This window comes from Tistrella mobilis KA081020-065 (assembly GCF_000264455.2).
GTDB classification, from domain to species: Bacteria; Pseudomonadota; Alphaproteobacteria; order Tistrellales; family Tistrellaceae; genus Tistrella; species Tistrella mobilis.
In genome coordinates, this window is record NC_017957.2 from 230,687 (window position 1) to 288,357 (window position 57,671).

Genomic DNA, 57,671 nt, shown 5'->3' on the forward strand with positions numbered 1-57,671 from the left:
ATCCTTACGGAAAGAGAGGGACGACCGTCATGGCGGGTGCAGTCAAACGCTCTATCGGTCTGTCTCCGCAGCGCGCGGCCTTCGTCGACCGGTTGCTCGCCACGGGCGCCTATGCCGATGTGGATGAGGTGATCGATGCAGGGCTCCGCGCCCTGCAAGATCAGGATGCAGAGATCGAGCGCCGGCTGCGAGAGGATGTTGCCCCGGTCTATGATGCCGTCGAAGCGGATCCTGGCCGCGTCATCCCTGTTGATGACGCCTTCGATCGTCTGCGCGCCTTGCATGCCAGTTGCGTGAAGGCCGGCAAGTGAGCCGTGGCGTTGCCCTCGCGGGCCTTCACCCTGGTCGATGCAGGGACCGCCTCCGCAGACCCACCACAAATCTGCCCCCGTCTCGCCCGCGAACCCCAAGCTCCCGTGAAAATCCCGGGAGGTTCGCGAAAAGAAATTGTCCCGTTTTTCAATTGGTTAAATTTCACAATTTATTCATGTTCATACTATGGAATGACTTCCAGAAGAGGTTCGCGCGGATCGCCTTTTTCCGGCCCCCGATTCAGGCTATTAAGAGGGGGTGGGTCGCACCCTTGCGGGTGCGTGGATTGAAACGCGGGGCACCGGTACAGCGTGGAAGCCCGCGCGAGTCGCACCCTTGCGGGTGCGTGGATTGAAACCGGATCAGTGCCCCGGGGGCGGCGGCGCTGACCCGTCGCACCCTTGCGGGTGCGTGGATTGAAACGAAATCGACTTTGTCGAGGTGGCGCGATCTGGCGTCGCACCCTTGCGGGTGCGTGGATTGAAACCGCCAAAACGCGCGTCTGACGATTCACCGTGGCGTCGCACCCTTGCGGGTGCGTGGATTGAAACCCTGAGTGTGTAACCGCACTCACGAATCAAATCGTCGCACCCTTGCGGGTGCGTGGATTGAAACCACTGGAGCCCGGCGACGCTCAAAAAAACCTTCGGGTCGCACCCTTGCGGGTGCGTGGATTGAAACACGCCCGAGGCCGATCCTGGCGATGGTGCCGCCGGTCGCACCCTTGCGGGTGCGTGGATTGAAACTGGCCATCGCCGCGGCCCTGGAAGCGGAGGGCCGTCGCACCCTTGCGGGTGCGTGGATTGAAACCGTACTTCCGGAACGGCGAGGCCGTGAACGTAAAGTCGCACCCTTGCGGGTGCGTGGATTGAAACAGCTGCCGCGGCGCCCGCGCCCGGACCATCCCGTGTCGCACCCTTGCGGGTGCGTGGATTGAAACTGGTTGGTTGATGTCAGGCTGCATCAGGGGTCTCGTCGCACCCTTGCGGGTGCGTGGATTGAAACGCGGCGCGCTCGACCAGGTATTCCATAGCCGCGGACGTCGCACCCTTGCGGGTGCGTGGATTGAAACGACGCCTGCGTGGCCTTCGCAGGTCACGATCTGGTCGCACCCTTGCGGGTGCGTGGATTGAAACCATGCCCACGATATTCGCGCGAGCAGGCGGGCGCGTCGCACCCTTGCGGGTGCGTGGATTGAAACCGGGTCGGATCTTGGCTGGAGGAGGCTTCCTGATGGTCGCACCCTTGCGGGTGCGTGGATTGAAACGACTCGGACGCACTGGCCGCCGCGGAGGACAACCGTCGCACCCTTGCGGGTGCGTGGATTGAAACCGTCGGCGTCGGCGAAGGCGGACATCAAGCCCGAGTCGCACCCTTGCGGGTGCGTGGATTGAAACACGGCCGAGCGCCCAAGCTATGCCGAGCGACGCACGTCGCACCCTTGCGGGTGCGTGGATTGAAACACGGCATCGGATTTGATGCCGTCGAAAGGAGCGGTCGCACCCTTGCGGGTGCGTGGATTGAAACTTCGGCTGCCCGACGGCACGCCGTGCACCACGGTCGCACCCTTGCGGGTGCGTGGATTGAAACCGAGGCCGAGACCGTATGGATCGGCGCCATCGCCTCGGCTTTCCCGGCTCATCGACCCCGGGTCACCCCCTTCTCCCGCCCCATCTTCACCCGCCCCACCCGCCGCACCACCGCCGGCGTCTCCACCAGCCCCGGCAGGGGGGCCGGCATGCGGCGGCGCCAGTTGGGGTGTTCGTGGATGGTGCCGGGCAGGTTGGGCTGGTCGTCCAGCCCGACCAGGTCTTCCAGCGGGGCCAGCACCAGGGGGGCGCGGCTGCGGCCCAGGAAGTCGAGGGCCGCGTCGATCACCGGGGCGGGCGTGTCGGGGGCGGGTTCGGGGCCGGTGGCGGTGCCGGCATTGGTGAAGGCGGTCCAGAGCCGGGTGCGGTCGCGGGTGCGGGTCTCCTGCGCCAGTGCCGCGGTCTCACCGGGCCCGAACAGCGAGAGGCGCTCGCGCCAGGCGATGTCGAGCCCCTGCCACCAGCCGGCGGTGGTCGGCAGGTCGTGGGTGGTGGTGGTGGCGGTGATGCCGTCCTCCCAGGCCTCCGGGGCGCGGAAACCGTCCGTCCCGTCGCGTTCGAACCACAGCACCCGGGTGCCCATCAACCCGCGGGCGGCCAGCACCGCGCGGAAGCCGTCGGGCACCGTGCCCAGATCCTCGCCGATCACCACCGCCCGGCGGCGCTGCGAGACATCCGCCACCACATCCAGCATCTCCGCCAGCGGATAGCGCAGATAGGCGCCTTCGGCCGGTGACGCGCCGTCGGGGATCAGCCAGAGCCGCATCAGCCCCAGAACATGGTCGATGCGGATGCCGCCGGCGGCGGCGAGGGTCGCGTCCAGCATCTGGCGGAAGCCGGCGCAACCGGTTTCCAGCATCACCCGCGGCGACGGCGCCGCCAGCCCCCAGTTCTGGCCCAGCGGGTTGAACAGATCGGGCGGCGCGCCGATGCTCGCCCCGGTCAGGATACCCGCCCCGTTCAGATCGCCGGCGCGCTCGCTCCACGACTGCGCGCCGCTGCCGTCGACACCGATGGCGAGGTCGGCGATCAGCCCCACCCCCATCCCGGCATCGGTGGCCGCCCTCTGCGCCCCGGCCAGGCCGCGGAAGGCGAGCCATTGCCGCAGCCGCGCCCGATCCACCGCCTCCGCCGCGCTTTTGGCCATATTGGCCACAGATGAGCCATGTGGATCGCGAAAGTCTTGTGGCCAGGATGGCCATCCGCCGGTCAGCCCCTGCTCCCGAAACCGGGCATCCAGCACCTCGAAGACCGCATGATCGTCCAGCGCGCGGCCGCGTGCGGCCCGGAAGGCCTGCCAGTCGGCATCGGCGGCAAGCCGGGCGCCATGGGCCTTCAGCAGATGGTCGATCACCGCCCGTTTGACCGCCGCCACCTCGGGCCAGTCCACCAGCGGCGCCGCCGCGGCGGCACGGGCGCGCGCCGCAAGCCCCAGCGTCTCCAGCGCCCGCGCGGTCTCCGCGGGGCCGGCGATGTCGTCGGGGTCGATGATCAGCTCGTTCAGGAACAGCCGGCTGGACGGGGCATAAGGGCTCCAGCGATGCGGATCGGCGCCGAACAGGGCATGGACCGGGCTCACCCCCAGGCAGCAGGCCCCGGCTTTGCCCAGGCTGCGGGCGAGCCCGGCCAGCGCGGTGGTATCGCCGCAGCCCGGATCGCCCGATCGCCGCAGCCCGTAAAGCTGCGCCGTCGCCCCCCAGGCCCGCGGAGGCCGGCCGGGCTGGCCCAGGGCCGCGTCCAGGCCGAAGCAGCGCGGGCCCATTGCCGCATCCGGCCGCGGCGGCGGCAAAGCGGCCGCCCGCTCCAGGCTCTCGCGGATCTGTGCCGGGCTGTCGGCCGGCAGGTCCAGCACCGCCAGCAGCGCGCGCAGCGTGTCGGGGGTCACACTGTGTCCCTGGCCCGCGGCATCGGTCCAGCTGGTGGCGATGCCGGCGGCGGCGGCCAGGGCCTGCAACTGTTGATTAAAATCATTACCGCCTGTGGTTGCAGATTGATCGGTTGTGGCTCGGTTAATTATAGTCCTTCCGGTTGTATTCGGGCTCATGGCTCGGGCTCCCTCAGCACCGCCGCGGTGGTCATGGGCGCAAGCGCGCCCGTCTCCAGCGCCTCGATTGCCTCAGGGGGCACGAACAGCCAGCGGCCCTCGGGCTTTCCGTCCAGCGGCACCGGGCTGCCGTCCAGATTGCAGAACAGGGTCAGCACGGCGCCGTCGCCCAGCCGCCAGGCGGCGCGCACCGCCTTGGGACCGATGGCCGCCGCCCCCTCGGACACGGCCCCCTCCAGCCGCGGCACGATCTCGCGCTGTCGGAGCGCGATCAGCCCGGCAACCAGGGCGGCCCGGGCGCGGCCCGGCTCACGCGCCGCCTCGTCCGCTTCGGTCCGCGAGGTCTCGAAGGTCAGCGCCGCATTGGGGTCGGGGATGCGGGCCCGGGCCTGATCGTCGGCGAACCGCTCGAACCGGGCGAATTCCCGCCGCCGGCCCTCGCGCACCAGCGGTGCCAGTTCGTCGTGATGATCGGTGAAGAACAGGAAGGGCCGGGTGCTGCCCCAATCCTCGCCCATGAACATCAGCGGGATGGCGGGTGCGAGCAGGATCAGCGCGGTCGCCGCCGCCACCGCCGCCACCGGCGCCAGGCTGGTCAGCCGCTCGCCGAAGGCGCGGTTGCCGATCTGGTCGTGGTTCTGCAGGAAGTTGACGAAGGCGGTGGGCGGCAGATGGCCGCTCGGCTCGCCCCGCCTCTCGCCGCCGCGATAAGGCGACGGATCGCCCTGATAGACGAACCCCTCGGCCAGCGCCCGGGCCAGACGCTCCGCCGGCGCCTCGGCATAATCGGCGTAATAGCCGTCGGTCTCGCCGGTCAGCAGCACATGCATCACGTGGTGCATGTCGTCGTTCCACTGCGCGTCATAAAGCCCCGGTGCCAAATGGCGGGCGGCATTGCCGTCATGTTCCAGCACCAGATGGATATGGCGGCCGGGCTCGGTTTCGCTCCGGATCCGGGCGGCGGTCTCGTCCAGCCAGTCGGGATCGGGGATCGCATGGACGGCATCGAAGCGCAGCCCGTCGAAGCGGTATTCGTTCAGCCAGTAGAGCGCGTTCTCCGTGAAATGGCGGCGCACCTCCGGCCGGCGGAAATCGATCGCCTCGCCCCAGGGGGTCTCGATGTCGGTGCGGAAGAAGCCGCCGGCATAGCCGTGGATATAGTTCCCGTCCGGCCCGAAATGGTTATAGACCACGTCCAGGAACACCATCAGCCCCAGCCCGTGGGCGGTGTCGATCAGGGTCTTCAGCTCTTCGGGGCTGCCATAGGCATGGTCGGGGGCATAGGGCAGCACGCCGTCATAGCCCCAGTTGCGGGCGCCGGGGAAATCATTCACCGGCATCAGCTCGATGGCGGTGAAGCCGCGGGCCGCAATCTCGGCCAGGCGGCGGGTGACGCCGGCAAAGCCCTCCCACAACCCGGCATGTACTTCCAGGATCACCGCCTCGCGCCAGGGCCGGCCGCGCCAGTCGCCATGGCGCCAGAGGAAGGCTTCGGGGTCGATCACTTCCGACGGACCGTGGACATCCTCGGGCTGGAAACGCGACACCGGGTCGGGCACCACCAGATCCTCGCCCATGCCATAGCGATAGCGGGTGCCCGCGCCGCATTCGACCGTCGCCTCGTGCCAGCCTTCGCCCAGTGCCAGCATGTCGATCGGATCGCGCCCCTCGATCAGCAGCCGCACCCGGCCATGATCCGGCGCCCAGATCCGGAACCGGGTCCGCCCCGACCCGACCGGTTCGGCACCGGCCGACAGTGGCTGATGGAAGCGGCGGCCCGGTGGCGGATCGGCCGGCAGGGATGCCGCCAGCACTTGCAGGCTGCGGGCCCGCACCGTCACCCGGCCGCCGGTCAGCGGCACCTCGTCGGTCTCGCCGTCGCTTGTGTCCAGAATGCGGGTCCAGGCCAGGCCGTGGCGGGCAAGCGGGCGCAGCGGCAGGATGAAATCCTGATCCTCGGCCCCGGTGTTGAACAGGGTCAGCACGACGTCGAGCAGTTGGTCCGGCGCCCGATCCGACGGACCTATATCCGATGGGCCTGTGCGGACCAGCGCCAGCGCCCGGGTGGCCGGGTCGTTCCAGGTTTCGGCCGGCACCGGCCCGCCATCGACCCCGAACCAGGCGATATCGGCCAGATCGAAGGCATAGCGCCGGTCGCCATGCAGAAAGCGGCGGTCGCGCAGCACCGCGAAGCGCCGCCTTGCGGCCGCCACAGCGGCGGTGAACCGGGTCAGCGCCGCGCCCTCGGGCCGTTGCAGCGCCGCCCAATCCACCCAGGATATTTCGTTGTCCTGGGCATAGGCGTTGTTGTTGCCCTGCTGGCTGCGGCCGAATTCGTCGCCGGCCAGCAGCATCGGCGTGCCCTGCGACAGCAGCAGGGTGGCGATCATCGCCCGTTGCAGCCGGGCACGGGTGTCCAGGATCGCCGGGTCGTCGGTCTCGCCCTCGACGCCCCAATTCGCCGACAGGTTGTCGCCATGCCCGTCGCGGTTGTCCTCGCCATTGGCCTCGTTGTGCTTCTCGGCATAGGACACCAGGTCGCGCAGGGTGAAGCCGTCATGGGCGGTGATGAAGTTGACCGATGCCTGGGCGCCGCGATGGCGGTGGTCGAAGATGTCGCCCGATCCGGCCAGCACCGCGGCAAAGCCGGGCAGGCTGCCGTCGTCGCCGCGCCAGCTGCGGCGCACCGTGTCGCGATAGCGGTCGTTCCATTCCGAAAACCCGGGCGGGTGATTGCCCAGCTGATAGCCGCCGGGCCCGATATCCCAGGGTTCCGAGATCAGCTTGACGCGTGACAGCACCGGGTCCTGCAGGATGGCGTCGAAGAACCCCGACCCGGGGTCGAAACCGGTGCCTTCGCGGCCGAGCGTCACCCCCAGATCGAAGCGGAAGCCGTCGACATGATAGACCTCCACCCAGTGGCGCAGGGAATCCAGCACCATCTGCAGCACGCGGGGATGCGACAGGTTCAGCGTGTTGCCGCAGCCGGTGTCGTTGATGCAATAGCGTTCCTCGCCCGGCACCAGCCGGTAATAGCTGGCATTGTCCAGCCCGCGGAAGGAGAGCGTCGGTCCAAGCTCGCTGCCCTCGGCGGTGTGGTTATAGACCACGTCCAGGATCACCTCGATCCCGGCGGCGTGCAGCCGGCGCACCGCGACTTTCACCTCGTCCAGCTCGGCCGTCGACAGATAGCCGGGTTCGGGGGCGAAAAAGCCGATGCTGTTATAGCCCCAGTAATTTCTCAGGCCCCGGTCGACCAGATGGCGGTCCTGCACGAAGGCATGGACGGGCAGCAGCTCCACGGCGGTCACGCCCAGCCGTAGCAGATGGTCCACGAAGCGCGGATCGGCGAGGGCGGCGAAGGTGCCGCGCTCATGCGGGCGGATGTCGTCGCGCCGCATGCTGATGCCGCGCAGATGGGTCTCGTAGATCAGGGTCTCGGTCCAGGGCACCTCCGGGCGGCGATCGTCGCCCCAGTCGAAGGCATCCACCGTCACCACCGCCTTGGGCATGGCCGGCGCGCTGTCGCGGCGGTCGAACGACAGATCGCGCCGGGCTGAGCGTGTGCTGTAGCCGAACAGATGATCCGACCAGCGCAGCCGCCCGGCGATCCGCCGGGCATAGGGGTCGAGCAGCAGCTTGTTCGGGTTGAAGCGATGGCCGCGCAGCGGCTCGTAGGGGCCATGGGCGCGATAGCCATAGACCAGCCCCGGCCCGGCATCGGGCAGATAGCCGTGCCAGACCTCGTCGGTACACGCCGGCAGCGGCATGCAGGCGATCTGCCGGCGGCCCTGCCGGTCGAACAGACACAGATCCACCCGGCTGGCATTGGCCGAGAACACGGCAAAATTGACGCCCAGCCCGTCCCAGCGCGCACCGAGCGGCCAGGGACGTCCGGGAAACAGGCGATCGGCCGGGATGGGCATGGGGTGGAACTACCTTCCCTGTCTCAACATCAGTGTGGAAAGCGGCGGCAGCGTCAGGGTGAGAGAGGCGGGCCGGCCATGCGCCGGGGTTTCCACCGCCAGCGCCCGGCCGCCATTGCCCAGGCCCGAACCGCCATAGGCGGTGGCGTCGGTGTTCAGCACCTCGTGCCAGATGCCGGGGGCCGGAACCCCGATACGATAGCCCTCGCGCGGGACCGGGGTCAGATTGGCGACCACAAGCATGCCAGAGGACGGGGGGGCGGGCTCGGTCGCCTCTTCCCCCGTGCGGCGGATCCAGGCGAAGACGCTGTTGGCGGCATCGTCGCCCACCACCCACTGAAAGCCGCCCGGGTCGTCGTCGCGGGCGTGCAGCGCCGGCTCGTGGGCGTAGAGCCGGTTCAGATCGGCGACCAGCGCCTGGATGCCCTGATGGCCGGGATCGTCGAGCAGCCCCCAGGGGGTGGAGCCGTCATGGTCCCATTCGCGCGGGTTGCCCAGTTCGCCGCCGGCAAAGATCAGCTTGCGGCCGGGATGGCCCCACATGAAGGCGAGATAGGCGCGCAGATTGGCGCGTTTCTGCCAGTCATCCCCCGGCATGCGGCCGAGCAGCGAGCCCTTGCCGTGGACCACCTCGTCATGCGACAGCGGCAGCACATAGCGTTCCGACCAGGCATAGACCAGGCTGAAGGTCATGGTGCCGTGATGCCAGCGCCGGTTGATCGGGTCCTCGCCCATATATTTCAGGCTGTCGTGCATCCAGCCCATATTCCATTTGAGCGTGAAGCCCAGCGCGGTCTCCGATCCTTCGGCCGCGACCGGCGCCGTCACCCCCGGCCAGGCGGTGGATTCCTCGGCGATGGTCATGGCGCCCGGCACGCGCGCCTCGATCACCTGGTTCAGCCGGCGCAGAAAGGCCACCGTTTCCAGGTTCTCGCGGCCGCCATGGATGTTGGGCACCCAGTCGCCGGCCTCGCGGCTGTAGTCGCGATAGAGCATCGAGGCCACGGCATCCACCCGCAGTGCATCGACATGGTAATGCTCCAGCCAATAGAGCGCGCTCGCGATCAGGAAGCCGGCTACCTCGTCGCGGCCGTGATTGTAGATGGCGGTGTTCCAGTCGCGATGAATGCCCTCGCGCGGGTCTTCATGCTCGTAAAGCGCCGTGCCGTCGAAGCGGAACAGCCCGTGGCTGTCCATCGGGAAATGCGCCGGCACCCAGTCCAGGATCACCCCGATCCCGGCGGCGTGGCAGCGGTCCACGAAGCGCGCGAAGCCGCGCGGCCGGCCGAAACGGGCGCTGGGGGCGAACAGCCCCAGCGGCTGATAGCCCCAGGATCCGCCGAAGGGGTGCTCCATCACCGGCAGCAGCTCGACATGGGTGAAGCCCAGCGCCCGGACATAGGGGATCAGCCGGTCGGCCAGCCCGTCCCAGTCCAGCTGCGGGTGGGCGGCATCGCGGAACCACGACGCCGCATGGACCTCGTAGACCGAGACCGGCATCTTCAGCAGATCGGTGGTGGCGCGCCGGGCCATCCAGCTGCCGTCGGTCCAGGGGAAGGGGGTCGGGTCGGGCACGATGCTGGCGGTGCCGGGCGGCATTTCCGTCGCCTGGGCCATCGGGTCGGCCTTGTGCAGCACGGCGCCGCCGCGGCTGCGGATCTCGTAGCGATAGGCCCGGCCCGGGCCGATGCCGGGCAGGAACAGCTCCCAGACGCCGGCCGTATGGCGTAGCCGCATCGGGTGGCGGCGCCCGTCCCAGCCGTTGAAATCGCCGGTCACCGAGACCCGGTCGGCATTGGGTGCCCAGACCGCGAACACGGTGCCGGCGACGCCGTCGATCTCCGTTGCCCGCGCACCCAGCACCCCCGGCAGGTCGGGATGGCGGCCGGTGCGGATCAGCTGCAGATCCTCGTCGGTCAGGATCGGGCCGAAGCGATAGGGATCTTCCACCGTTTCCGTGCCCCGGCCGGTGGTCACCACCAGCCGGTAGGGGGCATCCTCGATCGTGCCGGCGAAGATCCCGGCCGGATGCACCCGGGCCAGGATGCCCAGCGGCCGGCCATCCTGTTGCGCCGCTGCCCCCACCTCGTCGGCATCGGGGCGGATCACCACCAGCCGGCGCCGGCCCGGTCCGGAGATGGGAACCGGTCCCAGGATGGGGCCGGGACCCAGCACCGCGAAGGGGTCGCCATGGCGGGCCTCGGCCAGGGCCTCGATCGCCCCCCGGTCCAGGCCGGGGGGCCGGCCGGTTCATGCGTCGGGTGCGACATCGTCGGTCTCCGGTACCAGTCGTTCGGCCAGCCGGGCAAGACCGGCCGCCGGCAGCAGCAGCCAGTCCGGCCGCAGCTCGGCCTCGTAGGCGACCTCGTAGGCCGCCTTCTCGATCAGGAACAGTTTCAGCAGCGCCGGCAGGTCGGGGGCGGTGGTGGTGGCCTCGTCGCCGGCATAGCCGGCCAGGAAGGCCCGCTCCATGTCGCCGCGCAGCCGCAGCAGCCAGTGGGCGGGATCGTCGGGCTCCAGCCCTGCACCGGTATCCGATGCCGGGGCCGCCGGATGGGGCAGGGCGGTCACGTAATCGATCGAGCGCAGGAGCCCCGCCACATCCCGCCAGGGGCTGTCCTTCGCCCGGCGCAGTGCCAGCGGCCGGGTCGGCTCGCCCTCGAAATCGATCAGGGTGACATCGCCGGTCGACACCAGCAGCTGCCCCAGATGGAAATCGCCATGGATGCGGGTCAGCGTCGCGCCGGTCCCTGCCTCGGCCAGTGCGGCCACGGCCGCGGCCAGCCCCCGGCGCCGGGTCAGCACGCGCCGCACTGCCCGGGAAAGGGGGGTATCCTCCCCCGCGGCGGCATGATCGGCCAGAATATCGAAGGCCGTTTCCAGCGCTTGGCCGATTCGGCTATTCCAGGCGTTAATCGTAGCCGGATCGGCTATCTCCGGCGCAAAATTCACGTCCTCCGACGGCCGCGCCAGCACCTCGTGCAGCTCCTTCAGCCGGCGGCCGATGGTGCGGGTCAGCGCGCGGATCGTCGCCGTTGCATCCTCCAGCCGCTCGTGGTCGTGATGGTGCAGCGCGTCCAGCGCCCGGGCCAGCTGGTCGCCGGTCCAGTGCCAGCCATCGCCCTGATTGCGGATGAAGCGCTGGATCACCGCCAGGCTGGCGGTTTCTGCGGAGCCCTCCCCAACCGGGCCCTCCCACGCCAGTTCGCCCAGGAATTCCGCCACCCCGGCATAGCCGGCCCCGGTCAGATGGCGGGCCATTTCGACCTCGGGGTTGATGCCGGGCTGGATGCGGCGGATCAGCTTGATCACCGCGGTATCGCCCACGATCACCGAACTGTTGGTCTGCTCCGCCGTCATCCAGCGCACCTCGGCCCCGGGCGGCAGGGCACCCGCGATCGCAACCGCCTCGGCCGATCCGGGCCGCAGCGCCAGCCGCGCCCCTGGTGCCGCCTCTGCGCCGCCATCGGCCAGCGCCCTCATCAGCGCCCGGCCGAAACCTTCCAGCGCAAAACCGTCGGTCAGCAGCCCCACCCGCGCGGTCTGCCGCACCCGGGCGAGCGCCAGGCGCACCGGCAAAGCCGGGGTGTCCGGGCGGTCTGCCTCCCACAGAATGCCCAGCGGCAGGGCGTAGCGATCCTCGCTGCCGTCGTCGCGAGCGACCGCGACGCCGGTCAGCAGGATCTCGCCGTCGGTGCCGGGCAGCGGGTCGGCGAAATCCAGCCGCGCGGTTGCCGCCGCATCCCGGCCGCCCGCAAACCAGCGGCGCATGGCCAGCCAGGCCGGCAGCACCGTCTTCGACAGCCGGTCGCGATGGGGTTCTTCCAAGAGCTGCGCCAGCCCCCGGCGCAGCACGAAGGTTTCATGCTCGGGCAGGGGTTCCGGCGCCGGCAGGTGCCAGACCGGCGCCCGGCCTTCCGGTTCCAGCGCAAAGGCATAGAAGCCATAGGGCGGCAGGGTCAGCAGATAGGGCAGCTGGCCGATCGGCGGAAAGGCGGCACCGCCGACCAGTTCCATCGGCACCCGGCCTTCGAACCGCGACAGGTCCAGCTCCACCGCCTGGGCGGTGCGCGACAGATTGGCCACGCACAGCACCGTATCGCTGTCGTCGGCGCGCAGATAGGCCAGCACCCGGCGGTTGCCCGGGAACAGGAAATCCAGCCGTCCCCGGCCGAAGGCGCGGAAGCGGCGGCGGACCTGAAGCATGCGCCGGGTCCAGTGCAGCAGCGAATGCGGATCGCGGCTCTGGGTCTCGACATTCACTGCCGCATGGCCGTAAAGCGGGCTCATGATTGCCGGCAGGATCAGCTGTTCCGGATCGGCGCGCGAAAACCCGCCATTGCGGTCTGGCGACCATTGCATGGGGGTGCGCACCCCGTCGCGGTCGCCCAGATGGACATTGTCGCCCATGCCGATCTCGTCGCCGTAATACAGCACCGGCGTGCCGGGCATGGTCAGCAGCAGGCTGTGCATCAGCTCGATCCGCCGCCGGTCGCGATCCAGAAGCGGCGCCAGGCGCCTGCGGATGCCCAGATTGATCCGCGCCCGCCGGTCCGAGGCATAGGTCTCCCACAGGAAGGTGCGCTCGGTTTCGGTCACCATCTCCAGCGTCAGCTCGTCGTGATTGCGCAGGAAAATCGCCCATTGGCAGTTTTCCGGAATGTCCGGCGTCTGGCGCATGATGTCGGTGATCGGGAACCGGTCTTCCTGCGCGATGCTCATATACATCCGCGGCATCAGCGGGAAATGAAATGCCATGTGGCATTCGTCGCCAGCGCCGAAATATTCCTGGGTGTCTTCCGGCCATTGATTGGCTTCGGCCAGCAGCATCCGGTCACTGTAATGTTCGTCCAGATGGGCGCGGATCTTCTTCAGAATATCGTGAGTCTCGGGCAGGTTCTCGTTGTTGGTGCCCTCGCGCTCGATCAGATAGGGCACGGCGTCGAGCCGGAGCCCGTCCACGCCCATGTCGAGCCAGAAGCGCATCACCTTCAGCACCGCGTCCAGCACCCGCGGGTTGTCGAAATTCAGGTCGGGCTGGTGGGAATAGAAGCGGTGCCAGTAATAGGCCCCGGCCACCGGATCCCAGGTCCAGTTCGACTTCTCGGTGTCGAGGAAGATGATCCGGGTTTCGGGATATTTCCGGTCGTCATCCGACCAGACATAGAAATCGCGCTGCGCCGAGCCGCGCCTGGCGCGGCGGGCGCGCTGGAACCAGGGATGGGCGTCGGAGGTGTGGTTGATCACCAGTTCGGTGATGACCCGCAGGCCCCGGGCATGGGCCTCGGCCAGGAAGCGCTTGAAGTCACCAAGCGTGCCATAGGCGCGGTTGACGTCGCGATAATCGGCGATGTCGTAGCCGTCGTCGCGCAAGGGCGAGGGGTAGAAGGGCAGCAGCCAGATCGTGTCGACGCCAAGTGCCGCAATATAGTCCAGCCGCGAGATCAGCCCGGGAAAATCGCCGATGCCGTCGTCATTGCCGTCCTGAAACGACTTCACATGCAGCTGGTAGATGACGGCGTCCTTGTACCAGAGCGGATCGCCCGGTGCATGATCGGCGCCGCGGATGATCCGGCCTTGCGCGCCGGTTGGGGACGAGACGGTTGGGGATGAGACGGGCGTCGTGGGTGCAGGCATGTGGCTCAACCTCTCACCGGCGGCAGCACCCGCCAGATGGCGAAGGGAAGGTGGGCGGGGTCCAGGCGCAGCCGGTGATGCCGGCCGGTCCAGGTGGATCGCTGGCCGGTGACCAGATCATCCATGACGACGTGGGCATCCTCGGGCAGACCCCAGCGGTCCAGCGGCAGCTCGATCGCCGCCTCCTGGGCGTGGTGGGGGTCCAGGCTCACCGCCACCAGAACGATGTCGTCGCCCTGATCGGTCGTCTTGCTGAACAGCAGCACCTGGTCGTTCCAGGCGGTGTGGAAGGCGAGGCCGCGATTCTGATGCAGAGCCGGGTGTTCGGCGCGGATGCGGTTGAGCAGGGTGATCTCGGCGCGGATATGGCCCGGCCGGTTCCAGTCGCGGGGCCGGATCTCGTATTTCTCGCTGTCGAGATATTCCTCGCGCCCCGGCAGGGCTGCGCCCTCGCACAGCTCGAAGCCCGCATACATCCCCCAGAGGCTTGAGAGCATGGTGGCGAGGCAGGCGCGGATCAGGAAACCCGGCCGGCCCGAGGTCTGCAGGAAATAAGGGTTGATGTCGGGGGTGTTGACGAAGACATGCGGCCCGAAGAACTCCACCGCCGGCGGCGTGCTGAGTTCGGTGAAATAGTCGGTCAGCCCGGCCTTGTCGTCGCGCCAGGTGAAATAGGTGTAGGACTGCGCGAAGCCGAGCTTGGCCAGCCGGTACATGACCTTGGGCCGGGTGAAGGCCTCGGCCAGGAACACGGTGTCGGGATGGTCGCGGCGGATGTCGGCGATCAGCCATTCCCAGAACGGAAACGGCTTGGTGTGCGGGTTGTCGACCCGGAACAGCCGGACACCTTCCGCCACCCAGAAGGCCACCACATCCCTCAGCGCCTGCCAGAGCGACGGCACGGCGCCTTCGGCATAGAAGTCGACATTGACGATGTCTTCATAGCGCTTGGGCGGGTTTTCGGCATAGCGCATGGAGCCGTCGGATCGCCAGGCGAACCAGTCGGGATGGTCCTTCAGCCAGGGATGATCGGGCGAGCACTGGATGGCGAAATCAAGCGCCACCTCCATGCCCTGATCGGCCGCGGCGGCGACCAGGGCCCGGAAATCCTCCAGCGTGCCGAGTTCGGGATGGATCGCGTCATGGCCGCCCGCCTCGCTGCCGATGGCGTAGGGGCTGCCGGGATCGTCCGGGCCCGCCGTCAGGGCGTTGTTGCGGCCCTTGCGGTTGGTGCGGCCGATCGGGTGGATCGGCGGCATATAGAGCACGTCGAAGCCCATCGCCCGGATCTCGGGCAGGCGGCGGATCACGTCCTCGAACCGGCCGTGGCGGCCGGGGTCGTCTGTTTCCGAGCGCGGGAACAGCTCGTACCAGGCGGCAAAGCCCGCGCGCAGCCGCTCGACATCGACCGGGTAGTCGCGCGGCGTGGCGCTGGCGAAGGGGCGCGGGTCGACCAGCGCCATGGCCGCGCGGGTTTCGTCGTCGAGCAGGCGGCGGACCTTCGCCGCATCATCGCAGGCCTGCTCCACCTCCTGCACGATGTCGTCGATGCCATGGGCACGGAGCAGGGCCAGACCATCGGACAGATCCACCGGCCGGACCACGCCGGCCGCCTGCTTCTTGGCCAGATCCGCCCGGTAGGAGCCCCAGGCATCGCGCCAGGCCATGATCTCGAACCGGTGCCGGCCCAGCCGGTCCAGCGGCACCCGGCCCCGCCAGCGGTCGTTGACCATCGGGGTCATCGGCACCTCGCGCCATTCGGTCTCGTCCTCGGCGCGCAGCCGGAGCACGGCGCGGATCACGTCATGGCCGTCGGCGAAGATGTCGGCCTCGATCTCAAGCGTGCTGCCCAGCCGGCGGCGGATGGCGAACCGGCCGTCATCCAGCAGGGGGGAGACGGCCTCGATCGCGATCCGCGGCAGCTTCGCCGCCGCCTCGGCCGGCCCGGCCTCTGGCCCGCGCACAGGGGGGGCCGCCGCGATCTCCAGAACCGCCACCCCGCCGGGCGCCAGATCCAGCGGCGTGCCCGGCGGGTGATCGACCAGCCGCCGCGCGGCCATGTCCGGCCCGCGGGCCAGCAGCGGCTGCGGATCGAGGCGGAGGGGGGCGTCCAGCACCCGGGAGGCCACCACCAGCCGGTCGTCGCCGGCGCGGAAGGCGAGCACCGGGCCGCTCTGGCCGGTCAGAATGTCGAGCTTCGGCCGGCCGGCCTGCGCCATCCGCTCGAAACCGGCATTGGCGACCCTGAGCGCGGGGGAGAGGTCATAGGCCGGCCGTTCCGGCCGGGCGGGGGCCACGGTATCCGGGCGCAGCGGATCCGGTGCGCCCCGGTCGAACCCGGCCTGAACCACGATCCCGTCGAAGAGGAAGGGGGCAAGTTTCAGGCTGCGCCGTCCGGCCGCCTCTGCCGCCTCGGGCCCGCCCAGGATCTCGGGCAGGCGCGGCCCGAAGGGCACTTCCGGGCAGGCCAGCACGCTGCCGATGCGCGACAGCCGCGCGATCTCGTCCAGCATCCAGGGCGCCGCCAGATCCCACCAGGCATCGGAGGCGACCGCGGCATCGAAGCCGCAGGCGGCGAGCGCGTCGATCCGCTCCGCCGTCAGCCCATGGGTCCAGAGCAGCAGCCGGCAATCGGCGGCGCGGGCACAGAGCCGCGCCCAGATCTCGGGCGTCACCGCCTGGGGCAGGGGCGCGCGGAAGCCCGCGACGCAGGCCGCCATGGCGGCATCGACCAGCCCGGCCAGCGTCGCTTCGTCCTGGTCATTTTCAGGGATCAGAGCCTGCCGGCGCGGATCGCGGCCCGCCCGCGCTTCGCGCGCCGGGTCGGGTTCGGGCAGCAGATCGACCAGCAGCCGGATGCCGTGATCGGCGGCGCTGCGGCAGGCGGCCTCGATCCGGGCCGGCTCGGCCGGGCCCGCCAGCAGCAGATGGTCGAAGCCCAGATCACGGGCATGGGCGGCGGCGGCCGCCAGCGTCGCACCCTCGCGGGCGGTTGCGGCGGGCACCATCAGGATCCGCGGGTGCCAGGGGGTGCGAGAGGGCTGCGCGTTCATGCATCCCCCGCCGGCCGGGGGGTCCGGGAACGGGTGGCCGGTTTCGTGCCCGCTTTCTTCGGCCCCTCGGCGGTCGGCGTCGGTGCGGCATCGGTGCCGCCCTTGGTGCGGTGCGTTCCGGCCCCGGTTGCCCTGGTCGCACCCGCACTCGCCTTCGTCTCAGCCGTCTTCGCGGCCGCCAGACGCCGCCGGGTGCGGGTCTCCGGCGCCGCGGGGCCGGGTTCGGCGGCAGAGGGCGCGGGGGAGCCGGGGACGGGTGGGCCGGGGACGGGTGGCGTCGGGCCGGCCTCGTAAGGGCCATCCTCCGGGCCGGGTGCGCGTCCGGTTTCCGGCACCGACCGGTTGGCCGCCTCCAGCGCCTCAAGCTCGGCTTCCGCTGCCGCCCAGTGTTCGCGATCGCGGCCATGGGGCCGGCCTTCCTCCACCCAGATGCGGTGGGCGATCTTTTCCAGGCGGCGGGTGCGGTCCGTGGGGGTGTCGTCGGATGTGTGCATCACCAGGCGTCCTCGGGCATCGATGGGCCGTCTGCTGGCTCAACACCCGCGGGGCGTCCTGGTTCCCCATCCTGCCGCCCATGTCACGGTTCAGGCGGGCCGGTTCAGGCGGGCCGGGTTGCGGCTGCCTCTTCCTGCCGGGAACCCTCCCGCCGGTCCGGGGTTGTGCGGGACGACCTCACCGCTTTGTTCCAAGGAGCCTTCCCCCATGGCGACCCATACTGATCACGGCCACCACACCCCGAATGTGCATCCCGCAGAACAGCTCGCCTCGCTTGTCCTTGGCGCCTGCATGGTGCGTCATGGCCTCAAATCCGACCATCTGGGCCATGCCGGCGGCCTCCTGTCGCTGGCGGCCGGCGGCCTGCTGATTCAGCGCGGCCTGCAGGGCCGCTGCATGCTCTATGAACGCCTCGGCATCGACACCAGGGGCGAGCAGGAGGTGAACGGCCGCAACACCTCTGAAATCCATGCCTCGGTGACCATCGACCGCCCGGCGGCGGAGCTGTACCGCGAATGGCGCGATCTGGAGCATCTGTCGCGCATCCTCTCTCATGTCCACAGCATCCGCGAGATCGACGACACCACCTCGCGCTGGATCATCGACGGCCCGGCGGGCGAGAGCATCGGTTTCGTGTCGCGCATCACCCAGGACATTCCCGACCGCCGCATCGCCTGGAGCACGACCGAAGAGGCCGATTTCCAGAATGCCGGCATGGTCGAATTCATCCCCGATACCGAAACCGGCGACGGCCGCAACCGCACCGAGGTGGCGGTGACGCTGCGCTACGAGGTGCCGGCCGGGCTGCTGGGCCGCATCGGCCAGTGGCTGATGCCGCGCCACCCCAAGCGCCAGCTGATGGACGATCTGCGCCGCTTCCGCCGGCGGATGGAAGAGAACGGCTCCGCCACCGGCGGTGCTGCCGCCGGATCGTCGGGCGGCTTCGGCACCGAGGTCGGCGGCGGAGCGCCCGGAACCACGGGATCGGGCACCACGGGATCGGGCACCACGGGATCGGGCACGGCCCAGGCCTCGGCGCCCTTCACCCCCGGCAGGCAGCCGGGCGGCAACGGCAAGTCGACCGGCCCGGGCCAGTGACCGTGGCGGCGCTGCGGCTGCCCGACCCCAGGCCCGACTGGGCGCTGTTTCTGGATGTGGATGGCTGCCTGGTCGACATCGCCCCAACCCCCGATGCGGTGGTGGTGGAACCGGGGTTGCCGGCGCTGCTCGACCGCCTGGCGGTCCGGTTCGGCGGTGCGCTCGCCCTGGTCAGCGGCCGGCCGCTGGCGGAACTGGAGCAGCTGTTCCACCCCGCCCGTCCGGCCGCCGCCGGCCAGCACGGGCTGGAATGGCGCGGACGGCCGCCGCTGCCCCGGCCTGAGGGCTTCGAGGCGCTGGACGCGCCCCTTCAGGCCTTTGCCGAGGCCCATCCGGGCGTGCTGCTGGAGCGGAAATCCCACGGGTTCGCCCTGCATTATCGCGCGGCCCCGGCCGCGGGGGCCGGCGCGCTGGCGCTGGCCCGCCGGCTGGCGGCGACGACGGCGCCGGAATTGCGGGTGATGCCGGGCAAGATGGTGGTGGAGCTTCGGATGGCGGGTGCCGACAAGGGTACCGCCATCCGCGCCTTCATGGAGGCGCCGCCGTTTCGTGGCCGGGTGCCGGTCTTCGCGGGCGACGACGTCACCGACGAGGACGGTTTCGCCATGGTCAATGCCATGGGCGGCCACTCGATCCGGGTCGGACCCGATATCGGGTCCGGACACGGGGCTCCACCTGCCAGCGCCGCACGCTGGACGGTGCCTGATGCGCCCGGTTTCCGCCGCTGGCTGGCCGGGCTTGTGGTGATGGACGAGCCGGCGGGTGAGGGAGCCGGCGGCCCCGGAACCTAACCCCCCCTCTGCGGGTTATCGCGATGAATGAGTGTCGCGACGACGGCGCCGGCCAGGGCCGGCCCCGATCGGAGCCTGGAGGGACGGATCTTGAAGCGACTTGTGGTGATTTCCAACCGCGTGGCCCGCGCAGATCCGCGGACCACCGAGGATGCGGGGGCGAGCGGCGGACTGGCCGTGGCCGTCCGCGAGGCCCTGAGCGAAACCGCCGGCCTGTGGTTCGGCTGGAGCGGCCAGTTGTCGGAGACGCCGGCCCTGCACGGACCCGAGATGCAGCCCGGCGGCTACCGCATCGCCACCGTCGACCTGACGCCGGCCGATCATCGCGGCTATTACAACGGCTATGCGAACGAGGCGCTGTGGCCGGTGCTGCACAGCGCACCGCATCTGATGCACCACGATGCCGACCGCTACACGGCCTATCGCTCGGTGAACCGCCAGTTCGTCGACCGGCTGCTGCCGCTGCTGCATCCCGACGACATGATCTGGATCCACGATTATCACCTGCTGCCGGCGGCCGAAGAACTCAGGCGCCGGGGCCTGCGCAACCCGATCGGCTTCTTCCTGCACACGCCCTTTCCGGCCGCGGATGCCTTCGCGGCCCTGCCCGAACACCGCGCCCTGGTGGAGGGGCTGGTCCATGCCGACCTGATCGGCTTCCAGACCGCATCGGACCTGCGGGCCTTCCAGGACTATATCCGCTGGGAGGCGGGGGGCAGCGTCTCGATGGACGGGCGGATGGAGGCCTTCGGCCGCCATTTCCGGGCCTCGGTTTTCCCGATCTCGATCGATCCGGCCGCCTTTGCCCTGACGGCCGAACGCAATGCCGACAGCGACTATTGCCTGAAGCTTGCCCGCGGCACGGGGCGCGGCGCGCTGCTGCTGGGCGTCGACCGGCTGGACTATACCAAGGGCCTGCCGCACCGGATGCTGGCCTATGAACGCCTGCTGGAGCTGCAGCCGGATCTGCGCCGCCGGATGGCTTTCGTGCAGATCGCCTCGCAATCGCGCAGCAAGCTGCCGGAATATGTCGCCATCCGGCGCGAGCTGGAAGAGATCAGCGGCCGGATCAACGGCCGCTTCTCGGAACCCGACTGGACGCCGCTGCGCTACATCAATCGCGGCATCCCGCGCGAAACGCTGGCAGGCGTGCTGCGCATGGCCCGGATGGCGGTGGTGACACCGCTGCATGACGGCATGAACCTGGTTGCGAAGGAATATGTCGCGGCCCAGAACCCCGAAGATCCGGGCGTGCTGATGCTGTCGCGCTTCGCAGGTGCCGCGCAGGAACTGGACGCCGCCCTGATCGTGAACCCGCTCGACCACGACGAAACCGCGCGCCGCATGCATCAGGGCCTGACCATGAGCCTTGAAGAACGCCGCGAGCGCTGGGAGGCGATGATGGCGGTGCTCTCGGCCAACGATGTCAGCCGCTGGTGGCGCAGCTTCGTCCGCGCGCTGGCCGACGCCGCCAACCCCACCGCCCAACCCCCCACCGGCCGCCTGCTCCGCCGCGACCACCCGCGCCTCGCCGCCGAGGGCAGCGCTGTGGCGAAGCGCGAAGGCTTCGTGCGGGAAACGGGGGCCGCAACCTCCGGACGGGCGCATAACGGGTTGTTGATGCGGGCAAGTGGCGACGCCTGACCTGTCCGCGACCCCTGCCACCTGCAGAAAGCCCCGCCCTGCCCGAAGGGCAGCGGCGGGCGGGATGAGGCCTGCGTGTGGTGGCGGCGCGCTACCCCGCCACCATCAGCTTCGGTAGCCACAGCACCAGTTCGGGGAAGGCCGCGCAGAGGCCCAACCCCACCAGCTGAAGCAGGACGAAGGGGATGATGCCGCGATAGACCGTGCCCATGCCGATGTCCGGTGGCAGCGTGCCCTTCAGATAGAACAGGGTGTAGCCGAAGGGCGGGCTGATATAGGCGGTCTGGGCCGAGACCATGAACAGGATGCCGAACCAGAGCGGGTCGAAATCCAGGAGCTGGATCACCGGCAGGAAGACCGGCACGCAGAGCAGGATGATGCCGATCTCGTCGAGGAACAGGCCGAGGAAGACCAGCACGCCCATCATCGCTGCCAGGACCAGCCAGCGGTTGGCGTCCAGGTCGCGGATGAACTCCAGCAGGAAATCGGCGCCGCCGGTGCCGGTGAAGATCGCCACGAACGCCTTGGCGCCCATGGTGATCCACAGGATCATCGCGGTGACCTTGATCGTGTCCATGCCGGCGCCGGACAGCATGGCGAGGCTGAGCCGGCGCTCCACCGCGGCCGAGATGACCGCACCGGCCACCCCCACCGCCGCCGCCTCGGTCGGCGTGGCAATGCCGGCATAGATGCTGCCGAGCACGCCGATGATGATCAGGAAGGGCAGGATCAGCGCGCGCAGCGAGCGGATGCGCGCGCCCCAGGCGACGGGGGAGGGGTCGCGTGGCGCGATCGACGGGTCGATCAGGCTGCGGATGATGATGTAGGCGACATAGAGCCCGGCCAGCAGCAGGCCCGGAATGATGCCGCCGATGAACATCTGGCCGATCGAGACCTGGGCGGTGACGGCATAGACGATGGTCACCACCGATGGCGGGATCAGGATGCCGAGCGTGCCGCCGGCGCAGATCGTGCCCAGCGCCAGGCGCTGGTCGTAGCCGCGCTTCAGCATCGAGGGCAGGGCCAGGATGCCCATGGCCGCGACCGCGGCACCCACGATGCCGGTCATCGCCGCCATGATCGTGCAGATAATCACCGTGCCGATCGCAAGCCCGCCGGGCAGGCGGTTGAACCACAGCTCCATCGCCTTGTAGAGCGATTCGATGATGCCCGAGCGCTGCAGCACGCTCGCCATCATCACATAGAGCGGGATCGACATCAGCGAGTCCGAGCGCATGGTGTCGAAGATCTGCAGCACGGTGATGGTCAGCGCCGCCGGATCCCAGAGCAGCACCGTGAACAGGATCGCAAGCCCGCCCAGCACGAAGGCGAGCGGCAGACCGGTCAGCATCAGCCCGACCAGGCCCGCAAACATCCAGATCAGGACGCCTTCCGACGCGATGCCGGTCATGCCACACCTGCCCGGGGCCGGCCGGCACCGTTCATCGGGTCGTCACCGCCGCAGAGCTGGATGGCGGCGCGCAGGAATTCCGCCACGGCCTGCAGGAACAGCAGAGCGAGTGCGCCGGGCAGGAAGAATTTGGTCCACCAGATCTCGGGGTTCCAGGACGAGAAGCTGGTCTCGCCCAGCTCCCAGGAATTGACCGCAAGCGGCCAGGACAACTCGATCAGCACCCAGGAGAAGCCCATGATCACCAGCTGGCCGAAGGCATCGAAGACGAGCTGAAGCCGCCGGCCGACCGATTTGTGGAGGATGTCGATATTCACATGGCCGTGGATGTGCAGCAGCCAGGGCCCGGCGGTCAGGAAATAGGGGCCGAAGACCAGCGTGGCGGATTCCATCGCCCAGTTGGTCGGCGCATCGAAGAAATAGCGCGAGACCACCTCGAACAGGATCACCGGCACGACCACGAACATGACGAGCGCGGCCAGCCGGGCGAGAAGATGGTTGAAGGCGGTGACGGCCGTGCAATAGCCGCGGACCACCCCGACAAGGGCGGACATCAGGATCCTCCGCACCGGAACCGGACGAAGGCGGCGGGACAAAGGCCCCGCCGCCCGGCGATGTTGTGTTGTGGGGGCAGGCCGCCCCGATCGCCGCCGCCGCCGGGACATCATACAGCCGCACCTTGTCGGTGCGGCTGCAAGCCGCCATTGAGGCGGCGGCCAAGGGCACGGGAGTGCCCGCCCGGCGAGGGACTGACAAACCCCAAGCCGCCATTGAGGCGGCGGCCAAGGGCACGGGAGTGCCCGCCCGGCGAGGGACTGACAAACCCCAAGCCGCCATTGAGGCGGCGGCCAAGGGTGCGGCAGCACCCGCCCGGCGAGGGGCTAAAAAAAACCTCCCCTCAACCCAGCAGGCCCAGTTCCTTCATGAACCCGACCTGGCTGTCCAGGATGCGGGTGGCGAGCGCATCGTCCTTGGTGGCGACGCGCCACTGGGCCTCGGCCTTCGGGCGATTGGCGCGGATGTCGGCCGGGTCGAGTTCGACGATCTCCACGCCCGCCTCGCGGTATTTGGCCAGCGAGGCCACGTCCTGCACCACGATATGCTGGCGCAGCGCCGCCGAAGTCTCGCGGGCCGCCACCGCCAGCACCGCCTTGTATTCCGCCGGCAGGGCCTCGTAGGCGGCCTTGTTCGCCACATAGCTGGTGGCGGTGGTCGGCTGGTGGACGCCGGGCAGGATGATGAATTTGGCAACCTCGGCCAGGCCGGCCTGGAGGTTGGCGGTCAGGTCGCCGCGGTCGGCGATGTCGATCACGCCCTTTTCCAGCGCCGAATAGACTTCGGCCGTCGGCAGCGGCGTCACCGCGACACCCATGGCGCCCATCACGCTGGAGGCGAGGCCGACGAAACGGCCCTTCTTGCCCTGGAACTCTTCGATCGACGAGATCTTCACCTTCGAATGGATCGGCTCCTGGCCATAGACGGTGGGGGCGATATACATCAGCCCGGCCTTGCCATAGGCCTCGCGCGCCATGTCGAGACCGCCCTTTTCATAGAACCAGGCTTCGTACTGGTCGCTTTCGGGGAAGCCGAAGGGCACGGTGGAGGTGAAGGCGAAGGCCGGGATCTTGCCGGCCTCGTAGCCGTCGAAGGTCTTCATCATCTGGAAGGCACCGGCGCGGACCGCGTCGAAAGCCTGGTTGGCCGGCACCAGCTGACCGGCGGTGAAGGTCTGGATTTCGAAGCCGCCGCCGGTCAACTCCTTCACCCGGTCGGCGAAGAGCTGCTCGAACTTCATCGGCGTGGTGTTGGCGTCCCACAGCGCCTGCATGCGCCACTTGACCGGCTGGCCGGCGGCGCGGGCGACATGGGGTGCGGCAAAGGTGCCGGCACCGGCGGCCACGGCGGCACCGGCGGCGGCGATGCCGCCGGCGCGCTTCAGCAGGCCGCGGCGGGTGGTCTGGTCATGGCTGGTCATCGGTTTTCTCCCCAGGATCGTCAGCCGGATGTGACTGGCTGCTTGTGATTGGCGCCGGGGATCAACCCCGGCGCAGCGCGTCGAGAAGTTCGCGGGCGCGGTCGACGCGCACGTCATGGGCGGCGGCCAGCTGCTTCGCCACGGCCTCGATCTCGGCCCCTTCGGCTCCGGCCAGGATGGCGATGTTGCGGGCGTGCAGCGCCATATGGCCGCGCTGGATGCCCTCGGTCGCAAGTGCGCGCAGGGCGGCCATGTTCTGGGCCAGGCCCACCGCCACCGTCACCTCGGCCAGTTCCTGCGCGGTTTCGACCTTCAGAATGCGCAGGGCGGCCTGGGCGAGCGGATGGGTCTTGGTGGCACCGCCCACCAGGCCCAGTGCCATCGGCATTTCCAGCGTGCCGACCAGATTGCCGTCGCGGTCGCGCTCCCAGGTGGTGAGCGAGGTATAGCGCCCGTCCTTCACCGCGAAGGCATGGGCGCCGGCCTCGATCGCCCGCCAGTCATTGCCGGTGGCGACCACGACCGGGTCGATGCCGTTCATGATGCCCTTGTTGTGGGTGGCGGCCCGGTAGGGGTCGATCGCGGCGAATTCCGCCGCCTCGACGATGCCGGTCACCATGTCCTCGCCCGAGACGGTTTTCGTTGCGAGTGCGGCGGGCGAGACCCGCACACTGGCGCGGGCCAGGCGCAGATCGGCCAGGTTCGACAGGATGCGCAGCCGCACCCGGCCGCCGGCCGCCTGCTCCACCAGCGGTGCCACCGCTTCGGCCATGGTGTTGACCGTGTTGGCGCCCATGGCGTCGCGGACATCGACCAGCAGGTGCATCACCACCATCGGCCCGACCCGGCTTTCCGGGAAGACATGGACCTCGATGTCGCGGCAGCCGCCGCCCAGGCTGACCAGCTTGGCATCCTTGGCATTGGCGGCGGCGATGATCGCCTCGCGTGCCGCCAGGATGCGCAGCCGCGCGCCCCAGGGGTCGGTCACGTCCAGGACCTGGACCTGCGCGCGCATGATCGGGGCGGTGCTGGAGGTCTCGAAGCCGATGTCGTTGCTGCGGGCGATGCGCGCCATATACGACGCCGCCGCCACCACCGACGGCTCTTCGACCACCATCGGGATCAGGTAGTCGCGGCCGTTGATGCGGAAATTGGTCGCCACGCCCATCGGCAGCTGGAAGGTGCCGATCACGTTCTCGATCATGCCGTTGGCACGATCGACGGCAAGCGCCGCGGGGTCGGCCAGCAGGGCCTGGTCGGCGGCATCGAGGCCGGCCGCGCGGGCGAGTTCGGCCAGCCGCTCGGCCGGGGTGAGGTTGCGATAGTTTTCGAGGCGCGAATTGAGCGCGCTGCCGCAGGCCTGCATGTTTCCTCCGTGTGTCCGGCGTCCCGGCCTTCGCCGGCCCCGGAAGCATGGCGCATCGCAGGGCGGGGAAGGATTGTGACTTGGGCAATGATTGTCCTATGATCCGGGGGACGGACAAGGGACGGTCGGACGGTTCATCACCATGACTGTCCCAGTCGTCTTCATGGGACAGTTTGGCGGACGGCTTCAATATGGCAGACACACCCCCGCGTCAACCCGGTCGTATCGACCAGCTGGTCGAGCTGATTACCGGGCAGATCACCGGCGGCCTGCTGAAAACCGGCGAGCGCCTGGCCTCGGTCAGGGCGGCGGCGGGAGATCACGGGGTGTCGAAGAACACGATGGCCGAGGCCTATGACCGGCTGGTCGCGGCCGGGCTGCTGGAATCGCGGCCGGGATCGGGCTTCTATGTCACGGGCGGCAACCGCCGGCCGCTGCCGCGGCAGAACCCGGATGTGGAGGCGGCGGTGGATGTGGTCTCGCTGCTGCGCGAACAGCTGGACCAGCATTACGAGGTCCGGCCCGGCGACGGCCGCCCGCCTCAGGCCTGGATGGAAGGCTCTGAAATCGGGCGTTTTTTCGGCCGGTTCAAATGGCCGAAGGGCGAGGCGATCGACCATGGCTATGGCAGTTCCTGGGGCTTCCTGCCGCTGCGCGAACGCATCGCCATGCTGCTGGCGGAACGCGGCATCAAGGCCGGGGTGGGACAGGTGCTGCTCACCTACGGTGCCAATCACGCGCTCGACCTGATCATCCGCCATCATCTGGAGCCGGGCGATACGGTCTTCGTCGACGACCCCGGCTACTATCCGCTGTTCGGCAAGCTGACCCTCGCCAAGGTGCGGATCGTCGGCATCCGTCGCGGGGCCGAGGGGCCGGATCTGGAGGATCTGGCGGCGAAGCTTGCCCATCACCGGCCGAAACTGTTCTTCACTCAGTCCCAGGGCCACAATCCCACCGGCCATGGCCTGACCATGGGCACGGCCTACGGTCTGCTGCAGGCGGCGGAGCGCCACGGTTTCCAGCTGGTGGAGGACGACGCCTTCGCCGATGTGATGCCGGCCTCCGCACCCAGGCTGGCGGCGCTCGATCAGCTGAACCGGGTGCTCTATGTCGGCACCTTCTCCAAGACCTTCTCGGCAAGCCTGCGCTCGGGCTATGTCGCGGCCTCGGCACCGGTGGCGGCGGCGCTGCAGGGCATCAAGATGCTGACGGTGGTCGCGACCTCGGATTATGTCGAGCGCTTCATCTACAATTTCATCGCCGACGGCCATTACGTCCGCCATCTGCGCCGGCTGCGCGCGCGGGTGGGGGAGGCGGCGAGCACGGCGGCCGGCGCGCTTTCCGAGATGGGGCTGGACGTAGCGACGCCGGCCCATGCCGGCTTCTATCTCTGGGTCGGCCTGCCGTCCGGCACCGACGAACTGGCGCTGGCCCGTGCCGCGGCAGAACGCAGCATCTTCCTGGCCCCGGGCCAGGTTTTCGCCCCCGACCGCGCCCCCCGGGCACCCGCCATCCGGGTGAACGTCGCCCATGCCGCGGATCCGCGGTTCCTGGCGTTCATGCGCGAGGTGGCGGCCGGTCGGTGACAGCGCTCCGGCCTTGTCCGGCCTTGTTCATGACAGTCTGGCAGGGGCTGTCACCGGCGTACGGACAATGTCTATATTGGTTCAGCACGGAAGTTCTCGGGAGAAACGTACCGTGTCTAAGTGTCCGTGCGGGACGTTATCTATGATGTCCGGCTCCTTGCGATTCTGCGCATCATGATCCGGATCATGGCGAGGCGGAGGAATGTCAGAGCCACCAGATGACGCGAAAATCGCTCTAACTCGACGCGGCGACGATGCGCAGACCGTTCTTGCGATAGTTCGAGGGTGGCACCCCGGCGACCCGGCGGAAGAACCTTGAGAAGCTGGCCATTTCGGCGAAGCCCAAGCGGTCGCTGATTTCCGACATCGGCAGATCCGTGGTGTCGAGCAGTTCGCGCGCGCGGCGCAGCCGGACATTGTCGAGCGCCTGACGATAGCTGGTGCCGGTCTCGGCCAGTTTGCGGTGCAGCGAACGTTCCGAGACGTTCAGCGCCTGTGCCGCCTCCAAGGCATTCGGAAAAGCGCCGCGAGACTGCATCAGCAACTGATAGACCGATTTCACGATGCCGGCATGCGTCGGGCTGGTGTCGAGCATGTTCTGGCAGAGCCGGCGATAGTTCTGGGCCAGCGACGGGTTCGCGAGCGGCAGCGGCAGGGCACCGACGCCGTCGGCAAAATGAAAGCAGCTCCGCGGCGCGCCGTAGACGATATCGGCCTGCCAGCGGTCTTCCAGGCCCATCCAGCCCCTGGGCCGGTCGAGCCGGCTTTCGATCAGGCGAATCGGCAGATGTGCCTGTCGCATGTCGCGAAAGAAGGTCAGCGCCGAGCCGAGCAGGCGTTCGTGCAGGAATTCCGTCAGCCCGGCGGGCACATAGTCGTCATTGGCCACGAAGGCGACGGCGATATCGTCCTGTGTCACGATGTCGTATTCGAACAGCGCATATCCCAACCCCTGCATCGCGGCGAAAGTGCACAAGCCCTCGGTGACATCGCGTGACACCAGCACGGCCAACCCGAGCGGGCCATAGGCGAGCAGGCTGTAGCGCAGGCCGGTCAGGAAGCCGATGCCCGGAATCTGTTGCGTCGCACGCCAGAACAGCCGCTGAAACGCCAGCTCCTGATAGCCGTTGAGGGTACCCCAGGGGTCGTGCAGGATGTCACGGGCAAGCCCCGCCTCGCTCAGCAGCGGCACCGGGTCGATGCCGTGTTCGGTCAGCATTCCGGCCATGATCTGAATACTCTGGCTCGGCAGGCGTATGCTCTGGATCAGACCGACCTTCATGGCATGCTCCGACCATGTCACACCGGTGCCCAAGATGACGGACTGGCAGTAAAAGTCAAATTATTGGCATGCCCGAACATTCTCAATCGGGCGGAAGCCCGTCATCCTGTCTTCTGGGAGACAAGATGTCGGAAGGCTCATCTCGTTGAAAAACGGATGGTTTGACGCACACGGCGCCAGCCGGGAGACCGGGTTGCACGGGTGACGATCAATTGGCCGAAACTGACAACTCCTATCATGCCTGCGCAGAGATCGACGCGGACGCCCGAGGATGACCCCGGGCGCCGGCTCTCGCTCATGCCTGGCGGATCGTTCGAGGGTTACATCCCTGGGAGGAAACATGAAACGTCGAGACTTTCTGCGCATGGCCGGTGCGGCGGCTCTTGCGAGCACACTGCCTGTGCCGATGCTGCGCGCCAAGACGATGGACGAGTTCCATATCGCCGCCATTCTCGCCTTTTCGGGGGCCTATGGTCTGATCGGCAACGACATGCGCAAAGGCGCCGAACTGGCCGTTGCGCAGCGCGGCGGCAAGGTGCTGGGCAAACCCATCCGCTTCACCTGGGAGGATGACGAAACCAAGCCGCAGCCGGCGGTGCAGAAGGCCAGCCGCCTGTTGGCGGAAGGCGCGCAGATGATGTTCGGCGCGGTCGGCTCGGCCTCGACATTGGCGCTGCAAAGCCTGTCGACCCAGCGCAAGGTGCCCCATCTCGTCACCATCTCGGCCGACGACGCGATCACCAAGCCGGGCGGCGCGCCCTATTCCTTCCGCACGTCGAATACGCTCGGCATGGAAATCAAGATGACGATGGAGTTCGTCAAGTCGCGCGGGCTGAAGAAGATCTATGCGGTGACCGCCGACTATCAGGCGACGCGTACCGGCTTTGAGCAGTTCGCCGAGATGGCCAAGGCCGCCGGTGTCGAGATCGTCGGCAACGACTATGCGCCGCTGGGCAATCGCGACTTCTCGGTGATCATCGACAAGATGGCGCGATCCGACGCGGACGGCATCGCGGTCATGGCCACCGGCAATGACGGGATCACCTTCGTCAAGCAGGCCGGCCAGGTCGCATTGGGCAAGGACAAGGTGATCTTCGGCCCCGTGTTGCAGGACGATGTCTTTGCCGCCGCGACCGGGCCCGCCGCGCTGGGCGTGAATTCCGGCGTGCGCTATCACTACAGCCTCGACAACCCGGCGAACAAGGCCTTCGTCGAGGCCTATCGCGACGCGTATGGCGTGTTTCCGTCGAGCTTCGCGGGTGAGGCCTATGACGGGCTGCGCTGGTGGCTGGACGTGGTGGAGCAGACCGACAGCTGGGATGCCGATGCCTGGGTCAAGGCCTTCGCGAACAGCGTCTATGAGACCTCGATCGAGGGCCGCAAGGAGATGCGCGCCTGCGATCATCAGGCGTCGCAGGTCGGGCTCTGGGGCGAGGTGGTCAAGGGCGAGGCGCCGATGCCGGAACTGACCATGAAGATCACCGAAATCTTCCCGGCGGACCGTCTGTTCGACGCCTGTTGAACGGATGGGCGCATCTGTACGGCGGCGGACTCAAGGTCCGTCGCCTGCCGGCTGTTTCGGGCCGGCTGTTTCGGGATGGTGCGGATATGTCCACGATCATTATCGGGTTGAGCCTGAGCTTTCTTCTGTTTCTGCTGTCGGCGGGGCTGACGCTGATCTTCGGCATGCTGGGCGTGATCAACTTCGCCCATGGCGCGCTGTACATGCTGGGCGCCTATGCCAGCTTTCAGATCGTCCAGACCACCGGATCGTTCTGGCTGGGGCTGCTGATCGCGCCGGTGGTTGTCGCGGGGTTGGGCGCGCTGATCGAGATGTCGACGCTCAAGCGGGTCTATTCCCGCGACCACATCTTCCAATTGTTGCTGACCTTCGGCCTGATCCTGGTGATCGACGACGCGACCAAGCTGATCTGGGGCCTGGACTACAAGCAGGTGCCGGCGCCCGATCTGCTGTCGGTGCCGGTCGCGCTGTTCGGCAGCCAGATCCCGGCCTACCGGCTGTTCGTCATCGTCTTCGGCGCCGTGGTGTCGCTGGGGCTGTTCCTTCTGCTGGACCGCAGCAAGTGGGGCATGATCATCCGCGCGGCCAGCGCCGACCCCGACATGGCGCGCACACTGGGCATCGACGTGAACCGGGTTCGCACCGGCGTCTTCGCGCTCGGATCCTATCTCGCGGCGCTTGGGGGGGTGATCACAGCACCTCTGGTGCCGATCGAGCTGGGCATGGGGTTCAGCGTGATCATCGACTGCTTCGTGGTCGTCATCATCGGCGGGCTGGGTAATATCCGGGGCGCGATCTTTGCCTCGCTGCTGCTGGGGATGACCCGGGCCGCCGGCTATACCTATGCCACCGAATGGGTCGAACTTCTGACCTTCGCTCTGCTGATCGGAACGCTGATGTTCCGCCCCGCGGGCCTGTTCAGCTATAAGGGGCGCGCGGCATGACACGCAGAGCCATGGGCCGCATGCTGATGGCCCTGATCATCGCGGCGATGATCGCCGTGCCGTTGGTTCTGCCCGGCGAGCAATGGGTGAACCTGGTCAGCCTGATCCTGATCTGGGCGCTGTTCGCCATCGGCTTCGATCTGGTCTTCGGCGTGACCGGGATGCTGTCGTTCGGACATGCGGCGCTGCTTGGAACCGGCGGCTATACGATGACCGTGCTGATGCTGAGCTATCAGGTCAGCTTCCTGCCCGCGCTGGCCGCCGCCGCCCTGGGCGGCGCGCTGCTGGCCTTCGCCATGGGGTTGTTCGCGCTTCGGGTATCGGGCCTGTTCTTCGCGCTGCTGACGCTGGCGCTGGCGCAGATGATGTACATCCTGGCCTCGAACAAACTGCGCGCCATCACCGGCGGGCTGGACGGGATCGCCGGGGTGCCGCGACCCGATCTGTTCGGCATCGATTTCTACGACAACCGCAACTATTACGGCTTCATCGTCGTGGTCTTCCTGATCGGCCTTGCGATCATGGCCCTGCTGCGGGCCGCGCCCTTCGGCCGGGCGCTGCGGGCGGTGCAGGCCAACGACACCCGCGCGGCACAGCTTGGCTATAACGTGCACGCCCTGCGGCAGCAGGCCTTCGTGGTGTCGGGCGCCTATGCCGGTGTGTCGGGCGCGCTGCTGGCCTCGCTGATGTTCTATATCAGCCCGCAGATGCTGCATTGGAGCACGTCCGGCGACGTGCTGATCATGACCGTTCTGGGTGGCAAGGGCACTCTGCTGGGGCCGATCCTGGGTGTTGCGGTATTCGAGCTGCTGAAGGAGGAACTGAGCCAGGCCACGCAATACTGGTACGGCATCCTGGGGGTGATCTTCATCCTGGCGACGATCTTCCTGCGCAATGGCATCGCCGGGCTGTTCGACGGCGCCCGCGACCACGACGAGGGGGGCGCGCCATGACCGGGGGGGCGCTGAGCTGCGAGAATATCCAGGTGTCCTTCGGCGGGCTGAAGGCGGTCAACGACGTCACGTATGATTTCGAGCCGGGGCGGCTGTACGGGCTGATCGGGCCGAACGGCGCGGGCAAGACCACGCTGATGAACGCGCTCTCGGGCCATGCCGCCTTGAGCGGCGGACGTGTCCGGCTCGACGGCCGGGACGTGACCCACCTGTCGGTGCATCGGCGCACGCGCAGCGGGCTGGGGCGCAGTTTCCAGATCACCAAGATCTTCGCGGGGATGTCGGTGCTGGAAAACCTTCAGATCGCGGCCTTTGCCCATCGCTATCGGTTGCAGCCCTTCTGGCTGCCGGCCAGCCGTTTTGCGGCGGTGCGTCAACAGGCCGAACGGGTGCTGGAAGAGGTGGGGCTGACTGCGCTGGCGCATCGGCCGGCCGAATATCTGTCGCATGGCGACCAGCGCGCGCTGGAAGTGGGCCTGTCGCTGTTGAGCGAGCCGCGGGTGCTGCTGCTGGACGAACCGCTGGCGGGGGTTGGGCATGATCAGCTCGACCGGGCGATCGACCTGATCAGGCAGATCGTGAAGGGCCGCACGGTGCTGCTGATCGAGCACAACATGGATGTGGTGATGCAGGTCTCGGACGAGATCGTCGTGATGGTGCAGGGGCAGTTGCTGGCCTCGGGCAGCCCCGGGGATATCCGGGCCAATGCGGCGGTGCGGGCGGCTTATCTGGGAGACGAGGCATGACGCTGCTGGCACTGGAAGACTGCGATGTCTTCTATGGCAAGGCGCAGGCCCTGCACCGGGTGTCGCTGGAGATCGGGCCGGGCGAGGTGGTGTCGCTGATTGGCCGCAACGGCGCGGGCAAGAGCACCATCCTGAAAACCATGATCGGCCTCAACCGCGCGACCGGAGGGCGGCGGCTGTGGAAGGGCGGCGACGTGACCGCGCTGCGCCCGGACCAGCTCGGCCGGTTGGGCATCGCCTATGTGCCCGAGGACCGGCGGATCTTCTCGAATCTGTCGGTGGACGAGAACCTGCGCATCGCCACGGTGATGGGCCGGAAGGGCGGCTGGGACGCGGCCCGGGTCCACAAGCTGTTTCCGGTCCTGCGTGAGCGGGCCACCCAGCCCGGCGACACGCTGTCGGGCGGCGAGCAGCAGATGCTCGCCATCGCGCGCGGGCTGTTGACCAACCCCGAGGTGCTGCTGCTGGACGAGCCCACCGAAGGGCTGGCGCCGCTGATCGTCGATCAACTGGTCGAGGCGATGCGGCTGATCAACGCCGAGGGCATGGCGCTGTTGCTGGTTGAACAGAACCTGCGTGTGCCGATGAAGCTGGCCCACCGGCAATATGTGATCGATCACGGCGCCATCCGGTGGACCGGGACGACGGCCGAGTTGCAGGCCAGCCGGGACGAGATCGAAAAACTGATCAGCCTTTGAGGGAACGATATGGAAAAGACGTATATCGTCGGGATCGGGATGTCGCATTTCGGGCGTTTCCTGAACCGCGGCCTGGCCGATCTTACCGGTGAGGCGGTGACCGAGGCGCTGGCCGATAGCGGTCTTGCGGCCCACGACATCGGGGCAGCCTATTTCGCCAACGCCTCGCAAGGCGTGGTCGAGGGCCAGCATCTTGTGCGTGGCCAGCTTGCCCTGCGCAGGCTGGGGTTTCAGAACCTGTCGATCACCAATGTCGAGAATGCCTGCGCCAGCGGCAGCACCGCGCTGAACGCGGCGGTCGCCTATATCGCCTCAGGGCAAGGTGATGTGGCGCTGGCCGTGGGCGCCGACAAGATGAACGCCCCCGATCGTGCCCTGTCCTTCGCCATCTTCGACGGTGCCTGGGATGTCGGCGATGTCGAGGGCCAGATCGCGCGGCTGGAGCGGCTGGGGCAGGCGATGCAGCCGCCGGAACGCGCGGTGGAGCCGGGCCAGCGCAGCGTGTTCATGGATGTCTATGCCGCACTCGCGCGGTTCCATATGGGCACCTTCGGCACCACCCAGGCGGATATCGCGCAGGTCGCGGCCAAGAACCACAGCCATTCGGTGCTGAACCCCAAGGCGCAGTACCGCCATGCGATGACGGCGGACGAGGTGCTGGCCGCGCGCGAGATTTCCTGGCCGCTGACCCTGCCGATGTGCGCGCCGATCAGCGATGGCGCGGCGGCGGCGATCGTGGTGTCCGAGAAGAAGGCGCGGCGGATGGGTCTGACCCGGGCGGTGCGGATCGCGGCCAGCGTGCAGGCCGCCGGATCGGACCGGGCAGCTGAGGATCTGGACCGCCATATCTGCCGGCGGGCGGTGGATCGGGCCTATGAGCTGTCGGGGATCGGGCCGGAGGATGTCTCGGTGGTCGAGGTGCATGACGCGACCGCCTTCGCCGAGTTGCAACAGGCCGAGCTTCTGCGGCTTTGCCCGATGGGCGAGGGCGGGCGGCTCGCCACTTCGGGCGCGACCACGCTTGGGGGGCGGATCCCGATCAACGTGTCGGGCGGGCTTGAGTCGCGTGGCCATCCGATCGGGGCGACCGGGCTGGCGCAGATCTATGAACTGGTCACGCAGCTGCGGGGCGAGGCCGGGCCGCGCCAGGTGGAGGGCGCGCGCGTCGGGCTCGCCGAGAACGGCGGCGGCTTCCACGGATACGAGGAAGCCGTGGCCGTGATCACACTGTTGCAGCGATAGGAGGGCCTCATGCGCCTGATCGACTTTTTCGACCGGGGTGCCGCGATCAACCCTGACGGCGTCTGTCTGGAGGATGACGAGGTCAGCCGAAGCTATCGCTGCGTGCAGACGCGCAGCTTTCGCTTTGCAAATGCCATCGCGGCCGAGGGGTTCGGCCCCGGGCGGATGGCCGGCATCTACAGCCCGAACTGTGTGAGCGGTTTCGAGGCGATGCTCGGCCTGTTCCGCTCCGGCACCGCCTGGGTGCCGGTGAACGCCAAGAACGGCGTCGACGAGAACGCCTATATCCTCGATCACAACGACGTCGAAATTCTGTTCTATCACAGCAGCTTCGAAGCTGCCCTGGACCGGATCAAGGCGCTGTGCCCGAAGATCCGGCGGTTCATCTGCCTCGATCGGGCGGGGTCGGATGGCCCCTGGCTGGAAGACTGGCTGGCCGATGCCGCCGACACCGATCCGGATGTGACGCTGGGGCCGGACGATCTGGTCGGCATTCTCTCGTCGGGCGGCACCACGGGGCGCCCCAAGGGGATCATGCTGACCCAGCTCAACTGGGGCACGATGATCGCCAATTTCTATGCCGGTGTGGATCCCGGCCCCGCGCCGGTGCACCTGCTGGTCACGCCGATGACCCATGCCGCCGGGGTGATGGCGATCGTTCTGATGGCCGCCGGCGCGCGCAACATCATCCTGCCGGGGTTCGACGCGGCACGGGTGCTCGACACGATCGCGCGCGAGGAGGTCACCCATCTTTTCCTGCCGCCGACGGCTATCTACATGCTGCTCTCGGAGCCGGGGATCGAGGATCGCGGCTTTCCGTCGCTGCGCGGCTTCATCTATGCGGCGGCGCCGATGGCCGTCGACAAGCTGCGGCAATGCCTGAAGATCTTCGGCCCGGTGATGATGCAGAGCTTCGGCCAGGCCGAATCGCCGATGTTCTGCACGCTGTTGATGCCCGAGGATCATCTGGTGCTGGGCGATCCGGCGCGCGAACACCGCCTCGCCAGCTGCGGACGGCCGACATTGCTGACGCCGGTGGCGATCATGGGCGATGACGGCAAGTTGATGCCCAGGGGCGAGCGCGGTGAGATCGTGGTACGCGGCAATCTGGTGATGAAGGGGTATTACAAGAACCCCGAGGCGACGGCCGATGTCTCGCAGCATGGCTGGCATCATACCGGCGACGTCGGATATCTCGACGCGGACGGCTATCTCTACATCGTCGATCGCAAGAAGGACATGATCATCTCGGGCGGGTTCAACGTCTATCCGTCGGAGGTCGAGCAGGTGATCTGGGCGCATCCCGCCGTGCAGGACTGCGCGGTGATCGGCGTGCCCGACGAGAAATGGGGTGAGGCGGTCAAGGCTGTGATCGAACTCAAGCCTGGTGCCCGGCTCGACCCCGACGAGATCATCCGCATCTGCAAGCAGCAACTCGGCAGCGTGAAGGCACCGAAATCGGTGGCGATCTGGGACGAGCTGCCGCGCAGTCCCGTGGGCAAGGTGCGCAAGAAGGACATCCGGGATGTCTTCTGGCAAGGCCAGACGCGGAAGATCTGAGGGTGCGACATGAATATCTCCGAGCTTCTGGCGCAATCCGCCCGAACCTTCCACGACCGGCCCGCCGTCTGCCTGGGCGATGCCACCGTCCTTACCTATGCCGGGCTGCGTGATCGCGGCGCGGCGCTGGCCGCCGGTCTCCGCGCGCGCGGTGTGCCCCGGGGCGGGCGTGTCGTCATCTACATGGGCAATCGGCCGGAATACTTCGAGATGCTGTTCGGCATCTGGGCGGCGGGTTGCGTTGCGGTGCCGGTCAACGCCAAGCTGCATCCGGCCGAGGTGGACTATGTCCTGTCGAACAGCGGCGCCAGCCTGCTGTTCACCGACAGGGCCGGGGAGATGGCCGGCTTCGCCGGAACGGTCGCGGTGGATGGCCCGGCCTATGCGGCATTGATGGCCGGGCCGGCGGCCCTGGTTCCGGCGCGGGTCGCGCCGGAGGATCCCGCCTGGATCTTCTATACCTCCGGCACCACCGGCCGGCCCAAGGGGGCGGTGCTGAGCCACCGCAATCTCTGGGCGATGACGGCAAGTTTTCTCGCCGATATCGGCCCGGTCACGGAAGGCTCGGCAGCCCTGCATCCGGCGCCGCTGTCGCATGCGGCGGGCCTGTTCGCGCTGCCCTTCGTGCGGCGCGGTGCCGCCAACGTGGTTCCGGAAAGCGGCGGGTTCGACCCTGACGAACTGGTGGCGCTGCTGCACCGCTTTCCGCGCTCGTCCTTCTTTGCCGCGCCGACGATGCTCAATCGCTTCATCGCCTGTCCGGCGCTGGACGCGCGCGCGATCGCCGGTCTCGATCTGATCTTCTGCGGCGGCGCACCGATCTATGTCGAGGATCTGCGCCAGGCGCTCGGCCTGTTGGGGTCGCGCATCTGGATCGGCTATGGCCAGGGTGAGGTGCCCTGCACGATCAGCTATCTGCCGCCGCATGTTCTGGGGCTGAACACGCCCGAGAGCTGGCTCGGCTCGGTCGGCATCGCCCGCACCGGTGTGACCGTCCGCGTGGTCGACGACGCCGGCGCCGACTGCGCGCCCGATATGCCGGGCGAGGTGATCGTGTCGGGCGACGTGGTGATGACCGGCTATTGGCGGAACCCTGAAGCCACCGCCTCGGCGCTGCGCGACGGATGGCTCCATACCGGCGATATCGGCAGCCTCGACGCACACGGCGTGCTGACGCTCAAGGACCGGTCGAAGGACGTGATCATCTCGGGCGGATCGAACATCTATCCCCGCGAGGTCGAGGAGGTGCTGCTGCGTTATCCCGGCGTCAGCGAGGCCAACGTGACCGGCCGGCCGCATGCCGATTGGGGCGAAGAGGTCGTGGCCTTCGTCGTCGCCGAGGACGGGGTGACCGCCGAGGCGCTGGACCGGTTCTGCCTGGACCATATCGCCCGGTTCAAACGGCCGAAATCCTATCGTTTCGTCCCGTCGCTGCCGAAGAGCAGCTACGGCAAGATCCTGAAGACCGAACTGCGCCGCATGCTGGTCGAGAGCGAGCCGGCCCCGAAGACGTTTTGACCCAAGGAGGCGTGACATGACCACACTCATTGCCGGCGTCGGCATGATTCCCTTCGCGAAGCCCGGCGCCTCGGCGCCCTATGATGCCATGGGCGAGGCGGCGATCCGTCTGGCGCTCGACGATGCCGGGATCGGCTTCGAGGCCGTGGAGCAGGCCTATGCCGGATATGTCTATGGCGACAGCACCAGCGGCCAGCGGGTGATCTATCGCGTCGGCATGACCGGCATTCCCATCGTGAACGTGAACAACAACTGTTCCAGCGGCTCGACCGCGCTGTTCCTGGCGCGGCAGGCGGTGGAAAGCGGCGTGGCCGACTGCGTGCTGGCGGTGGGGTTCGAACAGATGACGCCGGGCGCGCTCGGCGCGGTGTTCACCGACCGGCCCTCGCCGCTGGGTGAATTCGACGCGGTGACCGATGCGTTGATCGGCGCGTCGGATCTGCCGATGACGCTGAAATATTTCGGCGGCGCGGGCAAGGCGCATATGGACCGCCATGGCACCCGGCTTGAAACCTTCGCGGCCATCCGCGCCAAGGCCAGCCGCCACGGCGCGCGCAACCCGCTCTCGGTGTTCCGCCGGGAGATGAGCGTCGAGGAGGTGATGAACGCCCAGACCATCTGGCCCGGCGTCATGACCCGCCCCATGGCCTGCCCGCCGACCTGCGGCGCCGCGGCGGCGCTGGTGGTGTCTGAAGACTTCGCCCGGCGCAACGGGCTGGACGCGACGGTGCGCATCCGGGCGCAGGCGATGACCACCGACCGCCCCGGCAGCTTCGACAGCCGCGACATGATCGAGGTGGTCGGCGCCGATCTGACGCGCAAGGCGGCGCGGAAGGTCTATGAGGCGGCGGGTATCGGCCCCGAGGATATCGACGTGATCGAACTGCACGACTGTTTCGCCCAGAACGAGCTGATCACCTATGAGGGGCTGGGCCTTTGCGGAGAGGGCGCGGGCGAGGCATTGGTCATGGACGGCGACAACACCTATGGCGGCCGATATGTCACCAACCCCTCGGGCGGGCTGCTGTCGAAAGGCCATCCGCTGGGCGCGACGGGCCTGGCCCAGTGCTATGAACTGACGCAGCAATTGCGCGGCCGCGCCGGGGACCGGCAGGTCGAGGGCGCGCGGCTGGCGTTGCAGCACAATCTGGGGCTCGGCGGCGCGGCGGTCGTGACCCTCTATGAGGCCGGCGCATGATGGCGGGGGGAGGCGGGATCATGGAATATGGCGTTGCCCTGGTGACGGGGGCCGGCTCAGGGATCGGGCGGGGGGTGGCGATACGGCTGGCCCGGCTTGGCGCCCGGGTCGCCGTCACCGATGTTTCCGAGGCCGGCATCGACGAGACCCTGGGTCTGATCGCCGCGGAGGGCGGCAAGGCGATGGGCCAGCGGCTCGACGTCGCCGACGCGGCCTCGGTCGAGGCGGCCTTCGCCGCCGCCGAGGCCTGGGACAAGCCCGTCGACGTGCTGGTCAACAATGCGGGCATCGCGTCGCTGCATGCGTTCCTCGATTTCCCGACCGAGGACTGGACCCGGGTGATGGCGGTGAACGTCACCGGCACTTTGCTTTGCGCGCAACGCGCCGGGCGCGCGATGGTGCGGCAGGGCTATGGCCGGATCGTCAACATCGCCTCGGTCAGCGGTATCCGGGCCGGGGTGGGGCGGACGGCCTATGGCACCTCGAAGGCGGCGATGATCGGGCTGACCCGCCAGATGGCGCTGGAGCTTGGGCCTTACGGGGTCACCGCCAATGCCGTAGCACCCGGCCCGATCGTGACCCCGCTGACGCAGGCGAATTATACCGAAGCGACGGTCGCGGCGTTTCTGCCGATGATCCCGGCGCGACGCATGGGTCAACCCACGGATATCGCCGCCGCGGTCGCCTATCTCGCCAGTCCCGAAGCCGGCTATGTCAATGGTGACGTGCTGGTGGTCGATGGCGGCTATGTCGCTGCCGGGGTGAGCCAGACCGGGCATTTGGACATGGCCGGCGGCGGCGGATGACAAGCGGCCATGCGCCGCGAACCGCCTGGGGATTTCCTGTGTCCACAGGCGTTCGCGGAGCGGGCGGGGCCGGCGTTACCGCGCCTCCGGATCCTCGACCGGTGCCGCCGGCAAGCAGGGCCGCCGGGTCGTGTCGGCTTTCATTGCCACGGCATTCGCCCGGAATGATGCCGGCGCCACCATCCACCTCTTTTTCGGTTTCGAGACGGCCTCTAAGGAAGCCGTCTTTACGATGAAGCTGGATGCCGAGCTGCCCGCAGCATTCATGGCCGAGGCTGCGGCAGAAGATCGCCCGGCATCTCAGGTCGTTCGCGAATTGATGCGCGACTATATCGAACGGCGTCGTCAGAGCCGTGACGACGACACCTATCTGCACCGAAAGGTTGAAGCCGGACGCGCGTCGATACGTGCCGGACAAGGTCGGTCCAATGACGAGGTCAAAGCTGATTTCGCGGCGCGTCGGGCGGGGCTGGCAGGGTCTGACGCGTGATCGTGCTCTGGTACTACCCCCCCCCCCGCCCTGCACACCTCTCGCCAATGGCCCCCGCTGATCACCCCACCCCGAACCGATCGATGATCGTCACCCCGGTGCCGGGGAAGCGGTCCATCATGGTCAGCAGGCGGGTGCCTTCGTCCAGGTCGACGCGGGCGCCGATCAGCTTTTCCGGCTGAAGCCGGCCGACGTCGAATGCGATGGCACCAGGGTACTGACAACGTCTATACTTTTTCAGCACAGAGATCCTGGGGGAGACGTTCCGTGCCTAAAGAAGCCGTCTTTACGATGAAGCTGGATGCCGAGCTGCGCGCAGCATTCATGGCCGAGGCTGCGGCAGAAGATCGCCCGGCATCTCAGGTCGTTCGCGAATTGATGCGCGGCTATATCGAACAACGTCGTCAGAGCCGTGACTACGACACCTATCTGCACCGAAAGGTTGAAGCCGGACGCGCGTCGATACGTGCCGGACAAGGTCGGCCCAATGACGAGGTCAAAGCTGATTTCGCGGCGCGTCGGGCGGGGCTGGCAGGGTCTGACGCGTGATCGTGCTCTGGACGCCCGAGGCGGAGCAGGACCGGGCATCGATCTGGGAGTACATCGCGACGGGCGACCCGCATGCCGCCCGACGTCTCGACGAACTGTTCGACCGTGCAGCAGACCACCTGACAGCATATCCCGAGATGGGCAAAGCCGGCATCATTCCCGGCACGCGTGAGTTGATCCCACATGAAAGTTACCGCCTGATCTACGAGATCCACGGCGGCGCCGTCTGGATCATCGCCCTGGTGCACACCTCTCGCCAATGGCCCCCGTTGATCACCCCGCCCCGAACCGATCGATGATCGTCACGCCGGTGCCGGGGAAGCGGTCCATCATGGTCAGCAGGCGGGTGCCTTCGTCCAGATCGACGCGGGCGCCGATCAGCCTTTCCGGCTGAAGCCGGCCGCGGCGGATCATCTCCAGCATCGCCGGGTAGCGATGGGCCTGCATGCCGTGGCTGCCCAGCAGTTCCAGCTCCCAGGCGATGACGCGGTCCATGGGGATGGCGGGGCGGGCCTGGTCGGCGAGCAGCAGGCCGATCTGGACATGCCGTCCCCGGCGGCGGAGCGACAGCACGGAATTCACGCAGGTCATCGGGTGGCCCAGCGCGTCGATCGACAGCTGCACGCCGCCGGCACCGCGGTGCTGATGGGGTCTCTGGTCCGTGATCATGGGCTTGATTATCTGTTGGCGGCCAGCGTGCCCGCCGGCCTGCTTGAAAGCCTGACGACCGCGCGGATCGTCGACGGGATGACCGTCTCGCGCTCCACGACAAGCCGGGTGCGGCGGAGCGGCCGGCGGGGCATCGAGTGGGACACCGTTAACCCTTCGACCATAACTCCGGCTATACTGTTCTCCGATTCCGTTCGTACCGGCCAGAGGGCAAGCCGTTGTCGTTGCAGAAGGCGTCGTCCAAGGAAGATCATGCCCGCCCGCGGCGCAGGCCCGGGCCATGGACGATCAGTATCGTCGTCTGCGGCCTGGCCCTGGCGCTGGTCGCGGGCGTCCTGCAGGACCGGGCCAACCGGCAGGCGGCGGATGCGCGCTTCGACGAGATCGCCCGATCGATCGCCGATGACGTGCTGGATACCATCCGGATCTATCAGTACGGCCTGCGGGGCGCCCGCGGGGTGTTCGTGGTCCATGGAGCGGATACCGTCCGGCTGGAGGATTTCAAGCGCTATGCCCGAAGCCGGGATGTGGATGCAGAGTTTCCGGGCGCGCTGGGCTTCGGCTTCATCCGGCGTGTGCCGCAGGACAGCGTCGACGGCTTCGTTGCGGCCCAGCGCGCGGACGGCCGCCCCGACTTCGCCATCCGCCGACTGAGCGAACATCCCGGCGAAGACTACATCATTCAATACATAGAACCTGAAGGACCCAACCTGGGTGCTGCCGGTCTGGACATCGCGTCGGAAGCCAATCGGCGGACCGGGGCGTTTGAGGCGATGCGGACCGGTCAGGTTACCCTGACCGCGCCGATCACCCTGGTTCAGGCCACCGGCGCCCGCAATCGCGGGTTCCTGATCCTGCTGCCCACCTATGAGAGTGACACCATGCCGGTGTCGGAAGCGGAGCGCCTGGCCATGGGCGTGGGCTGGAGCTATGCGCCGCTGATCATCGACGATGTGCTGGCGACCGTCAGGCGGCCGGAGGCCGTCGAGGTGGCGATCCGCGACCTTTCAGGCGACGGGAGTGTCGACAGGTTCTATGAGACCCCGGGCTTCGATGCGGCGACGGCGTTCGACACTTCTGTCGCCACCGACATTTTCGGCCGGCGCTGGGCGATCGACGTCAGGGCGCATCCGGCCTTTGTCGCGGGGCTCCAGCCCACATCGCCCTATCTGACGAGCGGGGCCGTGGTTCTGGCAATCATTCTGCTTGCCGGCTTTGCCCAGGCGCAGGCCAATCGGTCGCATCGCCGGGCGATGCGGGCACAGGAGATGGCACGGCTGGCACAGACGCTGGAGCGGGAGGTCGCGGACCGGACCGAGGAACTGCGCGAGCGGGAGGCCCGTTTCAAGGCGCTGACCGAGCTGTCGTCGGACTGGTACTGGGAAACCGATGCCCAGGGCCGCTTCACCGACGCCTCTGCCGGCGTCGGCCGTATCGGGCTGGACCCGGAGGGCATGATCGGCCAAACCCGGCTGGACCTCGCCTCCGGGAGCGAACAGCCGGGGCTGGTGGATTATGCCGAGGCCCTGGCACAAGGTCGGGCTTTCCGGGGCATCACCTACGACCTCCGGGATCTGACGGGGCGTCTGCGCCATGTCGAGATCAGCGGCGAGCCGATGCTCGACGAGGAGGGCCGGGTAACCGGCTATCGCGGATCGGGACGCGACCTGACCGATCAGGTCGAGGCGGAGCGCTCCGCCGCCAAACAGCGGGCGATGCTTGCGGCGGTTTTCCGCTCGGTGCATCACGCGGTCGTCGCCGTGGACCGGAACACCGGGATCATTGTCTGGAATGAGCGGTTCGAGACCTTGAACGGTATCGCACCCGGCCAGTTGACGCCGGGCATGTCCATCCGCGAGGTCTGCGCGCTCAGCACCGACAAGGGCGAGGATCTGTTCGAGACGATCGCATCTGAAGACGGCGCGCTGGACGCCGCCGGTTTCCCAGGCCGGCGCGAGATCACGCTTGCCGACGGACGCATCGTCGAAATCTTCGTCGAGCCGCTGGACGAGGACGGCCAGGTCATCACCTGTACCGAAGTGACCGAGGCCCGCCGCCGCGAGGCGGAGGTTGTCTATGCCCGCGACATGCTGGCCGGTGTCATGGACGCCTCTCTGGATGGGGTGATCAGTTTCCGGGCCGTGCGCGACGAGGAGGGCCGGATCGGCGATTTCCGCTTCGAGCTGATGAACCGGTCTGCCGAGCGCTTGATGGGGCGCAGCGAGGCCGATCTGCGCGGGCGAACCATGTTGGTGGAGCTGCCGGGCAATGCCGAAGACGGGTTGTACGACCGCTATGTCGAGGTGGTGGAGACGGGGCAGGCACAGCTGTTCGAGCACTGCTATACCCACGACGGCATTCACGCCTGGTTCCGGATCCAGGCAGTGAAGCACGGCGACGGCTTCGTGGTGACCTTCTCCGACATCACTGAGGCCAAGGCGCGGGAGGCCCGGGTTCAGGAAAGCGAAGCGCGCCTGCAGGCCGTGTTCGAGACGGTGGGGGTGGGCATCATAGTGATCGATGCCTCGGGCCGGATGACGCTGGTCAACTCTGCCACGGAGAAGCTGTTCGGCTGGCCGGCCGACCAGATGATCGGTCGCAATGTGTCGATGCTGATGGATCCGGATCTGGCGGCCGTTCATGACGATTATATCGACCGCTATATCGCCGGCAGCCCGCTGCGGATCATCGGGGTCGGCCGCGAGCTGGAAGGGCTGCGGCAGGATGGCAGCAGCTTCCCGATCGAATTGTCGGTGGGCGAATTCGCGGCAGAAGACGGACGCATGTTCGTGGGCGCAATTGCCGATCTGTCGACGCGCAACCGCTCCCTGGTCGATCTTCGCGAAGCCAATCAGCAGTTGGAGCAGCAGGCGAGCGAACTGGCCTCGCTCGCCTCGGCACTCGAACTGTCCAAGATCGTGGCCGAGACCGCCAATCAGGCCAAATCCGACTTCCTCGCCAATATGAGCCACGAGATCCGCACGCCCATGAACGGTGTGATGGGCATGACCCATATCCTGCTGGGCACGGATCTCACGCCGGAGCAGCGGGGACATGCCGAGACGGTGCGGGAAAGCGCCGAGGCCCTGTTGGGGGTCATCGACGACATCCTCGACATCTCCAAGCTCGAAGCCGAGCGGGTCGAACTCGAACACATTCCGTTCGTGCTTGGCGACGTGCTGGAAGGTGTGGCAGCCATCCTGGCGCCCAGGGCGCGCGACAAGGGGATCGAGATCGCCTGCTATCCCGACGAGGATGCGGGCGGCGTCTGGGTGGGAGATCCGACGCGCCTCAGGCAGATCCTGCTCAATCTCGCCGGCAATGCGGTGAAATTCACCGAGCGCGGCCATGTGACGGTCGGTGCTTCCGTGGGGGCCGGGCTGAATGACGGGCGTTGGCATCTGCGTTTCGAGGTGCGCGATACCGGCATCGGCATGACGGCCGAACAGGCCGGCCGGCTGTTCCGCAAGTTCAGTCAGGCCGACGCCTCGATCACCCGGCGTTTCGGTGGTACCGGGCTGGGCCTGGCGATCAGCCAGAAACTGATGGACCTGATGGGCGGGTCGATCACGGTCGAAAGCCGCATCGGCGAAGGATCGGTGTTCCGGTTCGACGTCGTCCTGGAACGCGGGACCGAAGCGCCGCTCCGCCCGACCGAAGAAATCGGCGATCATCTGCGCGGCATGCGGGCCTTGATCGTGGATGATCTGGCGGTCAACCGGCGCATCCTGGCCCATCATCTGGTTCAACTGGGCATGATCGTGGATGAAGCCAGCGATGTCGCCAGCAGTCTGAGCGTCATCGAAGAGCAGCGTCGCCGCAGCCAGATGATCGATCTGGTGATCACGGACTACAATCTGGGCGGCATGAACGGCGTGGAGCTTGCCGAATGGCTGCGCATGAATTCCCATTTCAGGGGTGTTCGGCTGATCCTGGCCGCGTCGGAGCTGCCCACGGTGGACAAGCTTCAGTCCTTCGATGCCGTCGTCGCCAAACCGATCAGAGGCCGCGAGCTGATGGTTGCACTGGCGCGGGCCTTCGGTATTCGGGATGAGGAGACGGCGCCGTCGTCATCCGCGGCGACGCAGGAGCGGGCTCTCTCCGGCGACGGCCGGCATGTGCTGCTGGTCGAGGACAATGCCGTCAATCAGACCGTCGCCAGAACGATCCTGAGCGATGCGGGGTATGTCGTGACCATCGTCGGCGATGGCGAACAGGCGGTCTCCGCCTGCGCCACGACGCAGTTCGACATCGTGTTCATGGACGTCCAGATGCCGGTGATGGACGGTATGGAGGCCACACGCCGCATTCGTGCCGCCGAAGCGCGGGAGGGCAGGGACCGGGTCGCGATCGTCGCCATGACCGCGAATGCCATGAGCGGCATGCGTGAAGAATACCTGGCGGTCGGCATGGATGATTTCGTGCCGAAGCCCTTCGCTGCACCGCAGCTTCTGGAGGCGGCGGCCCGCTGGTCGTCCGGTCCGGCGTCGGCCGGGGCGGCCGTCGATGACGCAGTGTCATCGGCGGAAGATCTGCCGCCGATCCTGGAAACCGGGCCGATGGAGACGTTGAAGGGGCTGGTGTCGCGGGACGCCTTCCTCGACATGGTGCAGAATTTCGCGACGCTGGGCCGCGAGCAGGTGTCGGCGGTACAGGAAGCCTGGGCTCATGGCGATGTCGACCGGCTTCGGCAGGCGGGCCATGACATGATCTCAGTCGCCGGCAATTGCGGCCTGCTCAGGCTGCTGACGATCGCCCAGCGCCTGCAAAGCGCCGCGAAAGCCCGGGATCTGGCGACGATCGAGACGCTGGTTGCTGAGGTGGCGAAGGTCGGGCCGATCTCGTGGGAGAGGTTCCACGATCACTTCATCGGCTGACGGCGCCGATTCCGGCGTCGTCAGCCTGCCCGGCCTCCGTCAGGCGATTTCGAACCGATCGATGATCGTCACGCCGGTGCCGGGGAAGCGGTCCATCATGGTCAGCAGGCGGGTGCCTTCGTCCAGGTCGACGCGGGCGCCGATCAGCCTTTCCGGCTGAAGCCGGCCGCGGCGGATCATCTCCAGCATCGCCGGGTAGCGATGGGCCTGCATGCCGTGGCTGCCCAGCAGTTCCAGCTCCCAGGCGATGACGCGGTCCATGGGGATGGCGGGGCGGGCCTGGTCGGCGAGCAGCAGGCCGATCTGGACATGCCGTCCCCGGCGGCGGAGCGACAGCACGGAATTCACGCAGGTCATCGGGTGGCCCAGCGCGTCGATCGACAGCTGCACGCCGCCGCGGGTGATCTCGTGCACCTGGCCCGGCACGTCGCCGTTGGCCGTCGTGGTGGCGTCGATGGTGGCGACGGCGCCCAGGCTCCGCGCCAGATCCAGCTTCGCGGGGTCGATGTCGATGGCGATCACCTGCGCGCCGGCGGCGGCGGCGATCATCACCGCCGACAGCCCGACCCCGCCGCAGCCATGGACCGCGACCCATTCCCCGGCCCGCACCCGGCCCTGATCGATCACGCCGCGGAACGAGGTGACGAAGCGGCAGCCCAGGCTGGCGGCGACGTCGAAGCCCATCTCCTCGGGCAGGGCTACCAGGTTGACGTCGGCATGATCGATGGCGACATGGTCGGCGAAGCTGCCCCAATGGGTGAAACCCGGCTGGAACTGGTTTTCGCAAACCTGATGCTGGCCGGCGGCGCATTCCCCGCAATGGCCGCAGCCGCCGACGAAGGGCACCGTCACCCGGTCGCCCTCGGCCCAGCGGGTGACGCCGGCGCCGACCGCCACCACCGTGCCGGCCAGCTCGTGCCCCGGCACATGGGGCAGGCAGATATCGGTGTCATGGCCCATCCAGCCATGCCAGTCGCTGCGGCAGAGCCCCGTGGCCCCCACCTTCAGCACCACACCGCCCGGCCGCGGGGCGGGGTCGGGCAGGGTGGTGACGGTGATCGGGCCCTGAAACCTCTCGAAAATGGCGGCGCGCATGGGGGCTCCCTCGGGAACGGTGTGGTTGCCCGGGGTTTTAGCACGGCCGGGAGATGGTGTAGCCCGCAATCGACCAGGCGGGCGATCAGCCCGGGCGGTCTATTGACCCTGTACGCCGGGCACCCGTGCCGGTTCCCGCACGGTCTTCGGCGGGTCGACCACCGGTGTTGTGGCGGCGTGGCCGCCGCTGGCCGCGCGCGTGGCCAGATGGGTCAGCAGCTGCTGCAGGACGATGAACAGGAACAGCAGGATGCCGGTCACAATCTTGATCCACCAGCTGGACAGGCTGCCGTCGAAGGTGATGTAGGTCTGGATCAGCCCCTGGATCAGAATGCCGATGAAGGTGCCGAACATGCTGCCGGCGCCGCCTGAGAGCAGGGTGCCGCCGATCACCACTGCGGCGATGGTGTCCAGCTCCACCCCCACACCGGTCAGGGAATAGCCGGAGGCGGTATAGAACGAGAAGACGATGCCGGCCAGCCCCGCCAGCAGGCTGGACAGCGTGTAGATGGCGATCGTCGTCCGGCCGGTGCGGATGCCCATGAGGGCGGTGGTGTCGCGGCCGCCGCCCAGCGCGAAGACATTGGTGCCGAAGCGGGTGTAGTGGAGCAGGATCCCGCCCAGGACGAAGGTCGCCAGCATGATGATGCCGATGATCCGCAACCGGCCGCCCCCGGGCAGGCGGAGGGAGAAGGCCGCCACTTCCTGATAAAGGGCGTCATCGATCGGCAGGCTGTCGGTGGACAGCAGGAAGGCCACGCCCCGGGCCAGGAACATGCCCGCCAGGGTGACGATGAAGGGCGGCACGTCGAAATGATGGATGATGGCGCCCATGGCCGCGCCGAACAGGGCACAGATGGCCAGCACCAGGCAGAAGGCGAGAAGCGGCGGCAGGCCCCAGCTGCCGATGCCGAGCGCCAGGAAGACCGTGGTGAAGGCGACCACCGATCCGACCGAGAGGTCGATGCCGCCCGAGATGATCACGAAGGTCATGCCCACCGCCAGGATGCCGAGGAAGGCATTGTCGGTGATGAGGTTCATCACCACCCGGGTGGAGGCGATATTGGGGTATTGCAGGGCGCAGAACAGGAAGCCGAGCAGGAAGACGGCGGTGGTGACGATGACGGGCAGGTGGCGGCGCATCAACGCGTCTCCCGAAGCAGGCGGTTCCGGGGGTGGCGTCCCCGAAGCAGGCGATCCCGGGCCGCGGCGAGGCGCGGGGTCTGAAGCAGCAGCACGGCCAGAACCACTGTCGCCTTGATCACCAGGTTCAGCTCCGGCTGATAACCGCTGAGCAGGATGCCGGTGTTCATGGCCTGGATGATCAGCCCGCCGACGGCGGCCAGCACCAGGCTGAACCGCCCGCCGAACAGCGAGGTACCGCCGATCACCACCGCGAGGATCGCGTCCAGTTCCAGCCAGAGACCGGCATTGTTGGCATCCGCGCCGCGGATGTCGGCGGCGGCGATCACGCCGGCAAGGGCGGCGCAGAAGCCGCACCACATATAGACCGCCAGGATCATCAGCCGGGTGTCGATGCCGGCCAGGCGGCTGGCCCGGGCATTGGCGCCGGTGGCCTCGATCATCAGGCCGAGTGCTGTGCCGCGGGCGAGCAGCACGGCGACCAGCAGGGTCGCCGCCGCCAGCACCACCGGGGCCGGAATGCCCAGCAGCGCGCCGCTGCCGAGCCAGGCGAGATCGGGCGAGGAGAAGGTGACGATCCGCCCTTCGGTGATCAGCTGGGCGATGCCGCGGCCGGCGACCATCAGGATCAGGGTGGCGACGATCGGCTGGATGCGGAGCACGGCCACCAGCAGCCCGTTCCACAGCCCGCAGAGCAGCCCGGTGCCGAGCGCCGCGGCCAGGCAGACGGCCAGCGACTGGCTGTCGGCGAGGCTGGCGGCCACCGCGCCCGAGATGGCCATGACCGCGCCGACCGACAGGTCGATGCCGCGGGTGGCGATGACCAGAACCATGCCGGTCGCCAGCAGCACCACCGGCGCGCCGCGATTGAAGACGTCGACCAGGCTGCCGAACAGGCGCCCGTCCTGAAGGCGCAGGTCGAAGAACTGGGGCGACACCATCCAGTTGATCAGCAGGATCAGGATCAGGGCGCCGATCTGGGCGCCGCCTTTCCTGGGATAGGCGATGGACACTGTCTTGCTCCCCCCGTCCTTGTGCCGGATACCGTGTTCTTGTTCTGAAGTGGCCCGTCTCTGGATTGGCCGCTCAGTCTGCGGCGATGGCGGCCAGCACCCGCTGTTCGTTGACCGCCGCGCCGGTCAGATGGGCGACATGGCTGCCGTCGCGCAGCACGGTCACCCGGTCGGAATAGGACACGATCTCCTCCACCTCGGACGAGATGACCAGCATGGCCAGCCCGCTGTCGCACAGGCTGCGGATCAGGCGGATGATCTCGGCATGGGCGCCGACATCGATGCCGCGGGTCGGCTCGTCCAGGATCAGGATCCGGGGTTCGGTGGCCAGCCAGCGAGCCAGGATCGCCTTCTGCTGGTTGCCGCCCGACAACAGGCCGATGGGCTTGTCCGGATCGGCCGGACGGATGTCGAGCGCCTTGATGAAATGGTCGGCGATCTCTTTCTGGCGTTTGCGCGACAGGGGCCGCGTCCACCCCATACGGGCCTGCAGGGCAAGGATGATGTTCTCGCGCACCGACAATTCGGCGACGATGCCCTCGGTCTTGCGTTCCTCGGGGCAGAAGCCCAGCCCCTGTTTCAGGGCATCGCGCGGCCCCAGGATCCGCGCCGGGCGGCCGTCCAGATGCAGCCTGCCGCCATCGGCCCGGTCTGCGCCGAAGATCAGGCGCGCGGTTTCCGTCCGCCCCGAACCCAGCAGGCCCGAAAGCCCCAGAACCTCGCCGCGCCGGAGCGTCAGATCGAAGGGCGCCACGGCCCCCTTGCGGCCGAGCCCTTCGGCGCGGAGCAGCGGCGGGGTGTCGTCCTGGTCCTGGGTGGCGCGCGCGCGTTCCTCTTCCACGCCCTGAAGCTCGCGCCCCAGCATCATGCCGACCAGCTCCATGCGCGGCAGCCCGGCGACCGGCCGTTCGCCGACCAGACAGCCATTGCGCAGAACCGTCAGCCGGTCGCAGATCTCCTGCACCTGATCCAGGAAGTGGGTGACGAACAGGATGCCCATGCCCTGGTCGCGCAGCTGGCGCATCACCCTGAACAGCACCTCCACCTCGCGGCCGTCCAGGCTGGCGGTGGGTTCGTCCAGGATCAGCACCTTCGCCGACATGTCGACGGCCCGGGCGATGGCGACGATGTGCTGAACCGCCACCGGAAAGTCGCCCAAGGGCGCGCCGACATCGATCCGGAGGCCGAAGCCCTGCAGAAGATCGCGGGACCGGCGGCGCATCTCGCGGTCGCGGACCAGGCCGAAACGGGTGGGCTGGCGACCGAGGAACAGGTTCTGCGCCACGGTCAGATTGGGCAGCAGCGCCACCTCCTGATAGACCGTGGCGATGCCCGCGGCCAGGGCCTCGTCGCCCGATCGGGGGCGGATCTCAGCACCCGACAGCCGCACCTCGCCGGCATCGCGGGGCGTGATGCCGGTGACCGTCTTGATCAGGGTCGACTTGCCGGCGCCGTTTTCCCCCAGCAGGGCATGGATCTCGCCCGCGCGCAGGGTCAGATCCACCGATTTCAGGGCCTGGAACCCGCCCGGAAAGGTCTTGGACAGGCCGCGCACGCACAGCAGTTCCGGCGCCTCGTTCATGAGTCTCTCCCTCCCAGGCATCAGGGATCGTATCGCCCGCCGGGCCCCGGGAAGCCGGTTCCCGGGGCCGGCGGGCCGGCGGTCAGTAGCCGAGCGACTTGCGCGCGTCGTACTGGCCCATCGGATCATCGGCCTTGGTATAGAGCTTCGATTCGGTCTGGATCCATTTCGGCGGCGCCTTGCCGTCCTTGTAGGCGGCGAGCGCGTCGAAGGCCGGGCCGGCCATGTTCGGGGTCAGCTCCACCGTCGCATTGGCCTCGCCCTCGGCGATCGCCTTGAAGATGTCGGGCACCGCGTCGATGGAGACGACCAGGATGTCGGTGCCCGGCTTCAGCCCGGCTTCCTTCATCGCCTGGATCGCACCCAGCGCCATGTCGTCGTTATGGGCATAGAGCGCGCAGATCGTCTTGCCGCCGCCTTCGGCCTTGATGAAGCTCTCCATCACCTCCTTGCCCTTGGCGCGGGTGAACTCGCCGGTCTGGCTGCGGATGATCTTCACATTGTCGGCCCCGGCGATGCCCTTCGCGAAGCCTTCCTTGCGGTTGGTGGCGACCGAGGCGCCGACCGTGCCCTGAAGCTCCACGACATTGCAGCTCTTGCCGGCGACGGTGTCGACCAGCCATTTCCCGGCCACCTCGCCCTCGTGCACGCTGTCGGAGGTGACGGCGGTCAGATAGAGCGAGGGATCTTTGGTCTCGATGCTCCGGTCCAGAAGCACGACCGGGATTTCGGCATCCTTGGCCTCTTCAAGGACGGCATCCCAGCCGGTGGCCACGACCGGGGCCAGGAAGATCGCGTCCACGCCCTGGGCGATGAACGACCGGATCGCCTTGATCTGGTTTTCCTGCTTCTGCTGGGCATCGGCGATCTTCAGCGTGATGCCCCGCTTTTCGGCCTCGACCTTGGAGACCGAGGTCTCCGCGGCGCGCCAGCCGGATTCCGAACCGATCTGCGAAAAGCCGACGGTCATGTCCGCCGCGATGGCGGGTGTGGCGAGGGCGGTGAACAGAACGCCTGCCAGCAGCCGGGTTTTCAATGTCATCTCCGTGATCTCCCTAGATGCCGCCCCGTCTGATCGGGGGCGGTCATGCCGTGATGAGCGAGCGGTGCCGATGCGCAACCGGCAGAGGGGGGCCGCCCGCGCACCCCCGCCGGTTCAACCCTGTCCGTTCACCGCATATCGGTGAAGGCCAGGGCCGTATGCTGTTCATAGACCTCTCCCGGCCGCAGCAGGGCCGGGGGAAAGCCCGGGTGATTGGGGGCATCCGGCCAGAGCTGGGGTTCCAGCGCCAGGCCGGCATGGGGGGCGAGGGGACGGCCGTCGAGGCCGGGCATGCCGGCGGCGATCATCGCCCCGTCATAGACCTGCAGCCCCGGCTCGGTCGTCTCCACGGTCAGGGTGAGCCTGCCCTCGGGCGCCGTCAGCCAGGCCACGGGCCGGATCGGGCCCCGGGCGTCGGCGAGGCAGAAATTGTGGTCGAAGCCGCCGGCCGGTGCCCCTGGGATCAATGCCTCCTGCATCAACGTTACACCCCGGCGCAGATCGAAGGGGGTGCCTGTCACGGGGCGGCGTTCGCCGGTCGGGATCAGGTCGTCGTCCACCGGCAGATAGCTGTCCGCCGCGACCTTGAGGCGATGGCCGGCGATGGTCGGGCGGCCTGACAGGTTGAGGTAGGAATGATGGGCGAAGTTGCAGAGGGTTTCGGCATCGCTGGTGGCCCGGACATCGATCCGGAGCACCGGGCCGGGGGCGATGCTGAAACCGACCTCCACCTCCAGATTGCCCGGAAAGCCCATATGGCCGTCGGGCAGGCGGTCGGTCAGGCTGACCCGGTCGGCCGCCACCGCCCGGATGCGCCAGTTCCGGCGGGAGGATCCGTCCGCTCCGCCATGCAGCAGGTGCCGGCCCCGGAAATTGGCATCCAGCTGCACGATCTGCCCGCCGACCGGCGCCCGGGCGTGGCCGATCCGGTTGGCATAGCGCCCGACCATGGCGCCGAAATAGAGGTCGGGATGGGCCAGATAGCCCTCAAGACGATCGAAGCCCAGCACCAGCGGGTGCTGCACGCCGTCGAGCCGCAGATCCTGGAGGATGGCGCCGAGGGTCAGGAAGCGGGCCGTCAGCCCGTGGGCCGCGATTTCGACCCGCTCCACGATCTCGCCGGTGGGCAGTGCTCCGAAACCGCTCAACAGACATCCTCCGTCAGGATCACCCGGGGTTCGGGCAGGCCGGGCACGGCCGTCTCCGCCGCCAGCCAGGTCAGGCCGGCATCGGGGGAGGGGTCGCCATCGGCGGCGCTGGTGACATAAAGGCTGCGGAAGTCGGGCCCGCCGAAGGCCGGGCAGGTGGTCTGGGCGACCGGCAGGGTGATGGTTGCGATCACGTCGCCCGCGGGCGAATACCGCACCACCTGGCCCGTACCCCATCGGGCATTCCACAGGCAGCCTTCGGCATCGATCACCGCACCATCGGGGTGGATGCCGTCCGGCCGCAGATCAAGGAAGACCTCGGGCGCGCCCCTGGGCCAGCCCTCGGCATCGAGCGGCTGGCGCCAGATGATGCCCTCGCGGGTGTCGGCGTAACAGGCGACGGAACGGTCGGGTGCGAAGCAGATCGCATTGGGGATGCCTATGCCGCCGCGCAGCCGTGCCAGCCGGCCCCTGTACCATCGATAGATGGAGCCATGCCCCGGCGCACCGGTTTTGGCCATGGTGCCGATCCAGAACCCGCCCCAGGGATCGGCCCGGCCGTCATTGGAGCGGGTGAGCGGGTTGTCCGCCTCCAGCGCCGCCAGATCCGTCCGCGTACTGGTCTGAAGGTCGAAGACGAAAAGCGCCCGTTCCGAGGCGATGAGCAGGCGGTCGTCATCCACCCATCCCGCCGCCGAGACCATGTCCGGAAACAGCCAGGACAGGCCGTCTCCCGCCGGGCTCCGCGACAGCAGGCGGCGGTCCAGGATATCGAACCAGAACAGCTGGCCGCGGCGCGGATGCCAGAGCGGCCCCTCGCCGAGCCGGCAGATCCGGGCGTCGTAGATACGTGCGTCCTGGCTGGGCGCGGTCATGATGGAGACCCCGTCATCTGGCATCGGGCGGCAGAAGATCAACCGGAAGGTTCTGATAGCACACCGGCCGCAGGAAGCGCCGGATGGCCAGCGTGCCGACCGAGGTGGCGCCGAAATTGGTGCTGGCCGGGTAGGGGCCGCCATGGACCATGGCATCGGCCACCTCCACCCCGGTGGGGAAGCCGTTGGCCAGGATCCGGCCGGCCTTGCGCTCCAGCACCGGCAGCAGCGCGGCCGCGAGCCCGGCATCCTCTGCGTCCATCTGCAGGGTGCAGGTCAGCTGCCCGGCCAGGCCCCGGGCCAGCCTGAGCATCTCGTCGGCATCCGCCACCCGCACCAGCAGCCCGGCCGGCCCGAAGACCTCGTCCGCCAGCTCCGGACGCGCGAACCAGGTGGCGGCGTCGACCTCGAAGAAGCCGGGTGCCGCCTGGCGCGTGGCGTTGTCGCCCAGGACATGGGTCGTCACCCCCGCGATGCCGGCGATCCGCGCGCGTCCACGCGCATAGGCGGCGCCGATGCCGGCGGTCAGGGTGGTCTGCGGCCCGGTGGCGGTCAGCGCTTCGGTGGCCCTGGCGACGAAGCCGTCGGCATCCGGCCCGTCGATCGCCACGACCACGCCCGGATTGGTGCAGAACTGCCCCGCACCCATGGTGAGCGAGGCCGCCCAGCCCCGGGCGATCTCCGCGCCCCGTGCGGCGAGCGCATTGGGCAGCAGGAAGACCGGGTTGATCGAGCCCAGCTCGCCGAAGAAGGGGATCGGCTCCGGCCGCGCGGCGCAGAGGTCGAAGAGCGCCCGGCCGGCGCCGAGAGAGCCGGTGAAGCCCACGGCGCGCACGGTCGGATGGGTCACCAGCGCCGCGCCCAGATCATGGGTATTGCCCTGGATCAGCGCGAAGACGCCCGGGTCGATGCCGCCGGCGGTGATCGCCTCCAGGATCGCTTCGGCGACGATCTCGCCCGTGCCGGGATGGGCGGGGTGGCCCTTCACGATCACCGGGCAGCCGGCGGCGAGCGCCGCGGCCGTGTCCCCGCCGGCGGTGGAGAAGGCGAGCGGGAAGTTGGAGGCGCCGAACACGGCCAGGCCACGGGACCCAGAGGACGCTGGATCATGCGCAGTTCGGGCCGCGGCAGCGGCGCGCGGTCGGGCAGGGCGGCATCCTGGCGGCGGTCCAGATAGTCGCCCGCGCGGATATGTCCGGCAAACAGGCGCAGCTGGCCGACCGTCCGGCCCCGCTCGCCCTCCAGCCGCGCCGCGGGCAGGCCGGTTTCCCGGCTGCCGATCGCGGTGATGGCGGGGCCGCGGGCCTCGATCGCCGTGGCGATGGCCTCAAGAAAGCGGGCGCGCTCGTCCCGTGTGCTGGCGCCATAGCTCTCGAAAGCCCGCTCGGCCGCAGCGGCGGCGCGGTCGACCTCGGCCCTGCCGCCGATGGCGAAAGCCTGGGCGGCACCCTCGGTCGGCTCGGACAGGAACGTCCCGGAACCGGCCAGCCAGGCGCCGTCGATGAGGTGCTGTCCCCGGGGTGTAAAACCGGGGGATGAAACGGTGGATGCGGTCGAGGTCACGCCGGACGATCCTTTGCCATGAAGGGGCCCCTCACTCGATGAAGGGATCGGTGGTCAGGCGGCGGCCCAGCATGAAGGCATCGGCCACATGTTTCAGCGGCGACAGGTCCACCTCGCTGGTGCGGGTTGCGATCAGCCGGGCGAAGCGGGCATAGAGCCCGTCATATTCCGATCCGAGCGCCTCGCCCTGCGACAGGTTCTGCCCGCCGGCCGATACGGTGGCGCCGCCATCGGCAAGCGACAGCACGCCGTCATCGGTTTCGAATTCCATGGCCCAGCTTTGCGGGCCTTCCTGGCGGAAGTCGAAATCGGCGGCGATGGGGGCGGCACCGGTCAGGTAGGACAAGCGCGCGGCGATGGGGGTTTCCTGGTTTTCGGGAAATTCCAGCTCGGCACCGGTCAGACGAAGCGGCGCGGGCAGGATCTCGGTCAGGATCGAGAGGGCGTTGATCCCCGGGTCGAAGACCCCGAGCCCGCCGGCCTGCCAGATCCAGCGCTGCCCCGGATGCCAGCGGCGCACATCCTCGCGCCAGGTGATCGTCCCGCGGAGGATCTGCCGCCCGGCGAGCCAGGCCTTCGCCGCCGGCACGCCAGCGGCGAAGCGGGAATGCCAGGTTGCGAACAGCACCCGTCCCCGCGCCGCCGCCAGGTCGGTCAGGGCTTCGACCTCGGCGATCGTCGCCCCGGGCGGCTTTTCCAGCATCACATCCAGCCCCGCCTCCAGCGCCTCGCGCGCCATGGCATGGCGCACCTGGGGCGGTGTGCACAGCGAGACCGCGGTGACCTCGGGCTGGTTGTCGAGCAGTGCGGCGAGGCTGGTGTAAGCCGGGATGCCGTCCAGCCCGGCATTGCGGCTGACGGTCGCGGCCAGCCGGAAGGCCCCGGATTTCAGGATCGAGGGATGGTGCTGGTCGATGGCGATCTTGCCGAGCCCGACCAGGGCGATCGGCGTTCCGGTCAGGGTGTCAGTGGCTGTCACGGGGCACCTCCTTGCCGCGGCAGCCGCGCAGGAAATCGAAGTCGACGCCGGTATCCGCCCCCATCACATGCTCGTGGAACAGGCGCACATAGCCGCCCTCTGGCGGGGAGACGGGGCTGGTCCAGGCGGCCAGGCGCCGGGCGATCTCGGCTTCGGGCACGTCCAGATGCAGGGTGCGGGCCTCGACATCCAGCTCGATCATGTCGCCGTCGCGCACGATCGCCAGCGGCCCGCCCACCGCCGCTTCGGGCGAGGTGTGGAGCACCACCGTGCCATAGGCCGTGCCCGACATGCGGGCGTCGGAAATCCGCACCATGTCGGTGATGCCCTTGCGCAGCACCTTGGGCGGCAGCCCCATATTGCCCACCTCCGCCATGCCCGGATAGCCGCGGGGGCCGCAATTCTTCAGCACCATCACGCAGCTCTCGTCGATATCCAGGCTCTCGTCATTGATCCTGGCCTTGTAGTGCTCGATGGTTTCGAACACCACCGCCCGGCCCCGATGCTTCATCAGATGCGGGCTGGCGGCCGAGGGTTTGATCACGGCGCCCAAGGGCGCCAGATTGCCGCGCAGCACGGCGATGCCGCCATGGGGGGTGAGCGCCTTGTCCGCCGGCCGGATCACATCCTCGTTCCAGTTCCGGGCGTCCTTGACCTCGTCCCAGAGCGTCTCGCCCGAGACGGTCAGGACATCGCCCTGCAACAGGCCATCCTCGCAGAGCCGCTTGATCACCACCGGCAGGCCGCCGGCATAGAAGAATTCTTCCATCAGGTATTTGCCCGACGGCATCAGATTGACGATGGTCGGCACGTCGCGCCCCAGCCGGTCCCAGTCGTCGAGCGTCAAGTCGACACCCACCCGGCCGGCGATGGCCAGAAGATGCACCACCGCATTGGTGGACCCGCCGATGGCGCCGTTGACCCGGATGGCATTCTCGAAGGCCGGCCGGGTCAGGATGTCCGACGGCTTCAGATCGTCCTTGACCATCTCGACGATGCGCCGGCCGGTCAGATGCGCCATGACCCGGCGCCGGGCATCCACGGCCGGGATGGCGGCATTGCCGGACAGCGCCATGCCAAGCGCCTCGGCCATGCTGGCCATGGAACTGGCGGTGCCCATGGTGTTGCAGGATCCGGCGCTGCGCGACATGGCCTGCTCGGCCTCCAGGAAGTCTTCCCGGGTCAGCTTCCCGGCCTTGATGTCTTCCGACATCTGCCAGAGCGCCGTGCCCGAGCCGACCCGCTCG

The 57,671-nt window shown here is 68.2% G+C and carries 40 protein-coding genes, 2 pseudogenes and 1 CRISPR repeat array (1 of these 43 cut by a window edge); of the genes and pseudogenes, 19 read left to right on the plus strand and 23 right to left on the minus strand.

The window, feature by feature from the left end; genetic code table 11:
* The first annotated feature begins 29 nt into the window (after positions 1-29).
* Entirely contained in the window at positions 30-311 is a 282-nt protein-coding gene (locus TMO_RS18950) for a type II toxin-antitoxin system ParD family antitoxin (protein ID WP_014747288.1), read from the plus strand.
* A gap of 263 nt (positions 312-574) precedes the next feature.
* Positions 575-1,902: a CRISPR direct-repeat array (repeat unit 31 nt; unit sequence GTCGCACCCTTGCGGGTGCGTGGATTGAAAC).
* Between the two features lie 48 nt (positions 1,903-1,950).
* Here the strand turns inward: TMO_RS18950 and malQ are convergent.
* The 6 genes from malQ to TMO_RS29755 form a co-directional block, all read right to left on the minus strand.
* Positions 1,951-3,855: a 4-alpha-glucanotransferase gene (gene malQ, locus TMO_RS18955; protein ID WP_014747291.1), complete on the minus strand. Its 1,905-nt coding sequence runs from the start codon at positions 3,853-3,855 to the stop codon at positions 1,951-1,953.
* A gap of 86 nt (positions 3,856-3,941) precedes the next feature.
* Positions 3,942-7,871 carry a glycogen debranching protein GlgX gene (gene glgX / locus TMO_RS30630; protein ID WP_014747292.1) on the minus strand — a complete coding sequence of 1,310 codons (3,930 nt, stop codon included), beginning with the start codon at positions 7,869-7,871 and terminating at the stop codon, positions 3,942-3,944.
* A 9-nt stretch (positions 7,872-7,880) separates the two neighbouring features.
* On the minus strand, positions 7,881-10,103 hold the full coding sequence (gene glgB / locus TMO_RS18965; RefSeq protein ID WP_041606881.1) for a 1,4-alpha-glucan branching protein GlgB: 2,223 nt from the start codon (positions 10,101-10,103) through the stop codon (positions 7,881-7,883).
* 18 nt (positions 10,104-10,121) lie between these two features.
* Complete coding sequence (gene treS / locus TMO_RS18970; RefSeq protein ID WP_014747294.1) at positions 10,122-13,508, minus strand: maltose alpha-D-glucosyltransferase; 3,387 nt, start codon at positions 13,506-13,508, stop codon at positions 10,122-10,124.
* Between the two features lie 5 nt (positions 13,509-13,513).
* The gene (locus tag TMO_RS18975) at positions 13,514-16,561 is read right to left on the minus strand and encodes an alpha-1,4-glucan--maltose-1-phosphate maltosyltransferase (protein ID WP_041606882.1); all 3,048 of its coding nucleotides are present in this window, start codon (positions 16,559-16,561) and stop codon (positions 13,514-13,516) included.
* On the minus strand, positions 16,558-17,055 hold the full coding sequence (locus TMO_RS29755; protein WP_014747296.1) for a DUF2934 domain-containing protein: 498 nt from the start codon (positions 17,053-17,055) through the stop codon (positions 16,558-16,560). Before TMO_RS29755 ends, TMO_RS18975 begins: the two co-directional genes overlap by 4 nt.
* A gap of 208 nt (positions 17,056-17,263) precedes the next feature.
* Here TMO_RS29755 and TMO_RS29760 point away from each other — a divergent pair, with 208 nt between their 5' ends.
* The 3 genes from TMO_RS29760 (at position 17,264) to TMO_RS18995 (ending at position 20,589) form a co-directional block, all read left to right on the plus strand.
* The gene (locus tag TMO_RS29760; protein ID WP_051045546.1) at positions 17,264-18,154 is read left to right on the plus strand and encodes an SRPBCC family protein; all 891 of its coding nucleotides are present in this window, start codon (positions 17,264-17,266) and stop codon (positions 18,152-18,154) included.
* Positions 18,155-18,156: 2 nt separating this feature from the next.
* Positions 18,157-18,945 (plus strand): trehalose-phosphatase, encoded by a 789-nt coding sequence (otsB, locus tag TMO_RS18990; RefSeq protein WP_228382351.1) that lies wholly within the window; start codon positions 18,157-18,159, stop codon positions 18,943-18,945.
* A 90-nt stretch (positions 18,946-19,035) separates the two neighbouring features.
* Entirely contained in the window at positions 19,036-20,589 is a 1,554-nt protein-coding gene (locus tag TMO_RS18995) for an alpha,alpha-trehalose-phosphate synthase (UDP-forming) (protein WP_228382352.1), read from the plus strand.
* A 91-nt stretch (positions 20,590-20,680) separates the two neighbouring features.
* Here TMO_RS18995 and TMO_RS19000 read toward each other — a convergent pair whose 3' ends face one another.
* From TMO_RS19000 to TMO_RS19015, 4 genes are all read right to left on the minus strand, one after another.
* The gene (locus TMO_RS19000) at positions 20,681-22,000 is read right to left on the minus strand and encodes a TRAP transporter large permease (protein ID WP_014747301.1); all 1,320 of its coding nucleotides are present in this window, start codon (positions 21,998-22,000) and stop codon (positions 20,681-20,683) included.
* Positions 21,997-22,554, minus strand: a complete 558-nt coding sequence (locus TMO_RS19005) for a TRAP transporter small permease subunit (protein ID WP_014747302.1) — start codon at positions 22,552-22,554, stop codon at positions 21,997-21,999. The genes TMO_RS19000 and TMO_RS19005 overlap by 4 nt, the downstream gene beginning before the upstream one ends.
* A gap of 344 nt (positions 22,555-22,898) precedes the next feature.
* Complete coding sequence (gene dctP, locus TMO_RS19010) at positions 22,899-23,975, minus strand: TRAP transporter substrate-binding protein DctP (protein WP_014747303.1); 1,077 nt, start codon at positions 23,973-23,975, stop codon at positions 22,899-22,901.
* Between the two features lie 61 nt (positions 23,976-24,036).
* Positions 24,037-25,341: a hydroxymethylglutaryl-CoA reductase, degradative gene (locus TMO_RS19015; RefSeq protein WP_014747304.1), complete on the minus strand. Its 1,305-nt coding sequence runs from the start codon at positions 25,339-25,341 to the stop codon at positions 24,037-24,039.
* 191 nt (positions 25,342-25,532) lie between these two features.
* Here TMO_RS19015 and TMO_RS19020 point away from each other — a divergent pair, with 191 nt between their 5' ends.
* A complete protein-coding gene (locus tag TMO_RS19020; RefSeq protein ID WP_014747305.1) occupies positions 25,533-26,930 on the plus strand; it encodes a PLP-dependent aminotransferase family protein in 1,398 nt (465 codons plus the stop codon).
* A 235-nt stretch (positions 26,931-27,165) separates the two neighbouring features.
* Here the strand turns inward: TMO_RS19020 and TMO_RS19025 are convergent, their stop codons facing one another.
* The gene (locus TMO_RS19025) at positions 27,166-28,212 is read right to left on the minus strand and encodes an AraC family transcriptional regulator (RefSeq protein WP_014747306.1); all 1,047 of its coding nucleotides are present in this window, start codon (positions 28,210-28,212) and stop codon (positions 27,166-27,168) included.
* Between the two features lie 271 nt (positions 28,213-28,483).
* On the opposite strand from TMO_RS19025, the gene TMO_RS19030 reads away from it, so the two are divergent.
* The 11 genes from TMO_RS19030 (at position 28,484) to TMO_RS19080 (ending at position 39,889) form a co-directional block, all read left to right on the plus strand.
* A complete protein-coding gene (locus TMO_RS19030; protein WP_228382353.1) occupies positions 28,484-29,734 on the plus strand; it encodes an ABC transporter substrate-binding protein in 1,251 nt (416 codons plus the stop codon).
* Positions 29,735-29,820: 86 nt separating this feature from the next.
* On the plus strand, positions 29,821-30,678 hold the full coding sequence (locus tag TMO_RS19035; RefSeq protein ID WP_014747308.1) for a branched-chain amino acid ABC transporter permease: 858 nt from the start codon (positions 29,821-29,823) through the stop codon (positions 30,676-30,678).
* Positions 30,675-31,631: a branched-chain amino acid ABC transporter permease gene (locus tag TMO_RS19040; RefSeq protein ID WP_051045547.1), complete on the plus strand. Its 957-nt coding sequence runs from the start codon at positions 30,675-30,677 to the stop codon at positions 31,629-31,631. The genes TMO_RS19035 and TMO_RS19040 overlap by 4 nt, the downstream gene beginning before the upstream one ends.
* Entirely contained in the window at positions 31,628-32,377 is a 750-nt protein-coding gene (locus TMO_RS19045) for an ABC transporter ATP-binding protein (RefSeq protein ID WP_014747310.1), read from the plus strand. The genes TMO_RS19040 and TMO_RS19045 overlap by 4 nt, the downstream gene beginning before the upstream one ends.
* Positions 32,374-33,075, plus strand: a complete 702-nt coding sequence (locus TMO_RS19050; RefSeq protein WP_014747311.1) for an ABC transporter ATP-binding protein — start codon at positions 32,374-32,376, stop codon at positions 33,073-33,075. Before TMO_RS19045 ends, TMO_RS19050 begins: the two co-directional genes overlap by 4 nt.
* 9 nt (positions 33,076-33,084) lie before the next feature.
* Positions 33,085-34,317 (plus strand): thiolase family protein, encoded by a 1,233-nt coding sequence (locus TMO_RS19055; RefSeq protein WP_014747312.1) that lies wholly within the window; start codon positions 33,085-33,087, stop codon positions 34,315-34,317.
* Positions 34,318-34,326: 9 nt separating this feature from the next.
* Positions 34,327-35,877: an AMP-binding protein gene (locus TMO_RS19060; protein ID WP_014747313.1), complete on the plus strand. Its 1,551-nt coding sequence runs from the start codon at positions 34,327-34,329 to the stop codon at positions 35,875-35,877.
* A 9-nt stretch (positions 35,878-35,886) separates the two neighbouring features.
* Positions 35,887-37,395, plus strand: a complete 1,509-nt coding sequence (locus tag TMO_RS19065) for a class I adenylate-forming enzyme family protein (RefSeq protein ID WP_014747314.1) — start codon at positions 35,887-35,889, stop codon at positions 37,393-37,395.
* A gap of 16 nt (positions 37,396-37,411) precedes the next feature.
* The gene (locus TMO_RS19070; protein WP_014747315.1) at positions 37,412-38,593 is read left to right on the plus strand and encodes a lipid-transfer protein; all 1,182 of its coding nucleotides are present in this window, start codon (positions 37,412-37,414) and stop codon (positions 38,591-38,593) included.
* Between the two features lie 20 nt (positions 38,594-38,613).
* Positions 38,614-39,399: an SDR family NAD(P)-dependent oxidoreductase gene (locus tag TMO_RS19075; protein WP_041606887.1), complete on the plus strand. Its 786-nt coding sequence runs from the start codon at positions 38,614-38,616 to the stop codon at positions 39,397-39,399.
* Positions 39,400-39,631: 232 nt separating this feature from the next.
* Positions 39,632-39,889: a hypothetical protein gene (locus TMO_RS19080; RefSeq protein ID WP_041607056.1), complete on the plus strand. Its 258-nt coding sequence runs from the start codon at positions 39,632-39,634 to the stop codon at positions 39,887-39,889.
* Between the two features lie 61 nt (positions 39,890-39,950).
* Here TMO_RS19080 and TMO_RS19085 read toward each other — a convergent pair whose 3' ends face one another.
* Positions 39,951-40,133: an alcohol dehydrogenase gene (locus TMO_RS19085; protein ID WP_014747318.1), complete on the minus strand. Its 183-nt coding sequence runs from the start codon at positions 40,131-40,133 to the stop codon at positions 39,951-39,953.
* Between the two features lie 23 nt (positions 40,134-40,156).
* Between TMO_RS19085 and TMO_RS19090 the strand changes: the two genes are divergently transcribed.
* Both TMO_RS19090 and TMO_RS19095 read left to right on the plus strand, forming a co-directional pair.
* Positions 40,157-40,438, plus strand: coding sequence for a hypothetical protein (locus TMO_RS19090; RefSeq protein WP_041606889.1), 282 nt, complete (start codon positions 40,157-40,159; stop codon positions 40,436-40,438).
* Positions 40,435-40,737: a type II toxin-antitoxin system RelE/ParE family toxin gene (locus TMO_RS19095; RefSeq protein WP_014747320.1), complete on the plus strand. Its 303-nt coding sequence runs from the start codon at positions 40,435-40,437 to the stop codon at positions 40,735-40,737. Before TMO_RS19090 ends, TMO_RS19095 begins: the two co-directional genes overlap by 4 nt.
* Here the strand turns inward: TMO_RS19095 and TMO_RS32340 are convergent.
* Positions 40,712-41,068: pseudogene (locus TMO_RS32340) on the minus strand (zinc-binding dehydrogenase); the annotation flags it as partial. The gene TMO_RS19095 and the pseudogene TMO_RS32340 sit on opposite strands and share 26 nt — an antisense overlap.
* A 257-nt stretch (positions 41,069-41,325) precedes the next feature.
* Here TMO_RS32340 and TMO_RS19105 point away from each other — a divergent pair.
* Positions 41,326-45,984 (plus strand): PAS domain S-box protein, encoded by a 4,659-nt coding sequence (locus tag TMO_RS19105; RefSeq protein WP_014747323.1) that lies wholly within the window; start codon positions 41,326-41,328, stop codon positions 45,982-45,984.
* Between the two features lie 39 nt (positions 45,985-46,023).
* Here the strand turns inward: TMO_RS19105 and TMO_RS19110 are convergent, their stop codons facing one another.
* From TMO_RS19110 to araD, 10 genes and pseudogenes are all read right to left on the minus strand, one after another.
* Positions 46,024-47,079, minus strand: a complete 1,056-nt coding sequence (locus tag TMO_RS19110) for a zinc-dependent alcohol dehydrogenase family protein (protein ID WP_014747324.1) — start codon at positions 47,077-47,079, stop codon at positions 46,024-46,026.
* Between the two features lie 99 nt (positions 47,080-47,178).
* A complete protein-coding gene (yjfF, locus tag TMO_RS19115) occupies positions 47,179-48,222 on the minus strand; it encodes a galactofuranose ABC transporter, permease protein YjfF (RefSeq protein WP_014747325.1) in 1,044 nt (347 codons plus the stop codon).
* Positions 48,222-49,235, minus strand: a complete 1,014-nt coding sequence (locus TMO_RS19120; RefSeq protein ID WP_014747326.1) for an ABC transporter permease — start codon at positions 49,233-49,235, stop codon at positions 48,222-48,224. Before TMO_RS19120 ends, yjfF begins: the two co-directional genes overlap by 1 nt.
* Before the next feature lie 73 nt (positions 49,236-49,308).
* The gene (locus TMO_RS19125) at positions 49,309-50,817 is read right to left on the minus strand and encodes a sugar ABC transporter ATP-binding protein (protein ID WP_014747327.1); all 1,509 of its coding nucleotides are present in this window, start codon (positions 50,815-50,817) and stop codon (positions 49,309-49,311) included.
* Positions 50,818-50,899: 82 nt separating this feature from the next.
* Positions 50,900-51,859, minus strand: coding sequence for a galactofuranose ABC transporter, galactofuranose-binding protein YtfQ (gene ytfQ, locus TMO_RS19130; RefSeq protein WP_014747328.1), 960 nt, complete (start codon positions 51,857-51,859; stop codon positions 50,900-50,902).
* A gap of 128 nt (positions 51,860-51,987) precedes the next feature.
* Complete coding sequence (locus TMO_RS19135; protein WP_014747329.1) at positions 51,988-53,007, minus strand: aldose epimerase family protein; 1,020 nt, start codon at positions 53,005-53,007, stop codon at positions 51,988-51,990.
* Positions 53,004-53,882: an SMP-30/gluconolactonase/LRE family protein gene (locus TMO_RS19140; RefSeq protein ID WP_041607062.1), complete on the minus strand. Its 879-nt coding sequence runs from the start codon at positions 53,880-53,882 to the stop codon at positions 53,004-53,006. The genes TMO_RS19135 and TMO_RS19140 overlap by 4 nt, the downstream gene beginning before the upstream one ends.
* Before the next feature lie 13 nt (positions 53,883-53,895).
* Positions 53,896-55,445 (minus strand): annotated as a pseudogene (locus TMO_RS19145) (aldehyde dehydrogenase (NADP(+))).
* Between the two features lie 31 nt (positions 55,446-55,476).
* Entirely contained in the window at positions 55,477-56,424 is a 948-nt protein-coding gene (locus TMO_RS19150; protein ID WP_014747333.1) for a Gfo/Idh/MocA family protein, read from the minus strand.
* A protein-coding gene (araD, locus tag TMO_RS19155) for an L-arabinonate dehydratase (RefSeq protein WP_014747334.1) crosses the window boundary here: on the minus strand, positions 56,411-57,671 show its 3' portion. Its footprint extends 482 nt past the window's final position; only the last 1,261 of its 1,743 coding nucleotides appear in the window; its start codon lies beyond the right edge, outside the window — the gene reads right to left on this strand; the stop codon is at positions 56,411-56,413. The genes TMO_RS19150 and araD overlap by 14 nt, the downstream gene beginning before the upstream one ends.

Bases quoted from the DNA above. Each gene is read 5' to 3' on its own strand.
- TMO_RS19140 (WP_041607062.1), bottom strand. From the start codon at position 53,882: ATGACCGCGCCCAGCCAGGACGCACGTATCTACGACGCCCGGATCTGC.
- TMO_RS19125 (WP_014747327.1), bottom strand. From the start codon at position 50,817: ATGAACGAGGCGCCGGAACTGCTGTGCGTGCGCGGCCTGTCCAAGACC.
- TMO_RS19040 (WP_051045547.1), top strand. From the start codon at position 30,675: ATGACACGCAGAGCCATGGGCCGCATGCTGATGGCCCTGATCATCGCG.
- TMO_RS18950 (WP_014747288.1), top strand. From the start codon at position 30: ATGGCGGGTGCAGTCAAACGCTCTATCGGTCTGTCTCCGCAGCGCGCG.
- TMO_RS19035 (WP_014747308.1), top strand. From the start codon at position 29,821: ATGTCCACGATCATTATCGGGTTGAGCCTGAGCTTTCTTCTGTTTCTG.
- ytfQ (WP_014747328.1), bottom strand. From the start codon at position 51,859: ATGACATTGAAAACCCGGCTGCTGGCAGGCGTTCTGTTCACCGCCCTC.
- TMO_RS19025 (WP_014747306.1), bottom strand. From the start codon at position 28,212: ATGAAGGTCGGTCTGATCCAGAGCATACGCCTGCCGAGCCAGAGTATT.
- TMO_RS19045 (WP_014747310.1), top strand. From the start codon at position 31,628: ATGACCGGGGGGGCGCTGAGCTGCGAGAATATCCAGGTGTCCTTCGGC.
- TMO_RS19005 (WP_014747302.1), bottom strand. From the start codon at position 22,554: ATGTCCGCCCTTGTCGGGGTGGTCCGCGGCTATTGCACGGCCGTCACC.
- TMO_RS19075 (WP_041606887.1), top strand. From the start codon at position 38,614: ATGGAATATGGCGTTGCCCTGGTGACGGGGGCCGGCTCAGGGATCGGG.
- TMO_RS18975 (WP_041606882.1), bottom strand. From the start codon at position 16,561: ATGAACGCGCAGCCCTCTCGCACCCCCTGGCACCCGCGGATCCTGATG.
- TMO_RS29760 (WP_051045546.1), top strand. From the start codon at position 17,264: ATGGCGACCCATACTGATCACGGCCACCACACCCCGAATGTGCATCCC.
- TMO_RS19050 (WP_014747311.1), top strand. From the start codon at position 32,374: ATGACGCTGCTGGCACTGGAAGACTGCGATGTCTTCTATGGCAAGGCG.
- TMO_RS19110 (WP_014747324.1), bottom strand. From the start codon at position 47,079: ATGCGCGCCGCCATTTTCGAGAGGTTTCAGGGCCCGATCACCGTCACC.
- TMO_RS29755 (WP_014747296.1), bottom strand. From the start codon at position 17,055: ATGCACACATCCGACGACACCCCCACGGACCGCACCCGCCGCCTGGAA.
- TMO_RS19070 (WP_014747315.1), top strand. From the start codon at position 37,412: ATGACCACACTCATTGCCGGCGTCGGCATGATTCCCTTCGCGAAGCCC.
- TMO_RS19080 (WP_041607056.1), top strand. From the start codon at position 39,632: ATGAAGCTGGATGCCGAGCTGCCCGCAGCATTCATGGCCGAGGCTGCG.
- TMO_RS19060 (WP_014747313.1), top strand. From the start codon at position 34,327: ATGCGCCTGATCGACTTTTTCGACCGGGGTGCCGCGATCAACCCTGAC.
- TMO_RS19000 (WP_014747301.1), bottom strand. From the start codon at position 22,000: ATGACCGGCATCGCGTCGGAAGGCGTCCTGATCTGGATGTTTGCGGGC.
- TMO_RS19015 (WP_014747304.1), bottom strand. From the start codon at position 25,341: ATGCAGGCCTGCGGCAGCGCGCTCAATTCGCGCCTCGAAAACTATCGC.
- TMO_RS19065 (WP_014747314.1), top strand. From the start codon at position 35,887: ATGAATATCTCCGAGCTTCTGGCGCAATCCGCCCGAACCTTCCACGAC.
- TMO_RS19030 (WP_228382353.1), top strand. From the start codon at position 28,484: ATGACCCCGGGCGCCGGCTCTCGCTCATGCCTGGCGGATCGTTCGAGG.
- treS (WP_014747294.1), bottom strand. From the start codon at position 13,508: ATGCCTGCACCCACGACGCCCGTCTCATCCCCAACCGTCTCGTCCCCA.
- dctP (WP_014747303.1), bottom strand. From the start codon at position 23,975: ATGACCAGCCATGACCAGACCACCCGCCGCGGCCTGCTGAAGCGCGCC.
- glgX (WP_014747292.1), bottom strand. From the start codon at position 7,871: ATGCCCATCCCGGCCGATCGCCTGTTTCCCGGACGTCCCTGGCCGCTC.
- yjfF (WP_014747325.1), bottom strand. From the start codon at position 48,222: ATGCGCCGCCACCTGCCCGTCATCGTCACCACCGCCGTCTTCCTGCTC.
- TMO_RS19055 (WP_014747312.1), top strand. From the start codon at position 33,085: ATGGAAAAGACGTATATCGTCGGGATCGGGATGTCGCATTTCGGGCGT.
- TMO_RS19020 (WP_014747305.1), top strand. From the start codon at position 25,533: ATGGCAGACACACCCCCGCGTCAACCCGGTCGTATCGACCAGCTGGTC.